The 55,157-nt window shown below is 64.2% G+C and carries 58 protein-coding genes (2 of these 58 cut by a window edge); 25 read left to right on the top strand and 33 right to left on the bottom strand.

The genetic code is table 11. From position 1 onward, the window contains the following. The 4 genes in view from IVA88_RS10720 to sdhC are tightly spaced (at most 27 nt apart) and all read right to left on the bottom strand, a layout consistent with a single transcriptional unit that may run on beyond the window. On the bottom strand, window positions 1–118 hold the beginning of the coding sequence (locus tag IVA88_RS10720) for a succinate dehydrogenase iron-sulfur subunit (protein ID WP_247497255.1). The gene continues 665 nt to the left of window position 1, outside the view; 118 of the gene's 783 nt are visible here — the first part of the coding sequence; it begins with the start codon at window positions 116–118; its stop codon lies off the left edge, out of view. 27 nt (window positions 119–145) lie between these two features. Further along, window positions 146–1,993 carry a succinate dehydrogenase flavoprotein subunit gene (sdhA, locus tag IVA88_RS10715; protein ID WP_247497254.1) on the bottom strand — a complete coding sequence of 616 codons (1,848 nt, stop codon included), beginning with the start codon at window positions 1,991–1,993 and terminating at the stop codon, window positions 146–148. Between the two features lie 3 nt (window positions 1,994–1,996). Further along, a complete protein-coding gene (gene sdhD / locus IVA88_RS10710) occupies window positions 1,997–2,413 on the bottom strand; it encodes a succinate dehydrogenase, hydrophobic membrane anchor protein (protein ID WP_247497253.1) in 417 nt (138 codons plus the stop codon). Continuing rightward, window positions 2,410–2,808, bottom strand: coding sequence for a succinate dehydrogenase, cytochrome b556 subunit (sdhC, locus tag IVA88_RS10705; RefSeq protein ID WP_247497252.1), 399 nt, complete (start codon window positions 2,806–2,808; stop codon window positions 2,410–2,412). Before sdhC ends, sdhD begins: the two co-directional genes overlap by 4 nt. Window positions 2,809–3,294: 486 nt before the next feature. Between sdhC and IVA88_RS10700 the strand changes: the two genes are divergently transcribed. Beyond that, complete coding sequence (locus tag IVA88_RS10700; protein WP_247497251.1) at window positions 3,295–4,155, top strand: sulfite exporter TauE/SafE family protein; 861 nt, start codon at window positions 3,295–3,297, stop codon at window positions 4,153–4,155. On the opposite strand, the gene IVA88_RS10695 is transcribed toward IVA88_RS10700, so the two are convergent. After that, window positions 4,148–4,654 carry a DUF3658 domain-containing protein gene (locus IVA88_RS10695; RefSeq protein ID WP_247497250.1) on the bottom strand — a complete coding sequence of 169 codons (507 nt, stop codon included), beginning with the start codon at window positions 4,652–4,654 and terminating at the stop codon, window positions 4,148–4,150. The genes IVA88_RS10700 and IVA88_RS10695 overlap by 8 nt on opposite strands. 28 nt (window positions 4,655–4,682) lie before the next feature. Continuing rightward, window positions 4,683–6,212 carry a malonyl-CoA synthase gene (locus tag IVA88_RS10690; RefSeq protein WP_247497249.1) on the bottom strand — a complete coding sequence of 510 codons (1,530 nt, stop codon included), beginning with the start codon at window positions 6,210–6,212 and terminating at the stop codon, window positions 4,683–4,685. A 115-nt stretch (window positions 6,213–6,327) separates the two neighbouring features. Between IVA88_RS10690 and IVA88_RS10685 the strand changes: the two genes are divergently transcribed. From IVA88_RS10685 to IVA88_RS10665, 5 genes are all read left to right on the top strand, one after another. Further along, window positions 6,328–7,089 carry an SDR family oxidoreductase gene (locus IVA88_RS10685; protein WP_247497248.1) on the top strand — a complete coding sequence of 254 codons (762 nt, stop codon included), beginning with the start codon at window positions 6,328–6,330 and terminating at the stop codon, window positions 7,087–7,089. A gap of 290 nt (window positions 7,090–7,379) precedes the next feature. Beyond that, window positions 7,380–7,934, top strand: coding sequence for a fasciclin domain-containing protein (locus IVA88_RS10680; protein WP_247497247.1), 555 nt, complete (start codon window positions 7,380–7,382; stop codon window positions 7,932–7,934). Between the two features lie 182 nt (window positions 7,935–8,116). After that, the gene (locus IVA88_RS10675) at window positions 8,117–8,746 is read left to right on the top strand and encodes a cytochrome b/b6 domain-containing protein (RefSeq protein WP_247497246.1); all 630 of its coding nucleotides are present in this window, start codon (window positions 8,117–8,119) and stop codon (window positions 8,744–8,746) included. A 15-nt stretch (window positions 8,747–8,761) separates the two neighbouring features. Next, window positions 8,762–9,544, top strand: a complete 783-nt coding sequence (locus tag IVA88_RS10670) for a molybdopterin-dependent oxidoreductase (RefSeq protein WP_247497245.1) — start codon at window positions 8,762–8,764, stop codon at window positions 9,542–9,544. Window positions 9,545–9,657: 113 nt separating this feature from the next. Beyond that, window positions 9,658–10,920 carry a hypothetical protein gene (locus tag IVA88_RS10665; RefSeq protein ID WP_247497244.1) on the top strand — a complete coding sequence of 421 codons (1,263 nt, stop codon included), beginning with the start codon at window positions 9,658–9,660 and terminating at the stop codon, window positions 10,918–10,920. Here IVA88_RS10665 and IVA88_RS10660 read toward each other — a convergent pair. Then, a complete protein-coding gene (locus IVA88_RS10660) occupies window positions 10,910–12,100 on the bottom strand; it encodes a YbfB/YjiJ family MFS transporter (RefSeq protein ID WP_247497243.1) in 1,191 nt (396 codons plus the stop codon). The genes IVA88_RS10665 and IVA88_RS10660 overlap by 11 nt on opposite strands. A gap of 131 nt (window positions 12,101–12,231) precedes the next feature. Here IVA88_RS10660 and leuB point away from each other — a divergent pair, with 131 nt between their 5' ends. Then, complete coding sequence (gene leuB, locus IVA88_RS10655) at window positions 12,232–13,344, top strand: 3-isopropylmalate dehydrogenase (protein WP_247497242.1); 1,113 nt, start codon at window positions 12,232–12,234, stop codon at window positions 13,342–13,344. A 176-nt stretch (window positions 13,345–13,520) separates the two neighbouring features. On the opposite strand, the gene IVA88_RS10650 is transcribed toward leuB, so the two are convergent. Beyond that, entirely contained in the window at window positions 13,521–13,907 is a 387-nt protein-coding gene (locus IVA88_RS10650) for a hypothetical protein (RefSeq protein WP_247497241.1), read from the bottom strand. 156 nt (window positions 13,908–14,063) lie between these two features. Then, on the bottom strand, window positions 14,064–14,852 hold the full coding sequence (locus tag IVA88_RS10645) for a hypothetical protein (RefSeq protein ID WP_247497240.1): 789 nt from the start codon (window positions 14,850–14,852) through the stop codon (window positions 14,064–14,066). Window positions 14,853–14,968: 116 nt separating this feature from the next. Between IVA88_RS10645 and IVA88_RS10640 the strand changes: the two genes are divergently transcribed. Next, the gene (locus IVA88_RS10640) at window positions 14,969–16,003 is read left to right on the top strand and encodes an aspartate-semialdehyde dehydrogenase (RefSeq protein WP_247497239.1); all 1,035 of its coding nucleotides are present in this window, start codon (window positions 14,969–14,971) and stop codon (window positions 16,001–16,003) included. Between the two features lie 656 nt (window positions 16,004–16,659). Further along, a complete protein-coding gene (locus IVA88_RS10635) occupies window positions 16,660–18,801 on the top strand; it encodes a C1 family peptidase (protein WP_247497238.1) in 2,142 nt (713 codons plus the stop codon). A 113-nt stretch (window positions 18,802–18,914) separates the two neighbouring features. On the opposite strand, the gene IVA88_RS10630 is transcribed toward IVA88_RS10635, so the two are convergent. Then, window positions 18,915–19,556, bottom strand: a complete 642-nt coding sequence (locus tag IVA88_RS10630) for a carbonic anhydrase (protein WP_247497237.1) — start codon at window positions 19,554–19,556, stop codon at window positions 18,915–18,917. Between the two features lie 111 nt (window positions 19,557–19,667). Between IVA88_RS10630 and IVA88_RS10625 the strand changes: the two genes are divergently transcribed. Next, entirely contained in the window at window positions 19,668–20,549 is an 882-nt protein-coding gene (locus IVA88_RS10625; RefSeq protein ID WP_247497236.1) for a CoA ester lyase, read from the top strand. A 3-nt stretch (window positions 20,550–20,552) separates the two neighbouring features. Beyond that, entirely contained in the window at window positions 20,553–21,212 is a 660-nt protein-coding gene (locus tag IVA88_RS10620; RefSeq protein WP_247497235.1) for an HAD hydrolase-like protein, read from the top strand. 264 nt (window positions 21,213–21,476) lie between these two features. Here IVA88_RS10620 and IVA88_RS10615 read toward each other — a convergent pair whose 3' ends face one another. The 3 genes from IVA88_RS10615 to IVA88_RS10605 all read right to left on the bottom strand — a co-directional run bounded on the left by IVA88_RS10615 (window position 21,477) and on the right by IVA88_RS10605 (window position 23,439). Then, a complete protein-coding gene (locus tag IVA88_RS10615) occupies window positions 21,477–22,262 on the bottom strand; it encodes a hypothetical protein (protein WP_247497234.1) in 786 nt (261 codons plus the stop codon). An 80-nt stretch (window positions 22,263–22,342) separates the two neighbouring features. Beyond that, complete coding sequence (gene leuD, locus IVA88_RS10610; protein ID WP_007604257.1) at window positions 22,343–22,948, bottom strand: 3-isopropylmalate dehydratase small subunit; 606 nt, start codon at window positions 22,946–22,948, stop codon at window positions 22,343–22,345. An 89-nt stretch (window positions 22,949–23,037) separates the two neighbouring features. Next, window positions 23,038–23,439 (bottom strand): metallopeptidase family protein, encoded by a 402-nt coding sequence (locus IVA88_RS10605; RefSeq protein ID WP_247497233.1) that lies wholly within the window; start codon window positions 23,437–23,439, stop codon window positions 23,038–23,040. Between the two features lie 155 nt (window positions 23,440–23,594). Between IVA88_RS10605 and IVA88_RS10600 the strand changes: the two genes are divergently transcribed. From IVA88_RS10600 to IVA88_RS10590, 3 genes are all read left to right on the top strand, one after another. Next, a complete protein-coding gene (locus IVA88_RS10600) occupies window positions 23,595–23,876 on the top strand; it encodes a hypothetical protein (RefSeq protein ID WP_247497263.1) in 282 nt (93 codons plus the stop codon). Between the two features lie 47 nt (window positions 23,877–23,923). After that, window positions 23,924–24,190 carry a hypothetical protein gene (locus IVA88_RS10595; protein ID WP_247497232.1) on the top strand — a complete coding sequence of 89 codons (267 nt, stop codon included), beginning with the start codon at window positions 23,924–23,926 and terminating at the stop codon, window positions 24,188–24,190. A gap of 150 nt (window positions 24,191–24,340) precedes the next feature. Further along, window positions 24,341–24,886, top strand: a complete 546-nt coding sequence (locus IVA88_RS10590; RefSeq protein ID WP_247497231.1) for a hypothetical protein — start codon at window positions 24,341–24,343, stop codon at window positions 24,884–24,886. Window positions 24,887–25,014: 128 nt separating this feature from the next. On the opposite strand, the gene leuC is transcribed toward IVA88_RS10590, so the two are convergent. From leuC to ffh, 6 genes are all read right to left on the bottom strand, one after another. Further along, entirely contained in the window at window positions 25,015–26,421 is a 1,407-nt protein-coding gene (gene leuC / locus IVA88_RS10585) for a 3-isopropylmalate dehydratase large subunit (protein ID WP_247497230.1), read from the bottom strand. 325 nt (window positions 26,422–26,746) lie between these two features. After that, the gene (rplS, locus tag IVA88_RS10580) at window positions 26,747–27,130 is read right to left on the bottom strand and encodes a 50S ribosomal protein L19 (RefSeq protein WP_247497229.1); all 384 of its coding nucleotides are present in this window, start codon (window positions 27,128–27,130) and stop codon (window positions 26,747–26,749) included. 108 nt (window positions 27,131–27,238) lie between these two features. Further along, window positions 27,239–27,994, bottom strand: a complete 756-nt coding sequence (gene trmD, locus IVA88_RS10575) for a tRNA (guanosine(37)-N1)-methyltransferase TrmD (RefSeq protein WP_247497228.1) — start codon at window positions 27,992–27,994, stop codon at window positions 27,239–27,241. A gap of 106 nt (window positions 27,995–28,100) precedes the next feature. Continuing rightward, the gene (rimM, locus tag IVA88_RS10570) at window positions 28,101–28,643 is read right to left on the bottom strand and encodes a ribosome maturation factor RimM (protein ID WP_247497227.1); all 543 of its coding nucleotides are present in this window, start codon (window positions 28,641–28,643) and stop codon (window positions 28,101–28,103) included. A gap of 9 nt (window positions 28,644–28,652) precedes the next feature. Then, window positions 28,653–28,985 carry a 30S ribosomal protein S16 gene (gene rpsP, locus IVA88_RS10565; RefSeq protein WP_007598827.1) on the bottom strand — a complete coding sequence of 111 codons (333 nt, stop codon included), beginning with the start codon at window positions 28,983–28,985 and terminating at the stop codon, window positions 28,653–28,655. A gap of 86 nt (window positions 28,986–29,071) precedes the next feature. Next, window positions 29,072–30,619: a signal recognition particle protein gene (ffh, locus tag IVA88_RS10560; RefSeq protein WP_247497226.1), complete on the bottom strand. Its 1,548-nt coding sequence runs from the start codon at window positions 30,617–30,619 to the stop codon at window positions 29,072–29,074. 330 nt (window positions 30,620–30,949) lie between these two features. On the opposite strand from ffh, the gene IVA88_RS10555 reads away from it, so the two are divergent. Then, window positions 30,950–32,014 carry an MBL fold metallo-hydrolase gene (locus IVA88_RS10555; protein ID WP_247497225.1) on the top strand — a complete coding sequence of 355 codons (1,065 nt, stop codon included), beginning with the start codon at window positions 30,950–30,952 and terminating at the stop codon, window positions 32,012–32,014. A 159-nt stretch (window positions 32,015–32,173) separates the two neighbouring features. Here the strand turns inward: IVA88_RS10555 and IVA88_RS10550 are convergent, their stop codons facing one another. Together IVA88_RS10550 and IVA88_RS10545 are read right to left on the bottom strand one after the other, a co-directional pair. Further along, window positions 32,174–32,896: an SIMPL domain-containing protein gene (locus IVA88_RS10550; RefSeq protein WP_247497224.1), complete on the bottom strand. Its 723-nt coding sequence runs from the start codon at window positions 32,894–32,896 to the stop codon at window positions 32,174–32,176. A gap of 5 nt (window positions 32,897–32,901) precedes the next feature. Further along, entirely contained in the window at window positions 32,902–33,630 is a 729-nt protein-coding gene (locus IVA88_RS10545; RefSeq protein WP_247497223.1) for a GyrI-like domain-containing protein, read from the bottom strand. Between the two features lie 222 nt (window positions 33,631–33,852). Between IVA88_RS10545 and dapF the strand changes: the two genes are divergently transcribed. Both dapF and mtaB read left to right on the top strand, forming a co-directional pair. Further along, window positions 33,853–34,728, top strand: coding sequence for a diaminopimelate epimerase (gene dapF, locus IVA88_RS10540; RefSeq protein ID WP_247497222.1), 876 nt, complete (start codon window positions 33,853–33,855; stop codon window positions 34,726–34,728). Next, window positions 34,728–35,981, top strand: a complete 1,254-nt coding sequence (gene mtaB, locus IVA88_RS10535; protein WP_247497221.1) for a tRNA (N(6)-L-threonylcarbamoyladenosine(37)-C(2))-methylthiotransferase MtaB — start codon at window positions 34,728–34,730, stop codon at window positions 35,979–35,981. The genes dapF and mtaB overlap by 1 nt, the downstream gene beginning before the upstream one ends. Window positions 35,982–35,985: 4 nt before the next feature. Here mtaB and IVA88_RS10530 read toward each other — a convergent pair whose 3' ends face one another. After that, entirely contained in the window at window positions 35,986–37,095 is a 1,110-nt protein-coding gene (locus IVA88_RS10530) for a DUF2336 domain-containing protein (protein ID WP_247497220.1), read from the bottom strand. Between the two features lie 116 nt (window positions 37,096–37,211). Continuing rightward, complete coding sequence (locus tag IVA88_RS10525; protein ID WP_247497219.1) at window positions 37,212–37,913, bottom strand: RNA pseudouridine synthase; 702 nt, start codon at window positions 37,911–37,913, stop codon at window positions 37,212–37,214. Between the two features lie 60 nt (window positions 37,914–37,973). Here IVA88_RS10525 and ftsY point away from each other — a divergent pair, with 60 nt between their 5' ends. Both ftsY and IVA88_RS10515 read left to right on the top strand, forming a co-directional pair. After that, window positions 37,974–38,921, top strand: coding sequence for a signal recognition particle-docking protein FtsY (gene ftsY / locus IVA88_RS10520; RefSeq protein WP_247497218.1), 948 nt, complete (start codon window positions 37,974–37,976; stop codon window positions 38,919–38,921). Between the two features lie 3 nt (window positions 38,922–38,924). Beyond that, the gene (locus IVA88_RS10515; RefSeq protein WP_247497217.1) at window positions 38,925–39,527 is read left to right on the top strand and encodes a septation protein A; all 603 of its coding nucleotides are present in this window, start codon (window positions 38,925–38,927) and stop codon (window positions 39,525–39,527) included. A 104-nt stretch (window positions 39,528–39,631) separates the two neighbouring features. Here IVA88_RS10515 and IVA88_RS10510 read toward each other — a convergent pair whose 3' ends face one another. From IVA88_RS10510 to ccmA, 5 genes are all read right to left on the bottom strand, one after another. Then, window positions 39,632–40,216: a DsbE family thiol:disulfide interchange protein gene (locus IVA88_RS10510; protein WP_247497216.1), complete on the bottom strand. Its 585-nt coding sequence runs from the start codon at window positions 40,214–40,216 to the stop codon at window positions 39,632–39,634. Beyond that, window positions 40,213–40,398, bottom strand: a complete 186-nt coding sequence (gene ccmD, locus IVA88_RS10505; protein ID WP_247497215.1) for a heme exporter protein CcmD — start codon at window positions 40,396–40,398, stop codon at window positions 40,213–40,215. The genes IVA88_RS10510 and ccmD overlap by 4 nt, the downstream gene beginning before the upstream one ends. Then, window positions 40,395–41,168 carry a heme ABC transporter permease gene (locus IVA88_RS10500; RefSeq protein WP_247497214.1) on the bottom strand — a complete coding sequence of 258 codons (774 nt, stop codon included), beginning with the start codon at window positions 41,166–41,168 and terminating at the stop codon, window positions 40,395–40,397. Before IVA88_RS10500 ends, ccmD begins: the two co-directional genes overlap by 4 nt. Window positions 41,169–41,244: 76 nt before the next feature. After that, complete coding sequence (gene ccmB / locus IVA88_RS10495) at window positions 41,245–41,913, bottom strand: heme exporter protein CcmB (protein ID WP_247497213.1); 669 nt, start codon at window positions 41,911–41,913, stop codon at window positions 41,245–41,247. Between the two features lie 232 nt (window positions 41,914–42,145). Continuing rightward, complete coding sequence (gene ccmA / locus IVA88_RS10490; RefSeq protein WP_247497212.1) at window positions 42,146–42,748, bottom strand: heme ABC exporter ATP-binding protein CcmA; 603 nt, start codon at window positions 42,746–42,748, stop codon at window positions 42,146–42,148. A gap of 240 nt (window positions 42,749–42,988) precedes the next feature. Here ccmA and acnA point away from each other — a divergent pair, with 240 nt between their 5' ends. From acnA to IVA88_RS10475, 3 genes are all read left to right on the top strand, one after another. Then, window positions 42,989–45,709, top strand: a complete 2,721-nt coding sequence (acnA, locus tag IVA88_RS10485; RefSeq protein WP_247497211.1) for an aconitate hydratase AcnA — start codon at window positions 42,989–42,991, stop codon at window positions 45,707–45,709. 234 nt (window positions 45,710–45,943) lie between these two features. Further along, a complete protein-coding gene (locus IVA88_RS10480) occupies window positions 45,944–46,720 on the top strand; it encodes a DUF1223 domain-containing protein (protein WP_247497210.1) in 777 nt (258 codons plus the stop codon). A 620-nt stretch (window positions 46,721–47,340) separates the two neighbouring features. Further along, entirely contained in the window at window positions 47,341–47,709 is a 369-nt protein-coding gene (locus tag IVA88_RS10475; RefSeq protein ID WP_247497209.1) for a DUF2794 domain-containing protein, read from the top strand. A gap of 20 nt (window positions 47,710–47,729) precedes the next feature. Here the strand turns inward: IVA88_RS10475 and IVA88_RS10470 are convergent, their stop codons facing one another. The 4 genes from IVA88_RS10470 to IVA88_RS10455 form a co-directional block, all read right to left on the bottom strand. After that, on the bottom strand, window positions 47,730–48,260 hold the full coding sequence (locus IVA88_RS10470) for a GNAT family N-acetyltransferase (RefSeq protein ID WP_247497208.1): 531 nt from the start codon (window positions 48,258–48,260) through the stop codon (window positions 47,730–47,732). Window positions 48,261–48,405: 145 nt separating this feature from the next. Next, complete coding sequence (locus IVA88_RS10465; protein WP_247497207.1) at window positions 48,406–49,197, bottom strand: Bax inhibitor-1/YccA family protein; 792 nt, start codon at window positions 49,195–49,197, stop codon at window positions 48,406–48,408. Window positions 49,198–49,467: 270 nt separating this feature from the next. Beyond that, window positions 49,468–52,038, bottom strand: coding sequence for an FtsX-like permease family protein (locus tag IVA88_RS10460; RefSeq protein ID WP_247497206.1), 2,571 nt, complete (start codon window positions 52,036–52,038; stop codon window positions 49,468–49,470). Further along, window positions 52,035–52,757, bottom strand: coding sequence for an ABC transporter ATP-binding protein (locus IVA88_RS10455; protein ID WP_247497205.1), 723 nt, complete (start codon window positions 52,755–52,757; stop codon window positions 52,035–52,037). The genes IVA88_RS10460 and IVA88_RS10455 overlap by 4 nt, the downstream gene beginning before the upstream one ends. Before the next feature lie 55 nt (window positions 52,758–52,812). On the opposite strand from IVA88_RS10455, the gene IVA88_RS10450 reads away from it, so the two are divergent. After that, window positions 52,813–53,448, top strand: a complete 636-nt coding sequence (locus tag IVA88_RS10450) for an arylesterase (RefSeq protein ID WP_247497262.1) — start codon at window positions 52,813–52,815, stop codon at window positions 53,446–53,448. Between the two features lie 174 nt (window positions 53,449–53,622). Continuing rightward, complete coding sequence (gene thpR, locus IVA88_RS10445; RefSeq protein WP_247497204.1) at window positions 53,623–54,159, top strand: RNA 2',3'-cyclic phosphodiesterase; 537 nt, start codon at window positions 53,623–53,625, stop codon at window positions 54,157–54,159. A gap of 48 nt (window positions 54,160–54,207) precedes the next feature. On the opposite strand, the gene IVA88_RS10440 is transcribed toward thpR, so the two are convergent. Next, on the bottom strand, window positions 54,208–54,462 hold the full coding sequence (locus IVA88_RS10440; RefSeq protein WP_247497203.1) for a type II toxin-antitoxin system VapB family antitoxin: 255 nt from the start codon (window positions 54,460–54,462) through the stop codon (window positions 54,208–54,210). A 137-nt stretch (window positions 54,463–54,599) separates the two neighbouring features. Between IVA88_RS10440 and zapE the strand changes: the two genes are divergently transcribed. Then, a protein-coding gene (gene zapE / locus IVA88_RS10435) for a cell division protein ZapE (RefSeq protein ID WP_247497202.1) crosses the window boundary here: on the top strand, window positions 54,600–55,157 show its 5' end (the start). It continues 627 nt past the right edge of the window; 558 of the gene's 1,185 nt are visible here — the first part of the coding sequence; it begins with the start codon at window positions 54,600–54,602; its stop codon lies beyond the right edge, outside the window.

Genomic DNA, 55,157 nt, shown 5'->3' with positions numbered 1-55,157 from the left:
CGTCATCCGGATTCCAGCGATAGACGCGGAATTCGCGGACGTCGGTCGCGCCCGCTGGCTTCGGCCAGGTCTTGCCGCCGTTGATCTTGGAGTTCTTCGGAAGTGCGAATTCAACCATGTCGATTAAGGCCTTCGCTGTTCGTTTCTAGTACACGCGCGCTTTGGGCGGGATGTACTGGACGTCGTTGGTCATGGTGTAGTCGTGAACCGGGCGGTACTCGATCTTGACCTTGCCGGAATCTTCCAGCCAGGCCAGCGTGTGCTTCATCCAGTTCTTGTCGTCGCGGTCGGAGAAGTCCTCGCGGGCATGCGCGCCGCGGCTCTCGGTGCGGTTGGCGGCCGAGTTCATCGTCACCACTGCCTGCGAGATCAGATTGTCGAATTCGAGCGTCTCGATCAGGTCGGAATTCCACACCAGCGAGCGGTCGGACACGGCGATGTCGGTGATGCCGCTGTGGACCTTCTCGATCAAGTTCTGGCCTTCGCTCAGGATGTCGCCGGTGCGGAATACCGCGCAATTGTTCTGCATCACGTGCTGCATGCCTTCGCGCAGCTTCGCGGTCGGCGTGCCGCCGGAGGCGTAGCGGTAATGGTCGAGGCGTCCGAGCGCCAGATCGGACGAGCTTGCCGGCAACTCCGGCTGGCTGGCGTTCGGCGTGAGCTTCTCCGCGAGGCGCAGCGCGGCGGCGCGGCCGAACACGACGAGATCGATCAGCGAGTTGGAGCCGAGGCGGTTGGCGCCGTGCACGGAGACGCAGGCGGCCTCGCCGATCGCCATCAGGCCGGGGATGATGGCGTTGTCGTCGCCGTCCCTCTTGGTCAGCACCTCGCCGTGGTAGTTCGTCGGGATGCCGCCCATGTTGTAGTGCACGGTCGGCACGATCGGGATCGGCTCGCGCGTCACGTCGACATTGGCGAAGATCTTTGCGGATTCCGAGATGCCCGGCAGCCGCTCTGCAAGCACCGCGGGATCGAGATGGTCGAGATGAAGGAAGATGTGGTCCTTCTTCTTGCCGACGCCGCGGCCTTCGCGGATCTCGATGGTCATCGCGCGCGAGACGACGTCACGCGAGGCCAGATCCTTGGCCGAGGGCGCATAGCGCTCCATGAAGCGCTCGCCCTCGGAGTTGACGAGATAGCCGCCTTCGCCGCGCGCGCCTTCGGTCACGAGACAGCCCGAGCCGTAAATGCCGGTCGGGTGGAACTGTACGAACTCCATGTCCTGCATGGGCAGGCCGGCGCGCAGCACCATGCCGCCGCCATCGCCCGTGCAGGTGTGCGCCGAGGTGCAGGACGCGTAAGCCCGGCCGTAGCCGCCGGTGGCGAGAATGACGGACTGGGCGCGGAAGCGGTGCAGCGTGCCGTCGTCGAGCTTGAGCGCGATGACGCCGCGGCAGGTGCCCTGGTCGTCCATGATCAGGTCGATGGCGAAAAACTCGATGAAGAACTCGGCCGCGTGGCGCAGCGACTGGCCGTACATCGTGTGCAGCATGGCGTGGCCGGTGCGGTCGGCAGCGGCGCAGGTGCGCTGCGCCTGGCCCTTGCCGTAGTCCATGGTCATGCCGCCGAACGGGCGCTGATAGATCTTGCCGTCCTCGGTGCGCGAGAACGGCACGCCCCAATGCTCGAGCTCGTAGACCGCCTCGGGCGCGTTGCGCACCATGTATTCGATCGCGTCCTGGTCGCCCAGCCAGTCCGACCCCTTCACGGTGTCGTACATGTGCCAGCGCCAATCGTCCTTGTGCATGTTGCCGAGCGAAGCCGAGATGCCGCCCTGCGCCGCGACCGTGTGCGAGCGGGTCGGAAACACTTTGGTGATGCAGGCGGTGCGGAGGCCGGCTTCGCTGCAGCCGACTACGGCGCGCAGGCCCGCGCCGCCGGCGCCGACCACGACGACGTCATAGGTGTGGTCTTCGATCGGATAGGCTTTTCCGTTGGTGGCGGGAGCGCCGCCCTTGCCATTCGTGGCTGGGGCCGATGTTCCGGTTGGCATGGCTTACACTCCGGAGGAAAGTTTCAGGATCGCGTAGGTCGAAGCCAGCGCCACCGCGAACGAGAAGAAATTGTTGAGCATGATCGAGACGAGCTTCAGCTTCTCGTTATGGATGTAGTCCTCGATCACGACCTGCATGCCGATCTTCATGTGCCAGGCGCTGGCGAAGATGAAGAGCAGCAGGATCACCGCGATCGGCAGCGAGCCGAGGATCTGTGCGGCACCGGCCTGATTGCGGCCGAGCAGCATCATCACGATCACGATCACCGGGATCATCAGCAGCGTCATGGCGACGCCGGTGATGCGCTGGCGCCAGAAATCGGACGTGCCCGAATGCGCCGCGCCGAGATTGCGAACGCGGCCGAGCGGGGTGCGCATGGAGGGCCCCTTCGGAGCCCCGTGGGATTCGTCGAAGCTCATCGGCCGCCTCCGATCGCATAGGCGATGATCCAGACGAGGATCGTGAGCACGATGCCGCCGATCAGCGCGCCCCAGGTCAACGCCTCGCGCTCATTGGCCTTGAAGCCGTAGCCGAGGTCCCAGACGAAATGCCGGATGCCGCTCAGCATATGGTGCATCAGCGCCCAAGTGTATCCGAACACGATCAGCCGGCCGATGATGCTGCCGGTGAAGGCCTGGACATGGCCATAGGCGGCGGGGCCGGACGCCGCCGCAATCAGCCACCAGGCCAGCAGCAGCGTTCCGGCATAAAGCGCGATGCCGGTGGCGCGATGGACGATGGACAGTGCCATCGTCAGGGTCCAGCGGTAGACTTGCATGTGGGGCGAGAGCGGTCGGTCGATCCGTGCGGTCATGGGCTTTGATGTTGTATTGCGGCCCAATAGGGGGCGCGCGGGGATCGGAAAGGTCGGCTCTATTTACGGAGTCGATTTCGCCTGCGCAATCACCAAATCGCCATGAATCGAACCCCGGTTCAGCGCTATGGCGTTGATGAGACAAGGCCAATCGGGCGCTTGGTATACCAGAGCGTTGGTTCAACGAGTAAAAGATGAATTTAAATTCACTTGTCCATAGCCATTGAAATATCTATTGGAACACCTCTAAGCGGACCGTCCGGTCCAAGCCCCTCAAGGCGCACGCCCAGCGATCCCGCCCCTCGTTTGCCACCCGCCCAGCTCGCTCTTTTTGCGGCCTGTCGCGGATATGCGCAGTCTGCATTCCACCCCAGCCGAGAGACGCGGCCTGTCGACCGCGCAAACCGGATCGCCTACAGCTTCCGAGTAGCTATTTTCGAGCGATGCACCGGAGAAGTTGCGGCCGGTCGCCGGGGCAGGTCAGGGGTGATTGCAGGACTTGATATCAAGGAGATCGTCGAGCTCGCGCTGCTGCTGATCGCAACCGGCGCGCTCTCCGGATTTTTGGCCGGCGTGTTCGGCATCGGCGGCGGCGCGATTCTCGTCCCCGTGTTCTACGAATGCTTCCGCATCGCCGGTGTGCCGCTCGAGGTGCGAATGCCGCTCTGCGTCGGCACCTCGCTCGCCGTGATCATCCCGACCTCGATCCGTTCGTTCCAGGCGCACTACAAGCGCGGCGCCGTCGACATCGCGATCCTTCGGGCCTGGTGGCTGCCGATCGTGATCGGCGTCGTCGCCGGCAGCGTGGTCGCGCGCTACGCGCCGGAGCGGCTGTTCAAGATCGTGTTCGTCGCCGTCGCCTGGTCGGCCGCGGTACGGTTGATCTTCGCGCGCGAGAGCTGGAAGCTCGGAGATGACTTGCCGAAGGGGCCACTGATGCGAATCTACGGCTTCTGCGTCGGCATTTTGTCGACGTTGATGGGAATCGGTGGTGGCCTGTTCTCGAACCTGCTGATGACGTTCTACGGCCGTCCCATCCATCAGGCGGTGGCGACCTCATCGGCACTCGCGGTCCTGATCTCGATCCCCGGCGCGGTTGGCTACATCTATGCCGGCTGGCCGGCGGCGGCGAGCTATCCAGCGGTCGCAGCGTTGCAGGCCCCATTCGCGCTTGGCTACGTCTCCCTGATCGGTGCCGTCCTGGTGATGCCGATGAGCCTCGTCACCGCACCACTCGGCGTCAGAGCCGCGCACGCGATGTCGAAGCGAACGCTGGAGGCAGCGTTCGGGTGTTATCTGTTTATTGTCGGCAGCCGGTTTGTGATGAGTTTGCTAGGCGTTAGTTGACGGACCGGTCCTTCAATCTCACTTCGCTGCGGTCCCACACCTGGAGATCGCCTTGTGCATCCAGAAGGTCGGCCTCGGCCAATGCCTGGATCCGGGCCGCAAACACGTCGTAGTCGACAGGGGCCGCTAGCTCCCCCTCTTCGACTTTCTCAATCGCGCGGTAGAGAACCATTGCGACTTTTTGCCACCGCGTTTTCATGACAGAAAAAATGATTCGATCGACATCGGTCTCCAGCACAGAGGCAGGAAGCGAAACGTCTTCCCAACGGAGTGTGCTGTGGATTGTTGCTGGTGGGGGCGGCGGCTCCAGGTCAGGAAACCTCTTATAGATCAGTCGCAGAAGCTTGAACCGCAGATGGAAAACCGCAGTTACGAGCGGTTCTGCGAATAATTTTCGGCCGTCATCCCCAACATCGACTATCGCCGCCTCCGCTCGGCGGAATGCCGCGGCAGCATCGAGCAGGTGTTTGTGTATCTTTTTTGCTTCCTCTCGGTTCATGTCCCCCCAGCCCAGAGCAATTGCGCCCCTATTTCTTCGCGTAAAGATCCTTGTACGTATCCCGCAAAATATTCTTCTGCACCTTGCCCATCGTGTTGCGCGGCAGCTCGTCGACCACGAACACCCGCTTGGGCATCTTGAACTTTGCCAGTCGGCCGTCGAGCGCCTTCAGCACCGCGGCCTCAGTCACATCGGCGCCCTTGTTGCAGACCAGCACGGCGGTGACGCCCTCGCCGAAATCGGCATGGGGCACGCCGATCACGGCGGATTCGATTACGCCGGGCATGGCGTCGATCTCGCTCTCGATTTCCTTCGGATAGACATTGAAGCCGCCGGATATGACGAGATCCTTGCCGCGACCGAGGATGTGGACGTAACCCTGGGCGTCGATCTTGCCGAGGTCGCCGGTGATGAAGAAGCCGTCGTCGCGGAATTCCGCCTTGGTCTTCTCCGGCATGCGCCAATAGCCCTTGAACACATTGGGACCCTTGACCTCGATCATGCCGATTTCTTCGCGCGGCAGCTCTTTCCCTGTCTCGGGATCGGTGACTCGCACGGACACGCCGGGGAGCGGAAAGCCGACCGCGCCGGGCACGCGCTCGCCGTCATAGGGATTCGACGTGTTCATGTTGGTCTCGGTCATGCCGTAGCGTTCGAGCACGGCATGGCCGGTGCGGGCCGACCATTCGCGATGGGTTTCGGCGAGCAGCGGCGCCGAGCCCGAGATGAACAGCCGCATGTGTTTTGTGGTTTCGCGCGACAGCGCGGGATTTTGCAGAAGCCGCGTGTAGAACGTCGGCACGCCCATCAGCACCGTGGCACGCGCCATCAACTTGATGATCAGATCCGGGTCGAGCTTCGGCAGGAAGATCATCGACGCCCGCGCGAACAGCGTCACGTTCGTCGCCACGAACAGGCCATGGGTGTGATAGATCGGCAGCGCGTGGATCAGCACGTCCCTGTCGGTGAAGCGCCAGTAGCCGACGAGCGAGAGCGAATTCGACGCCAGATTGTCGTGGGTCAGCATCGCGCCCTTGGAGCGGCCGGTGGTGCCGGAGGTGTAGAGGATCGCGGCGAGATCGTCATTTGCGCGCGCCACCGTGGTGAATTCGCTGCTCGCCTTGTCGGCGGCCTCCGTCAGCGAGCCCTTGCCGTCAGGCCCGAGCGTCTCGACCTTGGCCTTCACCTTGGCGGCGATCGAGGCGAGTCCCTCCGCCTTGGAGGGATCGCAGACCACCAGCGACGGCTCGGCATCGCCGATGAAGTAGTCGAGCTCGTTCAGCGTATAGGCGGTGTTGAGCGGCAGGTAGACCGCCCCGGCCCGCACGGTGGCCAAATACAGCACGATGTTGGCCACGGATTTCTCGACCTGCACCGCAACACGGTCGCCCGGCTTCACGCCGCGCGCGACCAGCAAATTGGCCATCTGCCCGGCCCGTGCGATCAAATCGCCATAGCTGATACGAGCGCCGTCATGCGTCTCGATCGCGAGGCGCTTCGGATCGTCCAGGCCGTCGAACAGGCGGGAAAACAGGTTGGCGTTCGCTGCTTGGTTCATGCAAGATTTCCTCGACCGCAGGGACTTGTACGACAAGGCTTGTAGGACAAGGCCGGTCAAAACCGAGGGTTGGATTAGCAAAAACCGCCCCGATGAAGCAACGGAGACAGTTTGCATGACCAAAAACGGGAAACGCGTGGCCTGGGTCACGGGCGGCGGCAGCGGGATCGGGGAGGCCGGCGCCGAGGCGCTCGCGGCCGACGGCTGGACGGTGGTGGTCTCGGGCCGGCGCAAGGACGCCCTGGATACCCTGGTCGCGAAGATCACCGGGGCGGGCGGGGCCGCCGAGGCGATCGCGCTGGACGTGTCTGATGCCGCCGAGGCCCAGAAGGCGGCCGATCAAATCGTCGCGAAGCACGGCCGGATCGACCTGCTGGTGAACAATGCCGGCATCAATGTCCCCAGGCGCAGCTGGAAGGACATGGAACTGGAGGGCTGGGATAAGCTCGTCCAGGTCAATCTCAACGGCGTGCTCTATTGCATGCGCGCGGTGCTGCCGACGATGCGCAAGCAGCAGGACGGCTCGATCATCAACGTCTCGTCCTGGGCCGGCCGCCACGTCTCGAAGATGCCGGGCCCGGCCTACACCACGACAAAGCACGCGGTGCTGGCGCTGACCCACTCCTTCAACATGGACGAATGCGTCAACGGGTTGCGCGCCTGCTGCCTGATGCCGGGCGAGGTTGCGACCCCGATCCTGAAGCTGCGCCCGGTCGTGCCGAACGAGGAGGAGCAGGCCAGGATGCTGCAATCCGAAGACCTCGGCCGTACCATCGCGTTCATCGCGAGCATGCCGGCGCGGGTGTGCATCAACGAACTCTTGATCAGCCCGACGCATAATCGCGGGTTCATTCAAACGCCGAACAACAGGGATTAGTAGTTCGTCATTGCGAGCGAAGCGAAGCAATCCAGAAAAGTATCCGCGGAAACAGCCTGGATTGCTTCGTCAATTCGCTCCTCGCAATGACGAGGAGGATGCATCCCCACGAACATCCCTCCGCTTAGTTTCACGCATCACAAAGAAGTTTTGTTCGAAACCACTTCGCAAATCCTCCCGTAGTTCGAGCCAACGACGGCGCTGCTGCTTCACGCTTACAGGTCGCAGTCACTGTTGTTGCCAACTCAACGCCGGCAATCGCCGGTCACAATCCAATCGGGAGTTTCTCCATGTCGAAGCGCATTCCCTATCTCGCTGCCGCCGCGTTCAGCGCCCTGGCCATCACCGCAACCGTCGTCGCGCCTGTCCGCGCAGAGGAAAAGACCGTTATGGTCGGCGGCGCCGCGATGTTCCCGTCCAAGAACATCGTCCAGAACGCCGTCAATTCGAAGGACCACACCACGCTGGTGGCGGCGGTGAAGGCGGCCGGCCTGGTGCCGACGCTGGAAGGCAAGGGCCCGTTCACGGTGTTCGCGCCGACCAACGCCGCCTTCGGCAAGCTGCCGGCCGGCACCGTCGACACCCTGGTCAAGCCCGAGAACAAGGCGACGCTGACCAAGATCCTCACCTACCATGTCGTGCCCGGCAAGCTTGAGGCTTCCGACCTCACCGACGGCAAGAAGATGAAGACTGCCGAAGGCGAGGAGCTGACGGTGAAGAAGATGGACGGCAAGGTCTGGATCGTCGATGCCAAGGGCGGCACCTCGATGGTGACGATCTCCAACGTCAATCAGTCGAACGGCGTGATCCATGTGGTCGATACCGTGCTGATGCCCGCGACCTAACACCGCGCGGTCCGGCTTCATCCCCGAACCGGATGCGACGAAACAGCGAGCCGGGGGCACCCGGCTCGCTTTATTGTGACCACGATAGCCCGCCGGTATCGATTCGATGCCGGACAGGGCGTAACGAAAGCGGAAGCACCGGCGTATAATTGCTGTCAGACGATGTTCAGGACGGAACCATCATGTCGAGCCTCACAGTCACCGACGAGCAGGTCAGCGCGAGCCCGGCCAAAGTGATCCAGCCGGCCTGGGTCCGGGTCATGCACTGGGTCAACGCCCTCGCCATGGTCCTGATGATCCTGTCGGGCTGGCAGATCTACAACGCTTCGCCGCTGTTCGGATTCAGCTTTCCGCGCGAGTACACGCTTGGTGGCTGGCTCGGCGGCGGCCTGCTCTGGCATTTTGCCGCGATGTGGCTGTTGATGATCAACGGCCTTGCCTATCTCATCACCGGCCTTGCCACCGGCCGCTTCCGCAAAAAACTGCTGCCGATCACCCCGTCCGGCGTGCTCCACGACGTCAGGGCTGCCCTGACCTTCAAGCTCGGCCATGCCGATCTCACCGTCTACAATTACGTCCAGCGCCTGCTCTATGCCGGCATCATCGTGGTCGGCGTGCTGATCGTGCTGTCGGGTCTTGGGATGTGGAAGCCGGTGCAGCTGCATTGGCTGGTCATGTTGTTCGGGGACTATCCGACCGCGCGCTACATCCATTTCTTCTGCATGGCCGCGATCTGCGCGTTCCTCGTCATTCACGTTTTACTCGCGCTGCTGGTGCCGAAGAGCCTGCGCGCGATGATTATCGGCCGCTAGAGTGGAGCAAGAACCATGGCCAAGCGCTCATTCCTGATCCCCGGCGTCGACAAGCGGCTGCTGATCAAGGACTCCATCAAGACGATGCCAGATGTCAGCCGCCGCCGCTTCATCGCCGGCGGCGCCAGCCTCGGCGCGCTGACCCTGCTCACCGGCTGCGACGTGATCGATTCGTCCTCCGCCGAGGAGATGCTGAAGACGGTCTCGAAATTCAACGATGCCGTGCAGGCCTGGATGTTCAATCCGGATGCGCTGGCGCCGACCTTCGCAGAGAGCGCAATTACAAAACCGTTTCCGTTCAACGCCTATTACGATCTCGACGACGCACCTGAGGTCGACGGTGCCGACTGGAAGCTCGAAGTCCACGGCCTCGTCGACAACAAGAAGTCGTGGACGCTTCCGGAATTGTACAAGCTCCCGCAGGTCACCCAGATCACCCGTCACATCTGCGTCGAGGGCTGGAGCGCGATCGGCAGCTGGACCGGCACGCCCATGCGCGACTTCCTCAAGCTGATCGGCGCCGACACGCGTGCAAAATACGTCTGGTTCCAGTGCGCCGACAAGGACGGCTACAACTCCCCGCTCGACATGCGCACCGCGCTGCATCCGCAGACCCAGATGACGTTCAAATACGCGGGCGAAATCCTGCCGCGCGCCTACGGCTTCCCGATGAAGATCCGCGTGCCGACCAAGCTCGGCTTCAAGAACCCGAAATACGTGGTCTCGATGGAAGTCACCAACGACTACAAGGGCGGTTACTGGGAAGACCAGGGGTACAATTCGTTCAGCGGGAGCTGAGATGCTCCCGGCAGCCACGGGCGCTCGCGGTCAGAAGACACGCTTGACAAACGATAGCGCGATATTGGATCGTCAACGATAGATTGTATAGTGTCTTTTAGCCGGTATCGGCGATGTCCGTTGAAATCAAGCTCACCATCCTCGCGGTCTCTGGCTTAGCCGCCATGGCTTGGATCATCTGGCGCTTACAGCGATATCTTCAGGAATCGACAGAGCATCGAAGACCGGGGCCCGGTTGGCCGCGTCGGACAGATGGCTCGGGCAGACAGACCGAACGAGCCGAGGTTCGGCTGAACATCCTGGCAATCTTGAGCAATTTGGCGGGACTTCTGATCATCGCGTTCGTAGGGTCACTCCAGATTGCCGTCGAGTTGTGGCGACCGAACGCTGACCTACCCCGTTCCTCATTGACTGTTGTTGAAGAGTTCCTGCGGAACAGATTGTCCGATCAAGAAGTGCTGCGCCAGCAACACAAGGAGCTCGTTGAGGCAATAAAGGCCGATCGATCGGCGAGCGAGCCGAATGGAGCCCTGTACGCCAAAGTATTCGATCTGCAGGGCCAGATCGACAGTTTGCAAGCCAGGCTCGCCGAACCGTCGTCCAAGCCGGTCGCCACGGTGCAACCGAGTCCAGTCATGTCGTCGCTCGCCTCGCTAGCGAGCGTTGCCGTTCTCCTCCCATTGGCTGCTTGCTTGCTGGCGATGCTGGGCGTTCTCCATTTCCTCTATTTCAGTCACGCGATATCAGCAAAGGTCTATACGGCTGCGGCCGCGACACTGACGGCTGGATCTTTGTTCGGAGGGTTCACGTTTTGGAAGGACGTCAGCGTCGTGAAGAGTGTGGACTCCCTCATAAAGGTGGAATTCAAACAGCAGCAGGGGTCTCGTGCACGCGACTCTCAGGCTTTGGACATCCACCTCGACGTTAGCCTGCGACCCGAAAATTTGCCCCCCGCCGAAATGGATTGCGGCGACGGCAAGAGCCAACATATTGGACCGTTTGATGACGGCGCTGCAGCACTCAGCAAGGGCGACAGTGATAAGCTGAAGCAGATCGCCGAAATGCTTGCCAACGTACGTCCCTCGAGCCGTTTGGCGGCGGTCATGCTGATCGGGTCCGCCGACAAAAGGCCGCTGAAGCCGGAAACGGCCAAGCAGTTCAGTTCAAATGAAGGGTTGGCGCGAGCGCGGGTGGAGACCGTCAGAGAGGCACTCAAGTCTCCTCCTGTCGAACTGAAGGTACCCATACTGGGCTCCTTTGTCGGCCCCATGAAGACTGGCGTTGCCGTGCCGGTCAGCGAGTTGGCTGGCGATCGTACGGTTCAGGTCTGCATCCTGTGGAGTCCCGCGGTTGCCACCGCGAGGGCTAAGCCCTGAGCCCCACCTTGCGCTGGCACAGCGCGGCAACCGCGCCCAACGCCAGCAGCGCTGCCGAGACATTCAGCGCGTAACTCAAGCTCCCCAGCGCGTCCGTGATTGCGCCGACAGCGATGGGCCCAAGCGTCTGGCCGACGCCGAACGAGATCGTCATCGCCGCGATCGCGGTCGGCCACACCTCGGGCGGATAGTTGAAGCGCACGAAGGCGGTGGTCGAGCCGACCACGGCGAAGAAGGCGACGCCGAACACGATGGCGGAAACCGCGAGCCATGCCGGCGAATGCCCGAGCATCGGCAGGGCGGCGCCGAGCGCGTTGGTGCCGAGGATGATGGCGGTGGCAAGCCCGCCGCGATCGAGCGCCAGCACACCGCGCCAGACCCAGGGCGTGACGAAGGCGCTGAGGCCGATCAGGCTCCAGAACGCCGCCTGCGCCGCGGCCCCGCCGCCGCCGTCGCGCACATAGGCGATCATGAACGTCATGTAGGCGATGTAGCCCGCGCCGAACAGGAAGTAGCCGGCGAGATAGATCAGCACGGGCATAATCGCGAAGGCGGCGTGGCTGCCTTGCGAGAAGCGCACGCCGCTCTCGATGCGGACCAGGAACAGCGGCACGGTCATGACGACGGACAGCAGCGTCATCGCCCACCACACCACCCACCACGAGCCCGGGCCGAAATATTGCAGCGTGAACGGGGCGATCAGCCCTGATGCGAGAATGCCGACGCCGGGGCCGGCATAGAACAGGCTGAGCAGGAAATTGCCCCGCTCGGGATGGGCCTGCGCGATGGAAGCCGCCAGTGCGCCCCCCGCGACGAAGCCGGCCGCCGCGCCGATGCCGAGCACCAGCCGCGCCAGACTGAGCGCGACGAAATTGCCGGTCAGCGCGCACACCGCAAGCGCGGCGACACAGGCCAGCGTTCCGCCGCGGATCGCGGCCGACCAGCCGACCCGCTGGATCAGCCGGGACGCCACGAGCGCGCCCGCGAGGTAGCCGACGGCGTTGATAGTATTCATGAAACCGGCCGCCGAGTAGGACCAGCCGAGGTCCTCCCGCATGTCGGGCAGCACCAGCGAATAGGCGAAGCGGCCGATGCCGAGCCCGACCGTCGCAGCCAACGACAGGGTCAGGATCAGCCGCGCGGGGTGGGCATCGGGCGGAGGGCGGTCAGGTGCGTGCAAGGGGTACTCCGGCAGGTGCAGTGTGGCAGGCCCTGCCCGCCTTGCACAGCCGCGAGGCGGCAATGGTGTCTTGCCAAGCGCGCAACGCCGCTCTAGCACTCCGGCCGAAATCGACCTCAGAGGAATCGACCATGGCGACCCACAAGCTGCTGCTGCTTCCCGGCGACGGTATTGGCCCCGAAGTAATGGGCGAGGTGAAGCGGCTGATCGACTGGCTCAATTCGGCCGGGATCGCCAAGTTCGAGACCGACACCGGCCTGGTCGGCGGCTCGGCCTATGACGCGCACAAGGTATCGATTTCGGAAGGCGACATGGCCAAGGCCAGGGACGCGGACGCGATCATCTTCGGCGCGGTCGGCGGCCCGAAATGGGACGCGGTGCCCTACGAGGTGCGCCCCGAAGCCGGCCTGCTGCGCCTGCGCAAGGATCTCGGCCTGTTCGCCAACCTGCGTCCTGCCGTGTGCTACCCGGCGCTGGCGGATGCCTCCAGCCTCAAGCGCGAGGCCGTCGAGGGCCTCGACATCGTCATCGTGCGCGAGCTCACCGGCGGCGTCTATTTCGGCGAACCCAAGACCATCACCGATCTCGGCAACGGCCAGAAGCGCGCCATCGATACCCAGGTCTACGACACCTATGAGATCGAGCGCATCGGCCGCGTCGCCTTCGAGCTTGCGAAGAAGCGCAAGAACAAGGTGACGTCGATGGAGAAGCGCAACGTCATGAAGTCGGGCGTGCTCTGGAACGAGGTCATGACCCAGGTCCACAAGCGCGAATATCCCGATGTCACGCTCGAGCATCAGCTCGCCGATTCCGGCGGCATGATGCTGGTGAAATGGCCGAAGCAGTTCGACGTCATCGTCACCGACAATCTGTTCGGCGACATGCTGTCCGACATCGCGGCGATGCTGACCGGCTCGCTCGGCATGCTGCCCTCGGCCTCGCTCGGCGAGGTCGACGTCAAGAGCAAGAAGCGCAAGGCGCTGTACGAGCCCGTGCACGGCTCGGCGCCTGACATCGCAGGCCAGGGCCTCGCCAATCCGATCGCGATGATTTCGTCGTTCGGCATGGCACTGCGCTATTCGTTCGACATGGGCGCGCTCGCCGACAAGGTCGACGCCGCGATCGCCGCGGTGCTGGCCAGCGGCCTGCGCACCGCCGACATCAAGTCGGACGGCACCATTGCCGCCTCGACCACGCAGATGGGCGAAGCGATCTTGAAGGAATTGCAGAAGCTGCACGCGTAAGCGATATGCCGTCATTCCAGGATGGTCCGAAGGACCAGACCCGGAATCTCGAGATTCTCTGGTGCGCAATTGCGCACCGGACTTCGGCTCTTCGAGCCGCCCCGGCATGACGGTGCGAGAAAATAAAAATGGCCGAGCTCCCGCCCGGCCATTTTGATTCAGTCGATAATTCCGCCTCAGTACAGCGGGAAGGTCTGCGGATAGCCGCCAACATCCTGCGGCGGGCTCAGCGGCTGGCGATCGATCGGACGGTTGAGGTTTTCGCGGGCGAAGGACGGATAGCCGACGGCCGGCGGGAACGCATAGTCGGAGAATTTGCGGTCGCCCGGATTGACCTCGGTGCCGCCGTCGAGCCAGGAGCGCTTGCTCACATAGATGCGGGTGCGACCCTGCTGATAGCTCGAATTGGGGCCGCTCGGGCCGTAATAGGGGCGGCCATTGTCATAGCGCTGCTTCTTGGTTTCGGCCGAGGCTGGTGTCGCGAAGGCTGAGGACATGGCAATCACGGCGCCGGCCGCCAGCCACATCGCCAGTTTGTTCGCGGCAGAGAAATTCGAGCTCATCACGTCCCCTTCAGGCGGCAAGCCGCCAATCGATTTCATCCCCATACTAGCCCGGCCGGGGCGGCCGCAACTAGGTCAATTGGGTCACACCAGCGCTGAATAATCGTGCGCGCCGGCAAAAGTTGCATGGATACAGCCACTTGAGCTTGAGGCGGGTCAAAGCGCTCCGCGCAATTGCGCGTTGGCGGCGCCGAGCAGCCAGTCCGACGAGCCCAGGGGCGCGCAGGGGCGGCGCTTCAGCTCCGCATGGGCGAACAATTCGGCCAGCTTCGGCTCGTTGCCCGAGGTCAGCAGCGTCAGCCGGTTCAGTGTGCAGGCGATCGCCGCGCGTCGCTCGGGCAGGGTCCCGCCCTGGCAGGAGAAGCCGGAGATCTGGAGCGCCGGCTCTTCGCTGCGCTTGAGGTAGGCGAGGCAGGACGGCGTCCCCTGAGTTGCACCGGTGGGCCGGAACCGGACGACAGGCCCAAATTTGGTGTCGATCAGGGCGGCCTGCTCCAGCGGGGTGGTCGTGCCCAGGCCCATTCGCATGGCTAGGTCGGCGGTGGCCGGACGGGTTAGGTCGAACTCGCCGCCCTCTCGATAAATCTCAAGCTCGGCCACAGGCTCGTCCGCCTCGCCGGCCCAGCGCATCACGTCCCTGCGGCCGCCTTCGAGGTGCCTGAGGATAGTGTAAGCGGCTGTTTTTTCTGATGGATCGAGCCGGCTGAGAGCGAAGGCCGGAGCCGAGCGGTCGGCCGCGCGCCAACCCGGCTTCGCCACGGACTCATCGTTCCGGAGATCGGGCAGCTGGCCGAGGGCCGCAAGCCCGAGGATGGCAAACAGCACCAAAGTCCCCACATAGGCGAACAGGCGCGCCAGCGTGCCGACGACCTCGTCGGCGAAGGCTGCCAGCGCCAGATGGATCTGGGTGGGGGTTGCGGCCATGCTGGCCTCAGGCGACTGCATCCACGGCCTTCAGGCATGGTCCAACGTTGTCTTGAGGCCGGTTCTCGCATAGAAGCGCTGCTCTTCCTGTTTAAGCCTCAGCTTCAGGAAAGAGCTTTTTCGTCGGAGAGTGAACGATGGGTTACAAAGTCGCAGTCGTCGGCGCGACCGGCAATGTCGGACGGGAAATGCTCAACATTCTGGATGAGCGCAAATTCCCCGCGGACGAGGTGGTGGCGCTGGCGTCACGCCGCAGCATGGGCGTCGAGGTCTCCTATGGCGACCGCACCCTGAAGGTCAAAGCGCTCGAGCATTACGACTTCTCCGACGTCGACATCTGCCTGATGTCGGCAGGCGGCGAGGTGTCGAAGGAATGGTCGCCGAAGATCGGCGCCGCCGGCGCGGTCGTGATCGACAATTCCTCGGCCTGGCGCATGGACCCGGACGTGCCGTTGATCGTGCCGGAGGTGAATGCGGACGCGACCGCGGGCTTCAAGAAGAAGAACATCATCGCCAACCCGAACTGCTCGACCGCGCAGCTCGTGGTCGCGCTGAAGCCGCTGCACGACAAGGCCACCATCAAGCGTGTCGTGGTCTCGACCTATCAATCGGTGTCGGGCGCCGGCAAGGACGCGATGGACGAATTGTTCTCGCAGACCAAGGCCGTCTACACCAACCAGGAGCTGGTCAATAAGAAGTTTCCCACGCGCATCGCCTTCAACGTCATCCCCCAGATCGACGTCTTCATGGAGGACGGCTACACCAAGGAAGAGTGGAAGATGATGGCGGAGACCAAGAAGATGCTTGATCCCAAGATCAAGCTCTCCGCGACCTGCGTGCGGGTGCCGGTCTTCGTCGGCCATTCCGAGGCCGTCAACATCGAGTTCGAAAATCCGATCAGCGCGGACGAAGCGCGCGACATCCTGCGCAAGGCGCCCGGCTGCCTCGTCATCGACAAGCATGAGCCCGGCGGCTACGCCACGCCGTACGAAGCGGCCGGCGAAGACGCCACCTATATCAGCCGCATCCGCGAGGACGCGACAGTGGAGAACGGTCTCGTGCTGTGGTGCGTATCGGACAATCTACGCAAGGGCGCCGCGCTCAACGCGATCCAGATCGCGGAAGTCCTGATCAACCGCAAGCTGATCAGCGCGAAGAAGAAGGCGGCGTAGAGGCTCAATTCATAGTGGAAGTCCGCGCTGGGTAAAAACGGCGCGGATTTCGTCTTGGTGCGCCGGATCGAGCTCGATGAGTAGTCCTGGAATTTCTTGAATGCCTCTTCCAGCCGCGCCTTGGCGGCGGCCGATATCTTCGACGTCGGCGTGAAGCCGAGTTTCTCTCCGATGACGTTGACCTTTGTGGAGAGAGTCTTGATCTGCTCACGCAAGGCATCGAAATCCGCGAAATCGTCGCGCGGTTTCTTATAGTCCCCCGCCAGCACGTCACCATCGGCCTTCAGCTTCTCGGCCGTTGCTCGCCCGTCTTTCAGCTTGTCCGCAACCTCTTGCTTGACGCTCTCCAGTTGCCTGGAGAAGTCGCTGTATTGCTTGCGCGCAAAATCAGGACGAGCAATCCAATCGGTATGCCGACAAAGAAACCGAACAGTTTGGCCCAATCGGTCTAACGCTAGCCGTCCGCCGGAGATGCGAGTTCACGGGCGCCGGCCGCAGGTCATGGACCTGCGCCCACTTGTCGCCTTACGCCCTGCAAAAGTCCTTGCACACTTAAGTTGTCGAAATATCATAGGTCTACCAAAATTAGAGGGTGCGAGGTGCTTGGTGCCGGCATAGGTGCGCGAGCCTCACGCATGACAACAGGGGGGTGCCGCATGCCGACCAGGGTTCTGTTCGACCGCAAATTCGATGCGCGTCCGGATCGTTTCGATTTCCGTGATCTGCCCTATCGTTCGAGGCTGGTGAGCCTGCCGCAGGTCTATCCGTCCGACGAACTGATCGAGCGCTGGTTCTCGGTCTATCGCAACGCCGACATGGTTCTCAATCAGGGCCAGGAAGGGTCCTGCACCGGGTTCGGCCTCGCAGGCGTCGTGAACTATCTGCAATGGGAGCTGGCAAACGCAAATCCGATCGCGGCCGACGACCCGAAAGCCGCCCAGTCGATCGCGCGGCGAAGTGCGCGGATGCTGTACCAGAACGCGCGCCTCTATGACGAATGGAAGGGGGAGGATTACGAAGGATCGAGCTGTCGCGGAGCCATGAAGGGATTTCACAAGCACGGCGTGTGCGGCGAGAAATTCTGGCCGAACTTCGAGAAGCGGCAGAAGCCCGGGATGCCGAAGAGTGGATGGGATACGGATGCACCGCTGACGCCCCTTGGAGCCTATTATCGCATCGACGGCAAATCCATCGTCGATATGCAGTCAGCGATCTACGAAACGCACGCGATCTACGTATCCGCCGACGTCCACGACGGCTGGGACCGCGTTCGCAACAACTGCAAGACGCTCGAGGCGGCGCTCATTCTCCCGCCGAAAAAACCCGATGACGTCGGCGGACACGCCTTCGCGCTGGTCGGCTATACGTCTGACGGCTTCATCGTGCAGAACTCGTGGGGGCCCCATTGGGGATTTCATGGATTTGGCCTGCTGACTTACGAGGACTGGACCCGCTACGGCACCGATGCCTGGGCACTGACGCTTGGCGCACCCATGCGGGTGACGTTGCCGCCGATCAAAGGCAAGCAAAGCGCAGCGAATCTTGCGCATCAATCGCATCGCTTCGTGAGCCCATCGATGCGAACCGACCTTTCACTGGACGAGCGGCTTCGCGCGCGGGCGATGCTTCGCTCCGACGCGGCGCGCGATACGAGTGCCGTTTCTCCCTGGATCAACGGCGAAGAGGCCAAGCACATCATCTTCATCGGGCATAATGGCAGCGCCGAACGCGAGCTCGTCGAGGCGAGCTCCGGCAACGATGCCGTCGCGGTGGTGGTCCAGCAATGCCTCGACCGGGCGGCTCAGCAGGGATTTTCCGATCTGGCGATCGTTCTCCACGGCGGGCTCAACAGCCGCGACGACGGTATCGCCAGGGCGCGCGTGCTCGGGCCGTGGTTCGAGGCAAATCGCATCATGCCGATCTTCGTGGTCTGGCAGACGGGCCTTCTGGAATCGGCCGGAGATATTCTGAAGAGCGCCGCGGAGAAGCTGGTGTTGCCGTCGGGAGCGGACAAGGGCTGGCTGAGAAGCAAGATCGATGACATCAAGGATCGTGCCTTCGAGGTATTCGCGCGCGATGCCGGCGTCAAGGCGATCTGGGAGAACATGAAATTCAGAGCCGCCGGCGCGAGTCGTCCGGGGGGCGGGCTTGCTGTCGCGGCGCGAGAGCTGGAGCGCGGGCTCGGCCAGATGAGCAAGAGCCAGCGGCCGCAGATTCACCTGATCGGACACTCCGCCGGGGCCATCATGCACGGGTATTTTCTGGGTCCCATGAAGGCCCGCGGCCTGAAGGCCAGCTCCATCCATCTCTGGGCGCCGGCCTGCACGGTCGCGTTTGCGTCCGACAAATACGGCAGTGCCTTTGCCGACAAGGTCGCTGATCCCGAGACGACGTTTGTCGACGTGCTCAGCGATGCCAACGAAACGAGCGATCCCTGCGTCCCTGCCCTCTACTCCAAATCGCTCTTGTATCTGGTCTCCCGGGCTCTGGAGCCTGACCACAAGACTCCAGTCCTGGGATTGCAGAAAGTCTGGCGGAAATGGCGCGCGAACGATGATACGTTCATGTCAGGTTCGCAAAAGATCCTGGAGGCGTGGGCGAGTGCGAGCGAGGACGTTGTCCTCGACACGCCAATCAGCGAAACGGAAGTTCCGACTTGTCACGAGCCGAACAAGGACGAAACGATCCCTGCCAATCATGGATCTTTCGACAATAATCTGGACGTCGTGAACCGCACCATCCGCCGCATCATCGGCAAGACGCCTTCCAAGCCCGTCACCGACCTGCGAGGTTTCTAGAGCGCTTTCGAGCGAAGTGGACACCGGTTCGCGAAAAGGAAACGCGTCGTAAGAAGAATTTCGAGCCCCACTCCGATTCCATCAGAACGGAAGTGGCTCCAGGGGCGCCTCGTTCAAGCGTCCCTGACGCTCTTGAATTCTTTCGCCGCCTTGTCCAGCACGAACAGCGATCCCTCCGCGACGCCGAAATAGGCGCCGTGGGTCTGCATCTGGCCGCTGTCAACGGCCTTGCGCACGAACGGGAAGGTCATCAGGTTTTCCAGGCTGCGGAACACCGCGGCCTTCTCGATGCGCTCGACGAATTGCGCCATGGTCTCGTAATCGCGCTGCTCCACCACTTCGCCGGGCTTGATGAACATCTGCATCCATTTGCCGATGAAATCGCCCGGCGTGAGCGGCTCGATCTTGTCGACGAAAGCGCGGATGCCGCCGCACTGCGCGTGCCCGAGCACCACGATGTGCTTCACCTTCAGCACCGTCACGGCATATTCCAGCGCCGCCGAGACGCCATGCGCGTTGCCGTCGGGCTGGTACACCGGCACCAGATTGGCGATGTTGCGGACCACGAACAATTCGCCCGGCCCGACGTCGAAGATCACCTCGGGCGAGACGCGGCTGTCGCAGCAGCCGATCACCATGACTTCCGGGAACTGCCCCTTCACCGACAGCTCGCGGTAGCGGCTCTGCTCGGTCGGCAGCCGCTGGGTGGCGAAGGCCTTGTAGCCTTCCAGCAAATGCTCTGGGAATGTTGTCATGGGCTATGCCTAATCATATACCGCCGGGACGAACAAGCCTTTCGAATAGGCAGGCCAGATGCTATCGGCTTCGGTCAGAAGTGAGACGAGGAAACCGGAAGGAACGCTTGCATGACCCGCCCGCGCCGCAGCCATCTGTTCATGCCCGGCTCCAACCCGCGCGCGCTGGAAAAGGCGCGCAATCTTGCCGCCGACGGCCTGATCCTCGACCTGGAAGACTCCGTCGCGCCCGATGCCAAGGCGGTGGCGCGCGACGGCATCGCCGCCGCGATCGCGGCCAAAGGCTTCGGCAGGCGCGAGATCCTGATCCGGACCAACGGCCTCGACACGCCCTGGTGGGCCGACGACGTCGCGATGGCGGCGAAGGCCTCGCCCGACGGCATCCTGGTCCCAAAGGTCTCCAGCGTCGATGACCTCGACACCATCGGCCGCCGTCTCGCCGAACTCGGCGCGGCGCCGACCGTAAAAGTCTGGGCCATGATCGAGACCGCGCGTGCGGTGCTGCATGCGGAGGAACTGGCCGCGGCCGGGCGCGATCCCAACAGGCGCCTGTCAGGCTTCGTGTTCGGCCCGAATGACATTTCGCGCGAGACGCGGATCAAGATGATGCCCGGACGCGCCGCGATGATCCCGATGATCACCCACTGCATCCTGGCGACACGCGCCCACGGCCTAGAAATTCTCGACGGTCCCTACAGCGACATCGCCAATCCCGACGGCTTCGCCACAGAGTGCGCGCAGGGCCGCGACCTCGGGTTCGACGGCAAGACGCTGATTCATCCCTCGCAGATCGAAGCCTGCAACGCGATCTTCACCCCACCGGAGGAGGAAGTCGCCCGCGCCCGAAAGATCATCGCCGCGTTCGAGCTGCCGGAAAACGTCTCGCGCGGCGCGATCCGTCTGGATGGCACCATGGTGGAGCGCCTGCACGCCGACATGGCGCGGCGCACGATCGAGATCGCGGATGCGATCGCGGCGATGGGGAAGGGCTGAGGGGTGGACTTAGTCCGCTCCGTCCTTCTCGATCTCGACGGAACGCTGGTCGATTCGCGGCCCGGCATTGTCGCAAGCTGCGCAGCCGCACTGCGTGCGCTCGGGCATCATCCGCGCGAAGTGCTCGATATCGCGATCGGGCCACCGCTCGAAGACATCTTGCGGACTTTGCTGCAAACATATGGCGACGACCGGGTCGATGAGGCCGTCGTCGCGTACCGTCGGCACTACGGCGAAGGCGGTCTGCTCGGAAGCGAGGCCTATCCCGGCATCCGCAGCGCGCTCCAGGCTCTGCAAGGTGCGGGATTGCGAATTTATCTCGCGACTTCGAAGCGCGAAGTGTTTGCAAGACGAATCCTGGAGAACCTGAAGCTAGCGACATACTTCGACGGCATCCACGGCTCGGTGCCGGGCGGGACGCTGGATCATAAGCCTGAGTTGCTCGCCTACGTCCTGTCTGAACGGGATGTCTCTGCTTTGCACAGTCTGATGGTTGGGGATCGCCGGCACGACATCGTTGGGGCTCGCACAGTTGGCATGCGCAGCCTTGGCGTGCTGTGGGGATATGGTAGCCGGGATGAACTTGAAACGGCAGGCGCAGACGAACTGGTGGAGCGGCCTGCCGATCTCGCGCGCGTTGCTTTGTCGATGTTGAGCGGCTAGCGCCGTTTCAGGCGGCGCCTCATCGCGGCGCGTGATCCCCGCGATCGAGCGACTCCAGCGTCGACGCGTTGGCGCAGTAGCCGTGCTAGTTTTCCGCGGCCGTGCCGCCGGCGAGATCGCGGTCGGCGCGTTCCGGGCGATGCGAAGCATCGTCCCGCGCGCCGGGTGAGGGTTCTCTCCTCTAGGCGACTGTCCCTTTGTGGAGACACCCTCTCCCCAACCCCCTCCCGCAAGCGGGACAGGGAGCGCACCTTTGCACGCCAGCTAGCTAAACCGCTCCGCCGCCCACGCATAAAGACTGCCCGGGATCGGCTTCTCGCCGCCGCGACCCTTGGGCGAGATGTGCAGGCCGATGATGTCGGGGTCGGTGACGAGGCCGAGATAGCTGGAGGGATCGAAGAACAGCTTTGGCTCGGCATGCACGGCGTAGAACGATTGCTTCGGCAGCGCGCAGTGCAGCTCGCCGGTGCGGCGCGCGAGCGCGGTCAGTGCCGCCGGCCCGAAGATCGCAACGCGAATATCCGAGAGGCGGTTCGAGCCGCCGCGGAGGCGGCGCATCGCAAACGTGGCGCGATGGCGCAGTGACAGCCAGTTCGGCGTCAGCTCCTCCTGCTCCATCAGCTCCTCGAAGGCGGCAACGATGCCGTGTTGGGCCGGCAGATAGATCACGGAATTGCCGAGCTGGCGCGGCCTCTCCCACGCGAAGTAGGGCTTTGCCGGATCGATCTCGACCGGCCTGAGCAGCAGCACGTCGGCATCGAGCCACAAGCCGAGACCCTTCGCCATCAGCTTCATGCGGAAGAAATCGCTGAACTGCAGCGTGGTCCAGTCGCGCCAGCTGCCGTCCGGCTGCGGCGGGCGCAATCGTTCGGAGAACGCATGCGGCAGGATCGCCTCGGCATCCGCATTACCGACGCCTGCCGGCAGGCCGGGAATGGTGTCGAAGCTGTAGACCGTGACCTTGTGGCCGGCAGCCAACTGCGAGCACAGACAGGTCTGGCGCAGGGCATCCATCGGGCCATGCCAGAAGGTGACAATGTCGGGCAGCATGTAGGGAGCTATACGGGATAATGAGGGCAAAGAAAAAGCCCCGGCGCCGTCAGCACCGGGGCTCGAAACTCGGATCGACCTCAGGCCCAGGCGCGTTCGCGCTTGAGCTTCTCCTCATAGGTGTCAATCGAGGCCTTCTTCTCCATCGTCAGGCCGATGTCGTCGAGGCCGTTGATCAGGCAGTGCTTGCGGAACGGGTCGATCTCGAACTTGACCTTGCCGCCGTCGGGACCGCGGATCTCCTGGTTCGGCAGGTCGATCGTCAGCGTCGCATTGGCGCCGCGCTCGGCGTCGTCGAACAGCTTGTCGAGGTCTTCTTGGGCAACGCGGATCGGGAGAATGCCGTTCTTGAAGCAGTTGTTGTAGAAGATGTCGCCGAACGAGGTCGAGATCACGCAGCGGATACCGAAATCGAGCAGCGCCCAGGGCGCATGCTCGCGGCTCGAGCCGCAGCCGAAATTGTCGCCGGCGACCAGCACCTTGGCATTGCGATAGGCGGGCTGGTTCAGCACGAAATCCGGATTCTCGCTGCCGTCGTCCTTGTAGCGCTGCTCGGAGAAGAGCCCCTTGCCAAGGCCCGTGCGCTTGATGGTCTTGAGGTACTGCTTCGGAATGATCATGTCGGTGTCGACATTGATGATCTTCAGCGGCGCCGCGACGCCTTCCAGCGTGGTGAACTTGTCCATGGTTGCGCTTTCCCGGGGTGGTCTAGGGAACCGATATTTATCGCGATCGGGGCACGAATCCTAGGCCGAATTCGGCAGGTCTCGTCTGCCTAACCGGGCTCCTGGGCCTCGATCGCTTCCATATCATCGTCTGAGAGGCCGAAATGATGGCCGATCTCGTGGATCAGGACGTGGCGGACGATATGGCCGAGGCTCTCGTCGTGCTCGGCCCAGTAATCCAGGATCGGCCGGCGGTAGAGCCAGACCATGTTGGGCAGCCGCGCCACGTCGCCAAAACTCTGCTGCGGCAGGCCGACGCCCTGGAACAGGCCGAGCAGGTCGAACTCGCTCTCGCATTCCATCTCGTCCAGGACTTCCTCGGTGGGAAAGTCGTCGACGCGGATGATCACGCCCTCGCAGAGGCCGCGAAACTCCGCCGGCAGGCGCTCGAATAGTTCATGCGCCACCGCTTCCATCTCGGCCAGCGAGGGCGCTTTCAATTCCGTCCACATGGGCTTCTCATAGCGTGGGTTTCGCGGCGATGCATCCGGCTTTATAAGCGCGGCGAGGTTGACGGGCGCCGTCAAAACGGGGAGCGTAGGGCCTCGAATGGGGCGTTCAGGTGGACGGAAAAATGCGAGCGAAAACAGCGGTGACGCTACTGTGCATGGGGTTGTTTTCGCAGTTTTGCGTTGGCGCGGAAGCCCAGATCGCCAGCCACGGGATTACGCAGGCCCAGGCAGCCTCGCGAGACGATCTTCCGCCGCCGCGCAAGCGGCCCCCGGCGCGCCTGCGCGTCACGCCCTATTACAGTCCGGATGGCGTCTACCCGCGCTACAACCCCGGTCCCGATGCGGTCCGCGAGTGCAACGCCACCTATGTGCAGGAATTTCGGCCGAGCGGCACGGTGATCGTGCCGCATATGAGCTGCTACTGGCGCCGGGGTTGATCCCGATTGCGCCAGCTACGCACATCCGGACGCAGCGGAGATCGATCATGACGAGATGGATCGGAGCAGCGGCTGCCTGCGGGCTGATCGTCGCTTTAACCGGCGTCTCCATTGCCGCGACGCCGGATGCCGCAAAGTCAAAGGCATCGGCGTCCGCGAGAGACATCGATGCGCGGCGCCATGCGCGCCACCATGACGCTGTGCGCCAATTCGCACCTGCCGAGCCGCGTTACTACGCGCGGCCTGTCTACTACCGTCCTTACCCTTACGGCGTGCCTGCACCGTTCGTGCTCGGCTTCGGGCCGTGGTGGTGACTCGCCGCGCGACGCCGGAACGTCGTTCATTCATGAGGCATTCACGTCGCTGTCCCTAATTTAATTTTGGGAGCGACCGCAAATGAACAGGGATGACGCGCGCCGGGAGCGAGCGTCGCAACTCCGCTGTCCAGATTCAGGGAGAATTCCATGGTGAGAATATTAGGTCTCAGGGCAAGCCCGATGCGCTTGCTCGGGATTGCGGCCGCCGCGACGCTGATGCTGTCGGCCGGGCCCGCGCATCGTGCTGAAGCGCTGACCTTGATCAACCCGGCGACGCTGCCGGCGGCGAAGGCCGCAAGCGACGACGTGATTCCGGTCCGCCACGGCGGCGGCGGTGGACATGGCGGTGGCGGACACGGCGGCGGCTTCCATGGCGGAGGCGGCTTCCACGGTGGCGGAGGACATTTTGGTGGCTTCCGCGGCGGTGGTGTCCACGGTGGTGGCTTCCGCGCGGCGCCCGCCTTTCATGGCGGCGGCTACCGCTATGGTGGAGTTCATCGTTTTGGCGGCTATCACCGCTACGGCGCCTATCGCCCCGCCTATTACGGCCATCGCCATTTCCACCGGCGCTATTACGGCGGCTACTATCCCTATTACAGCCATCCGCGCCGCTGCCGGGTGATCTGGACCTATTACGGCCCGCGCCGCGTCTGCCGCTGGCATCGCTGGCATCATCCGTATCGCTATTGGTGATGTGAGCTGTGTCGTCATGCCCGGGCTTGTCCCGGGCATCCACGATCTTTCTTTGCGCGCTTAAGAACGTCGATGGCCGGGACAAGCCCGGCCATGACGGAGACGGTGGCTTAAAGTCAATCCTGAACTTACCGCCACTCCCTGATGTCGACGAAGTGACCCGCGATCGCCGCGGCTGCGGCCATCGCCGGCGACACCAGATGGGTGCGGCCCTTGAAGCCCTGGCGGCCCTCGAAATTGCGGTTCGAGGTCGAGGCGCAACGCTCTTCCGGAGCCAGCTTGTCGGGATTCATCGCGAGGCACATCGAGCAACCGGGCTCGCGCCATTCGAAGCCGGCCTTGATGAAGATCTTGTCCAGACCTTCGGCCTCGGCCTGCTCCTTCACGAGGCCGGAGCCCGGCACGACCATGGCGTTGACGCCGCCTGCGACCTGCTTGCCTTCCGCGATCTTGGCGGCGGCGCGCAGATCCTCGATACGACCGTTGGTGCAGGAGCCGATGAAGATGCGGTCGAGCTTGATGTCGGTGATCTTCGTCCCCGCGGCCAGTCCCATATATTTCAGCGCGCGGTGCTTCGACAGGCGCTTGGCCTCGTCCGCGATCTTGTCGGGATCGGGCACGATGCCGGTGACCGAGATCACGTCCTCAGGGCTCGTGCCCCAGGTCACGATCGGCGGCAGCTTGGCTGCATCGAGCCGCAGCTCGTGGTCGAAATGTGCGCCCTCGTCGGAGCGCAAATTCTCCCAGTAACGCATCGCCGCGTCCCAGGCCGCGCCCTTCGGCGACTTCGGGCGATCGCGCAGGAAGTCGAACGCCTTCTGGTCCGGTGCGACCAGGCCGGCGCGCGCGCCGCCTTCGATCGACATGTTGCAGACCGTCATGCGGCCTTCCATGCTGAGTGCGCGGATCGCGTCGCCGGCGTATTCGAGCACATAACCGGTGCCGCCCGCGGTGCCGATCTCGCCGATGATCGCGAGAATGATGTCCTTGCCCGTCACGCCATCCGGCAATTTGCCGTCGACGGTGACGCGCATGTTTTTCGCCTTTTTCTGGATCAGCGTCTGTGTCGCCAGTACGTGTTCGACCTCGCTCGTGCCGATGCCGTGCGCGAGCGCGCCGAACGCGCCATGCGTCGAAGTGTGGCTGTCACCGCAGACGATGGTGGTGCCGGGCAGCGTAAAGCCCTGCTCGGGGCCGATGACGTGGACGACGCCCTGACGCTTGTCGAACTCGTTGTAATATTCGATGCCGAATTCCCTGGCGTTGTCGGCCAGTGCCTTGATCTGCTCGATGCTTTCGGGGTCGGGGTTCGGCTTGGTGCGGTCCGTGGTCGGCACGTTGTGATCGACGACGGCCAGCGTCTTCTCCGGCGCGCGGACCTTGCGGCCGGTGGCGCGCAGGCCTTCGAACGCCTGCGGCGAGGTCACCTCATGCACCAGGTGGCGATCGATATAGAGCAGGCAGGTGCCGTCCTCGGCTTCGTGCACCAGATGGTCGTTCCAGATCTTGTCGTACAATGTGGTCGGCTTGGACATGAGCGTCAGCTCCAGGAAATGTTGTGTCGAGCGGGTGCGCGGGCGGCGCGCGGGCAACAAAATCGTCAGCGCAGCTTTTAGGCTGCGCGCGTAAGCTCTGACGTTGCCGAAGTCGCGAAGCGTCCGAAGAACCGGCCAGGCAGCCGCGAGCGATCGTCGATGACAACGCGCTTGACGGGCGAGAGGCTGGTCAAATCTGGAAACATTCCAGGAATATATAGCAGGCCGAATTGGAATCGCGAGGGCTTTGACGCGCACGGCTGACGCAACAAAAAAGCGCGGGGTTTGGCCCCGCGCTCTCGGTAACTCGCCTGTAAGCCAAAGCTTACTCGTTGACGGCAGCCGGGCGGTCCTGCTTCTTCTCGACGATGCGGGCCGACTTGCCGCGAAGATTGCGGAGATAATAGAGCTTGGCGCGACGCACCTTGCCGCGGCGCACCACCTTGATCGAGTCGATCATCGGCGACATCACCGGGAACACGCGCTCCACGCCTTCGCCGTACGAAATCTTGCGAACGGTGAAGCTCTCGTTGAGACCACCGCCGGAACGGCCGATGCAAACGCCTTCATAGGCCTGCACGCGGGTGCGGTCGCCTTCGACGACCTTCACGTTGACGATCACGGTGTCGCCGGGGCCGAATTCCGGAATCTCCTTGCTGGCGGAGAGCTTCTCGAATTGCTCTTTTTCGAGCTGTTGGATCAGGTTCATGGGTAAATCTCCATCGGCGCGCCCAGCCTTGGAAACGGGGGCTGCGCGAAATTCGTTATCCAGCCATTGCGGATGTGGCCGCTCCTATAAGACAAGCCGGAGCGTTTGTCACCCGTCTGTCTTGTTTTTTGGCGTTTTTTGGCGTCCGGCCCGATTCGGGGCCTTGCTCGGGATCTGGGCCCACAAATCCGGCCGCCGGGCCGCCGTCAGGGCCTCGGATTCCGCCCGCCGCCAGCTGGCGACCTTCGCATGGTCGCCGGAGGTCAGGACCTCGGGGATCGGGGCCCCCTCGAATAGCTGCGGCCGGGTGTATTGGGGGTATTCGAGCAGGCCGTCGGAGAAGCTTTCCTCGGTTCCCGAGGCCTCCTTGCCCATCACGCCCGGCAGCAGCCGGACGCAGGCGTCGATCAGGGCCAGGGCAGCGATTTCACCGCCGGACAGAACATAATCGCCGATCGAGACCTCCTCCAGCCCCCGGGCATCGATCACCCGCTGGTCCACCCCCTCGAACCGCCCGCAGACGATCAGGGGACCCGGACCCTTGGCCAGTTCCAGGACGCGGGCCTGGGTCAATGGCCGACCCCTGGGGCTCATCAGCAGTTTCGGCCGATCCTGATCACTTTTCGCGGCATCGATGGCCGCCGCCAAAACATCGGCCCGTAGCACCATGCCCGGCCCGCCGCCGGCCGGGGTGTCATCGACGCTGCGGTGGCGGTCGGTGGCCGAGGCGCGGATGTCCCGCGCCTCCAGTTCCCACAGCCCGGACGCCAGCGCCCGGCCCGCCAGGCTCACGCCCAGCGGTCCCGGGAACATCTCCGGAAACAGCGTCAGCACCGTCGCGCGCCAGGGTGGGGGATTGGTCATTGGTCCTAAGAAATCCGTCGTCCCGGCGAAGGCCGTGACCCATAGCCACCGCAGTTCGTTTTGCGATGATCGGCGCTACCAGCTTAACCAAAACTACGCGTAGTGGTTATGGGCCCCGTCCCGAGGAGGGACCTTCGTCCTTGTCGTCGCCCTCGATCTCCTGCGGCAGCGCGATCACGACGCGGCCGCCGGCAAGATCGACCTCTGGCACCACCGCGTCCGTGAACGGCAGCAGCAGCGTGGTGCCTTTGGGCGGAGTGATCTCGATGATGTCGCCCGCGCCGAAATTATGGATCGCGAGCACGCGGCCGAGCGCATCGCCCGCCGTGGTGACGGCAGCGAGCCCAATCAGATCGGTGTGGTAATATTCGCCCTCGTCCGTCGCGGGCAGCTTTTCGCGCGCGACGTAGAGCTCGATGCCGTTGAGCCGTTCGGCCTCGTCGCGGGTCGTGACGCCCTTGAACGTCGCAACCAGATGATCCCTGGCCTCACGCGCCTGCGCGACCTCGAACTGGCGCTTGCCGTCCTTGGACGAGAGCAGACCGTAGCGCTGCACGGCAAAGGGATCTTCAGTGAAAGTCCACAGCTTGACCGCGCCGCGCACACCATGCGCGGCGCCGATCCGCGCGACGCAGACCAGCGCCGGCATGATCTGGCCTTAACCCTTCGCGGCGGCTTCGGCCTGCGCCTTGCGCTCCTTGCGCGGCACGGCCTTCTCCGGATTGTTGCGCACTTCGCGCTTCTTGACGCCGGCCGCGTCGAGGAACCGCGACACACGGTCGGACGGCTGTGCGCCCTTGGCGAGCCAGGCCTTCACCTTGTCCATGTCGAGCTTCAGCCGGGTCTCGTTGTCCTTCGGCAGCAGCGGGTTGAAATAGCCGAGACGCTCGATGAAGCGGCCATCGCGGGGAAAGCGCGAATCGGCGACGACGACATGATAGACGGGGCGCTTCTTGGTGCCTGCGCGGGCGAGGCGGATAACGACGGACATCTTGGTTCTCCTTAAAAGTACAGTTTGTTCGGTTGATTGGTATTTTCGCGCCGCGCGGGACACCTACGACCCGCGCGACGAATTCCTCATTTCTTCTTGCCGGGGAACCCGCCGAGCCCCGGAAGCATCGGCTTGCCGCTCAGCCCGGTCAGGCCGGGAACGTTCGGCAGGCCGGTGCGCAGACCCGCCGGCAAATCCTTCGGCAGGCTGGGCAGACCTTGTCCGCCGCCACCTTGCATCTTCTCCTGCAGCGCCTTCATCTCTTCCGGCGAAGGCGGCTTCATGCCGCCGCCAAAGCCCATTGCCTGCGCGATACCGGCGAGCGGACCGCGCTTGCCCGAGCCCATCGCCTTCATCATGTCGGCCATGTTCCGGTGCATCTTGAGCAGCTTGTTGACCTGCTCGACGCTCTGGCCGGAACCTGCGGCGATGCGCTTCTTGCGGCTGGCCTTGAGCAAATCGGGATGACGGCGCTCGTCGCGCGTCATGGAATCGATCACCGCGACCTGGCGCTTCAAGATCTTGTCGTCGATGCCGGCGGCCGCGATCTGGTTCTTCATCTTGGCGATGCCGGGCATCATGCCCATCAGGCCGCTGATGCCGCCCATATTGGCCATCTGCAACAGCTGCTCGCGCATGTCGTTGAGGTCGAACTGGCCCTTGCGCATCCGCTCGGCGGTGCGCGCGGCCTTTTCGGCATCGATGTTGGCGGCAGCGCGTTCGACCAGCGAGACCACGTCGCCCATGCCGAGGATGCGTCCGGCGATACGGTCGGGATGGAAATCCTCCAGCGCATCGGTCTTTTCACCGGTGCCGAGTAGCTTGATCGGCTTGCCCGTGACGGCGCGCATCGACAGCGCGGCGCCGCCGCGGCCGTCGCCGTCCACACGCGTGAGCACGATGCCGGTGAGGCCGACGCGCTCGTCGAAGGCGCGGGCGAGGTTGACGGCGTCCTGGCCGGTGAGACTGTCTGCCACCAGCAGCACTTCATGCGGATTGGCGGCGGCTTTGATCGCTGCTGCTTCCGCCATCATCTCTTCGTCGAGCGTGGTGCGGCCGGCGGTGTCGAGCAGCACGACGTCGTAGCCGCCGAGCTTGCCGGCCTCCAGCGCGCGCTTCGCGATCTGAGCCGGCTGCTGGCCGGCGACGATCGGCAGCGTCGGAATGTCGAGGTCGCGGCCCAGTACGGCCAGCTGCTCCATCGCCGCGGGACGGTAGATGTCGAGCGAGGCCATCAGCACCTTGCGCTTGTCGCGCTGGACCATGCGACGGGCGAGCTTTGCGGTGGTGGTGGTTTTGCCGGAGCCTTGCAGACCGACCATCATGATCGGAACCGGCGGCACGGAATTGATGTCGATGGTCTGGCTTTCGGCGCCGAGGGTGTTGATCAGCTCGTCATGGACGATCTTGACCACCATCTGGCCCGGCGTCACCGACTTGACGACGGTGGCGCCGATTGCCTGCTCGCGGACCCGCTCGGTGAAGCTGCGCACCACTTCGAGCGCGACGTCGGCCTCCAGCAGCGCGCGGCGCACCTCGCGCATCGCGGCGTCGACGTCCTTTTCGGTCAGCGCACCGCGCCCCGTCAGACGATCGAGAATGCCGCCAAGCCGTTCCGACAGATTGTCGAACAATGCACTTGCCCTTTTTCACCTCTCCCGCATGCGCGGGGGAGGGAGCAGAAATCCAAACACCTTCACGCCCGAGGGCGCACAGCGCTGTCGGGCGTTGGCCTCTGGCCTCCGGGGCCAGTGGGCGGGTCGAAAAGAAAGCCTTTCCGAGAAAGTGGCGGGGTTAAACGCCGCCGACGCCCAAAAGTCAAGGAAAGTTCGGGGGGCTGGGCACCATTACCGACGCAAGCCACTGAAAACATGGCCCTTTCGGCCGCGGGTTCCTTTTCCTCCCGCCCAGCCCATATGACAGGGTTAATGCGCCACCCCTCCGACCAACCCTGAAGCCCGCCTTTGCCGATCACCCGCCGCCGCCTTTTCGGACTGCTCGCCGGGGCCGGCGCTTTGGTCGGCGTGCCCTCCCTTTGGATGTCCCGCATGAAAACCTATGACGGCCCGGTCTCCGACCATTTCGACGGCCTGAACTTCTTCGATCCGGACGGCGCGCCGCCAAAATCGCTTCGCGAGGTCCTGCGCTGGCAGTTTGGCGGCAAACGGCAGCGGGCGACCTGGCCGGATTGGGCGCCGAGTCCCCATGCCGACACCCCGCCGGACCGCGTCGATGGCAACAAGGTACGGCTCTCTTTCGTCGGCCACGCCAGCTGGTTGATCCAGACCGGCGGCGTCAACATCCTCGTCGATCCCGTCTGGTCGATGCGGGTCTCGCCCGTCAGCTTCGCCGGCCCGAAGCGGCACAACGACCCCGGCATCGCCTTCGACAAGCTCCCGAAGATCGATGCCGTGCTGGTCTCGCACGGACATTACGACCATCTCGACATGCCGACGCTGTCGCGGCTGGCCAAGAATTTTGGCCCGCGCGTGGTGACCCCGCTCGGCAACGACGTCACGATGCGCAGCACCGATCCGACGATCAAGGCGGAAGCGTTCGACTGGCACGATCGCGTCGAGCTCGGCGGCGGCATCGCCGCGACCCTGGTGCCGACGCGGCACTGGTCGGCGCGCGGCATGTTCGATCGCAACAAGGCGCTGTGGGCGAGCTTCGTGCTGGAGACGCCGGCGGGCAAGGTCTACGTGGTCTGCGATTCCGGCTACGGCGACGGCACGCATTTCCGCCGCGTCGCCGAGAAGCACGGGCCATTGCGTCTCGCGATCCTCCCGATCGGCGCCTACGAGCCGCGCTGGTTCATGCGCGATCAGCACATGAACCCGGAAGACGCGGTGAAGGCGCTAGGGGATTGCGGCGCGCAAGCCGCGCTCGGGCATCACCACGGCACGTTCCAGCTGACCGACGAGGCGATCGATGCGCCGGCCAAGGCACTGGTCGAGGCGCTCGATGCTGCGAAGATTCCGCAGGAGCGATTTGTGGCGATGAGGCCCGGGCAGGTGGTGGAGATTTAGCTCTCTCCGCGCACTCTGCTCGTGCCCCGGACGCAGCGCAGCGTCTCTTCGACGGTGCGCTGCAGAGCCGGGGCCCATGCAGCAGCACGTGCCGTTGGCTTCCTGGGTCCCGGCTCTGCGCAGCAGCGTTGCACGCTGCAGCGCGTCCGGGACACGACACTATTGCTCTTTTGCCTTGATCGCCCAGCTCACATTCACCGTCACCGACAGCGTTTCTTCGCCCGGCGCAACGGCGGCCTGCGGCGCGGCCATGGGAGCTGCGGCCATGCGGCCCTTGAACAGCGGCATCGGGGCGCCGCCCTCGGAGATGCTGAGCGGCGCTCCCAAGGTGACGCCGGTGGCCTTGGCGTAGATCTCCGCCTTGCGGCGGGCGTCTGCGAGCGCCTTCTCGCGGGCATCGTCGAGCAGTCTTGAGGCCTGCGTCACCTCGAAGGAGATGTTGCCGATGTCGTTGGCGCCGGCGCCGACCAGCGTATCGATGATGGCGGCGACTTTGGTGACGTCACGGATCTTCACGGTGACGCGGTTGGATGCGCGGAAGCCGACCACGGGCGAGGCGCCGGTGGATTTGTTCTGGCCGTATTGCGGCTGCAGCGACAGGCGCGAGGTCTGGTAATCCTTCTCGTCAATGCCCGCGCTCTTCAGCGCCAGCAGCACCTTGCCCATCGCGGCGTTGTTGGCGTCGGAGGCTTCCTTCGCCGACTTGGCGTCGTTGCCAACGCCGGCGTCGATCTGCGCGAGATCGGGTGCTGCGGAAACGGTGGCTTCGCCGCTCACCGTAATCGCGGACGGGAAATCGTCGGCGCGCGCGGCCGTTGCCAGCAGCGTAGCGGCGGCAAGGGAAGTAAAAAGGGAAGTAAAAAGGACGGCAGGCTTGTTCATTGGTCTCACTTCAGTGGCACGAACACATTGATCACGAGCTTGTCCTCGGCCGTCTTCAGGGGATCGGTGAGGTATTCCTCGATAAAAGTGTCCTTGGCTTCGAGCTTCTTGTCGTCGAGGTGATTGGTGATCGCCTCATAGGTGTTGTCCATGTTGTCGTAGGAGCCGCGATGGACGAATTTCAGCGCCTTGCCCTCCGGCGATTTACCGACGCTCATGTCCTTGGGCAGTTTCTGCGGATCCTGATCGACCGGGATCTCGGCGAGGAAGGTGAAGCCGGTGTCGTCGGTGGAGGTGTAGACGATCATCGAATTGCCGGCGTGCTTGATACCCTGCTTGTCCAGCAGCGTGTTCAGCGCCTTGAAGGCGTCGATCAGCGTGTCGAAGGCCGAGTCCCAATTGGCGGTGCCCTTGACCATCACGACTTTTTTGGGCTCGAGCGTGGTCTCCTGGCCGAAGGGATCGGCGGTCTGAACGGGAGCCGGCGTCGCGGCGGCAGCGGGTGGCGGTGCAGTCGGGCTCGGTGAGGCGCTGGCTGCGGGCGAGGGCGACGCCGCAGGCGCGGGCGTTGCAGCAGGGGAGGCGCTTGCGGCCGGCGAGGGACTTGTCGAAGAGGGACTTGCCGATGCGGCTGGCGCCGGGCTCGGGGTTTGGGCCAGCGAGGCGGACAGACCAAACGACAGGGCCGCTGCCGGGATCAGCGCGGCCAGAGCAATGCGACAAAAACGACTCATTCTGTTCTCCCCAAGAGCTTATCCGCCAAGGCCTTGCGCCCCGAAGGCCTTCGTCCCCTTGGCCCTAACCCGGCCGCATGTCCCGGATCGCACGAATTTCGCCGTTCTAACACGCGAGCGCCGAATTCGTCCCATGACAGATGCGTCATGGCTATGGGCGGCAAATCACTGGCCAAGCCGGTCAGGATCGCCATATAAGGCAGGCGAAATTCGGGACTTTTCATGAGCGCGCTGGCCAACCACGCATTTGCCAAGATGAACGGCATCGGCAACGAGATCGTTGTTGTCGACATGCGCGATTCCGCCGCGCCGGTCACCCCGGCCGATGCCCGCGCGGTGGCATCGGCGCAAGGCGGCGTGCCCTACGACCAGCTCATGGTGCTGCAGAAGCCGCGCTTCGACGGCACCGAAGCTTTCATCAGCATCTACAACAATGACGGCTCCGAGGCCGGCGCCTGCGGCAACGGCATGCGCTGCGTTGTGCGGCGCCTCTTCGAGAAGACCGGCCAGACCACGGCAACGTTCGAGACGGCCGCGGGCCTGCTCAATGCCTGGCAGGGTCCGGCGCCGGATCTTTATACGGTGGACATGGGCGCGCCGAAGTTCGGCTGGCAGGACATTCCGCTCGACCAGGAATTCCGCGATACCCGCTACATCGAATTGCAGATCGGCCCGATCGACAATCCGATCCTGCATTCGCCCTCGGTGGTCAGCATGGGCAATCCACATGCGATCTTCTGGGTCGACGACGTCAACGCCTACGATCTCGAGCGTTTCGGTCCGCTGCTGGAAAATCATCCGATCTTCCCCGAGCGCGCCAACATCACGCTCGCCCATATCGTCGATCGCGACCACATCACGATCCGCACCTGGGAGCGCGGCGCCGGCCTGACCAGGGCCTGCGGCTCGGCGGCCTGCGCCACGGCCGTCGCGGCGGCGCGGCTGAAGCGCGCCGAGCGCAATGTCGAGATCACGCTGCCCGGCGGCAAGCTCGGGATCGAATGGCGCGAGCGCGACGGTCACGTGCTGATGACGGGCACGGCGACCTTCGAATATGAAGGCCGTTTCGATCCGGCGCTGTTCGCGCCGGTCGGGTAATGGCGGTCGACATCGTCACCTTCGGCTGCCGCCTCAATGCCTTCGAGGCCGAGGTGATCCGCCGCGAGGCCGAAGGCGCGGGGCTCTCCGACACCATCGTCATCAACAGCTGCGCCGTCACCAACGAGGCAGTGGCGCAGGCGCGCCAGTCGATCCGCAAGCTGAAGCGCGAGCGGCCGGGAGCGCGCATCGTCGTCACCGGTTGCGCCGCGCAGACGCAGAGCGGCATGTTCGCTGACATGGCCGAGGTCGATCGCGTCGTCGGCAATGACGACAAGATGCGGTCGTCCGCATGGCGCGAGGCGCGTGCGGCCTTCGATCTCGGTGCGAGCGAAAAAATCGCAGTCAGCGACATCATGGCGGTGAAGGAGATGGCGCCGCATCTCATCGACGGTTTTGCGGGCGGCCTGCCGCGCGTGTTCGTGCAGGTGCAAAACGGCTGCGACCATCGCTGCACCTTCTGCGTCATCCCGTTCGGGCGCGGCAATTCGCGTTCGGTGCCGATGGGCGCCGTGGTCGATCAGGTGCGGGCCTTGGTCGCGCGCGGCCATGCCGAGATCGTGCTGACGGGCGTCGACCTCACCAGTTACGGCTCTGACCTGCCGGGCGCGCCGAAACTCGGCATGCTGACGAAGCAGATCTTGCGGCATGTGCCGGAGCTGAGGCGCCTGCGCATCTCTTCGATCGATTCGATCGAGGCAGACAGCGATCTGCTGGATGCGATCGCCGAGGATTCGCGGCTGATGCCGCATCTGCACCTGTCGCTGCAGTCCGGCGACGATATGATCTTGAAGCGCATGAAGCGCCGGCATTCGCGCAAGGATGCGATCGCGTTCTGCGACCAGGTCCGCCGCCTGCGTCCGGATATCGCGCTGGGTGCCGACATCATTGCGGGCTTTCCGACCGAGACCGAGGCGATGTTCTCGCGCTCGCTCGGCCTGGTCGAGGAGTGCGGCCTGACCTTCTTGCACGTCTTCCCCTATTCGCCGCGCCCCGGCACGCCGGCCGCGCGAATGCCGCAGGTCGTGGGGCCGGTCATCAAGGACCGTGCGAAGCGGCTACGTGCGGCGGGCGAAGCGGCATTGCAGCAGCGGCTGCAAACCGAGATCGGCGCCACGCGTGAGGTGCTGATCGAGAGCGATGGGCAGGGGCGCACGGAGCATTATCTGCCGGTGGCGATTGCGGGCGAAGAGGTGGGAAGGGTCGTGCCGCTGCGGATCCTTAGCAGTGATGGCGCGCGGCTGAGAGCCTAGCCGCCTACAACGCCCGTATCTGCCAGAACCGCAGCGTCCGCCGTGCATTCTCCGGTGTCATGCGGGCGAAATGACCTTGCGTCTTGGCGAGGTCCGCCGGCTTCATGGCGCCCGTCGCAAAGCGGCTTTCGAGCACGGCGGCGGTGGTTTCCCAGCTGAGCTGCGCCGCCTTGCATGGCACCAGCAGGCCGTCGTCGCGCAGGCTTTGCATCAGCGGGCGGATCACTTCGACGGTCGATCCGGACAACGCCGCCAGGGCCGCGACGGTCTCCTCGTAGCGCCGCTGCGTGGCGAAGCCGAGCAGCGTCGCCTCGCTGAGCTGGCCGGCCGCCTTGAGGTTTGCGACGGCGCGCTTGGCACCTTCGAAATCGCGGACACCCGACATCTCGCGCTCGACACCGACGGTGACGGCGGCGATCGCGCTCTGGATCTCCTCGAACAGATGCGGCGGCGCGCGCGACAACAGGCGGGTCCGCACGGCATCCGTCGCCGAGCGCAGCAATTGACGGCGCAGGTCCGAGGGCAAATCGACGCGGACGCCGACGCTGACAGCGAGCTCGGGATCGGCCTCGGCCTGTCCGACGATGACGGCAAATCCGTTTCCGGACACGCGCGCGCCGGGATTGGCGGCGAGCCGCCGGCTGACGCTGGGATAGCGCCGCGCCAGCAATGCATCGCTGACGATCTCCTTCAGCCACCAGCGGCCGGCGATCGCGAGCAGATGCGGCTCGCCCTTGCTCGAGGCGATCTGCACCAGCTCGCCATCGTCGAGGCGCGCGGATTCCTGCAGCACGGGACCGGCGATGCGGATCTCGTCATTGTTGGCGAGTCGGCGAACGACCGATGGCGGCGCCTGCGCGATCGGCGCGAGCTGCGCGCTGATCTCGGCGAGCGCAACGCGCGCGCCCATGTCCGCGATGGCGCGGAGCTCGATGGTGCCGATCAGGCGATCGAGCACGTCGTCGAACAGTGCGATCTGCTCGTCGTCGAAACTGCCGGCGGAGGACAGGAACAGGTCAGTGACGCGGCGGGCGGTTGCCAGGCCCTTTTCCGCGGAGCCTGTCCGAAGCGCGGACTCGACCTCGTCGATGATCGATAACCTGGCCGTGGACATGACGCGCAGCTCGTCCTGAGCAGATTGACGGAAGCTTGTTCTAAGCAACCGCTATCATTAGGGACGAGCACTGAACGTTTCGTAAACCATGCCCCGGGACTGAGCATGGTCGGGCACTATTCTCCGTTCCACCCGCAGGCGCGGAGCCGCTCGTGCATGTGGGGCGGTGCCGGGGCTACGACGCGGACCGGCTCCTTGTTGCGGGAGATCGGCACCACGATCTCGCGGGAATGCAGGTGCAGCTTCGGCTCGCCGAAGCGCGGGCCGTTGCCGTAAATGTTATCGCCGAAAATCGGCCATCCGGTCGCGGCCGAATGCACCCGCAATTGATGGGTCCGCCCGGTCACCGGTTCCATGGCGAGCCAGGTCAGGCCGTTGCCCCGGCCCATCACCTTCCAGGTGGTGACGGCCTTCTGGCCCTCGGGATCCGGTTTCTGCCACCAGCCACGTTCGGCATTGAGCCGGCCGAGTGGCATGTCGATGGTGCCTTCGTCCTCCGTGGGACCGCCCTCGACCAGGGTCCAGTAGGTCTTGCCGATCTTGCCGTGCTTGAACAGCAGGCCGAGCGAGGCGGTCGCCTTGCGATGGCGGCCGAGGATGAGGCAGCCGGAGGTGTCCTTGTCCAGCCGGTGGGCCAGCACCGGCGGCCGCGGCAGGCCGAAACGGAGCGCGTCGAAGGAGGTTTCCAGATTGGCGCCGCCCTTGGGGCCGCGATGCACGGGCAGGCCGGCCGGCTTGTCGATGACCAGCATCAATCCGTCGCGATGGAGCACGCGGCCTAAGATTTCGTCGGCGGTCAATTCGGGAACATCGAGCAATTGCAGGACTTTCGGTCAAGACTTTCGTTTGGGAGCCGGAACGGCTAACACACCGCCACCATGAACGATACCACCCCCGAGACCCCCAAGCTGAGCTGGTGGCGGCGCCTGTCCGACGGGCTGAAGCGCACCTCGTCCTCGCTTGGGACCGCGGTCGCCGACCTCGTCACCAAGCGCAAGCTCGACCGCGCCATGCTCGACGACATCGAGGACGTGCTGCTGCGCGCCGACCTCGGCACCTCGGTCGCGGTGCGGATCGCGGACGCCGTCGGCACGGGGCGCTACGACAAGGCGATCTCGGCGGACGAGGTCAAGGACGTCGTCGCGACCGAGGTCGAGAAGGTGCTGGCAGCGGTGGCAAAACCGCTCGAGATCGATGCCGGCAAGAAGCCCTTCGTCATCCTCGTGGTCGGCGTCAACGGCTCCGGCAAGACCACGACCATCGGAAAACTCTCGCAGAAATTCGCATCCGAAGGTCGCAAGGTGATGCTTGCCGCCGGCGACACGTTTCGCGCCGCAGCGATCGAGCAGCTCAAGGTCTGGGGTGAGCGCACCAGGACGCCGGTCATAGCAGGCGCGCAAGGCTCGGATTCGGCGAGCCTCGCCTTCAACGCGCTCACGGCGGCAAAGGAGCAGGCCACCGACGTGCTCCTGATCGACACCGCCGGGCGGCTTCAGAACAAGGCCGAGCTGATGAACGAGCTCGAAAAAGTCGTGCGCGTCATCCGCAAGGTGGACGACACTGCGCCGCATGCGGTGCTGCTTGTGCTGGACGCCACCGTCGGCCAGAACGCGCTATCGCAGGTCGAGGCCTTCCATCGCACCGCCGGGGTCACCGGTCTCGTGATGACCAAGCTCGACGGCACCGCCCGCGGCGGCATTCTGGTGGCGCTCGCGGAGAAATTCAAACTGCCGGTGCATTTCATCGGCGTCGGCGAAGGCGTCGATGATCTCGCGCCGTTCACCGCGCGTGATTTCGCCCGTGCGATTGCCGGAATCGAAAGCTGAAGAATGGACAAGACCCAGCCACATCCGCTGTTCAAGCTTGCGACCGAGCTCGGCCCGCTGCTCGTGTTCTTCTTCGTGAATGCGAAGTTCAATCTGTTTGCCGCGACCGGCGCCTTCATGGTCGCGATCGTCGCAGCGATGATCGCTTCCTATGTGGTGACGCGGCACATCCCGATCATGGCCATTGTGACCGGCGTGATCGTGCTGGTGTTCGGCACGCTGACGCTGGTGCTGCACGACGAGACCTTCATCAAGCTCAAGCCGACCATCATCTACGCCCTGTTCGCCGTGATCCTCGGCGGCGGCCTGTTGTTCGGCCGCTCCTTCATTGCGGTCATGTTCGACCAGATGTTCAATTTGACGCCGCAGGGCTGGCGTATCCTCACGCTGCGCTGGGCGCTGTTCTTCGCCGGCATGGCGGTGTTGAACGAGATGGTCTGGCGCACCCAGAGCACGGACTTCTGGGTCAACTTCAAGGTGTTCGGCGTCACCCCGTTGACCATGGTCTTCGCCATCGCCCAGATGCCGCTGACCAAGCGCTATCACCTCGAACCGGCGTCGCTGGAAGCGAGCGAGGCCGAGGCGGGGGATGTGCGGAAGGGGTAGGGTTTTCTCCGCTCGTCATTGCGAGCGAAGCGAAGCAATCCAGAATCCCTCCACGGAGACAGTCTGGATTGCTTCGTCGCAAGGGCTCCTCGCAATGACGGTGACTATTTCAACGCCTTCTCCATCTGCGGCAACAACACCGTCCGCAGATTGTCCGGCGTGATCGGCCCCACCAGCTTGTAGACGATGGTGCCTTCGCGGCCGACGACGAAAGTCTCCGGCACGCCGTAGACGCCCCATTCGATCGAGGCGCGGCCGTTGGCATCGACGCCGACGTGGCCGAACGGGTTGCCGTAGCGCCCCAGGAAGCGCCGTGCATTGTCGGCGGCATCCTTGTAGTTGATGCCGACGAGCTGGAAGCGCTTGTCTTTCGCCAATTCGGTCAGGAGCGGCGCCTCGTCGTGGCACGGCACGCACCAGGACGCCCACACATTGACAAGGCTGACCTTGCCCTTGAACGCAGCGGGATCGAGGCCGGGGATCTGCGCGTTGTCCGCCTGCAATCCCTCGAGCGGCGGCAGCATGGTTTGCGGCGCGGGACGTCCGATCAGCGCGGAAGGGATCCGCGAGGGATCGCCGCTGCCGAGCCGGAACCAGAACAGCAGCGCCAAGGCGATGAAGGCGATCAGCGGCAGCACCATCAAGAAGGTGCGGCGTTGCGGCGGAGCGGAGGTCGATTGATCGCTCATGGTGTATCCGTCGCGTTGCGGCCCGAGCGGCGCGTGACGCCACTGCGGTGGAGCTCGCGCAGGCGCCGCGTCTGGCTGCGATAGTCGAGCACGATCCAGCCGATCAGGATTCCGACGACGATGGCGGCCGCGGCATAGGACGTCACGATGAAGGAGGCGTAGGGGCCAAGCGAGATGCTCATGATGTGGCCCCGACCTCTTTCGATGCCCCCACTTCGCCAGAAAACGCTACGCGGCTCGCCTGCATCATCTGCAGGGAGCGGACACGGCGGCGCAAAATCTCGTTGCGCATCGCCGCGATATGCAGCGTGACGAACAGCAGGGTGAACGCAATCGCCATCACCAGCAGCGGAATCAGGAACGATCGATCGAGCGACGAACCGCCCATGCGCATTACCGACGCCGGCTGGTGCAGCGTGTTCCACCAATCGACCGAGAACTTGATGATGGGCAGGTTGATGGCGCCGACCAGCGTCAGCACGGCTGCGGCGCGCGCCGCGCGGGAGGGATCGTCGACCGCGCGCCACAGCGCCATCAGGCCGAGATACATCAGGAACAGGATCAGCACCGAGGTCAGCCGCGCGTCCCACTCCCAATAGGTGCCCCACATCGGCCGGCCCCACAGCGATCCCGTCAGCAGCGCGAGAAAAGTGAAGGCGGCGCCGATGGGAGCTGCGGCTTTGGCGGCGACGTCGGCGAGCGGATGCCGCCACACCAGCGTGCCGAGCGAGGCGAGGCTCATCACGCCCCACACGAACATCGACAGCCAGGCATTGGGCACGTGGATGAACATGATCTTCACCGTCGCGCCCTGCTGATAGTCGTCGGGCGCGGTCGCAGACTGGTAGAGCCCGATCGCGAGCAGGATGATTGTCGCGGCCGCAAGCCACGGCAGTACCCGTGCCGTCAGCGCGAGGAACCGTGTGGGGTTGGCGAGGTCGATCAGCGTCATGGTATCCTGATAATCACCGGGGCCTGCTCACGCAATCAGCACGAATGTCCGCAGCGAAAGTTGATCGGGGTCAAGGTCAATCCAGTCCATGCTTCAGGCTCGCCGCCGCCGCGAACGGGCCGACCACGAGGCTGACCAGCGACAGCGCGCACAGGATCGAGAACGGCGCGCCGAACGTCATGGGTCCGACGATCACCGCCTGCGACGCTGCGACCCCGAAAATCAGCACCGGAATCGACAGCGGCAGCACCAGGACGGCCATCAGCAGCCCGCCGCGATGCAGCGTCACCGCCAGCGCCGCGCCGATCATTCCCGTAAACGTCAGCGCCGGGGTACCGGCGAGCAGCGTCAGCGCCACAGCGCCGGTCGCGACCATGTCGAGGTTGAGCAGCAGGCCGAGCACGGGGGTTGCGACGATCAGCGGCAGGCCGGCGGCCAGCCAATGCGCCAGCGCCTTCGCCGCGCAGGCGAGTTCCAGCGGGGTCCGGCTCATCGTGATCAGGTCGAGCGAGCCGTCCTCGTGGTCGGCCATGAATAGCCGGTCCAGCGTGAGCAGGCTTGCCAGCAGCGCGCCGAGCCACAGGATCGCCGGCCCGAGCCGCGACAGCAGTGCCAGATCCGGCCCCACCGCAAACGGCATCAGCACCACCACGGTCAGGAAGAACAGCACGCCAATCAACGCCCCGCCGCCGACGCGGAGCGCGATCCGGATGTCCCGGCGAATGAGGGCAGACAGGGCGCTCATGAGGGGGCTCCATTGTGCCCCAAGGGCGGTGGGCTCCCTCCGCCGCTTGCGGGGCGGGGTTGGGGAGAGGGTGTCTCGACAACGAAGACTCCCACAGAGGAGAGAACCCTCACCCGGCGCTGCGCGCCGACCTCTCCCGCGCGCGGGAGAGGCGAGGGAGCCCGCGGCGACCGCTGGGTCCCTGCTGTGAGAGCGGAGCTTTGCCGCTCGAAAACCTGAGGGTCGGCCCGTCTCACCCCATCCCCCCGATCCGCAGCTCCCGCGAATCGATCCCGAGCGGGGCGTGGGTGGCGGCGATGATCAGGCCGCCGCGCGCCAAGTGCTCGCGCATCAATCCGGAAAACATGTCCTGGCCGGCGACATCCAGCGCCGAGGTCGGCTCGTCCAGCAGCCAGAGCGGTCGGCGGACGGTCAGCAGGCGGGCCAGCGAGAGCCGGCGGCGCTGGCCGGCGGACAGGAAGGCGGCGGGAAGATGGGCGGCATGATCGAGGCCGACGGTGGCGAGGCTCTCGCCGGCATCCAAACGCTCTCCGCCCAGGAAATCGGCCCAGAATGCCAGGTTTTCCGCCACGCTCAGGGCAGGCTTCAGGGCGTCGCGATGACCGAGATAGTGGCATTGCTCCGGCAGCGTCAGCTCGGCATCGCCTCCGTCCAGCGCGATCGTGCCGCCCGCCGGAATGAGCAGGCCCGCGATCAGCCGCAGCAGCGACGTCTTGCCCGATCCGTTGCGGCCCACGACCGCCACGGCTTCGCCGGCGCCGGCCTCGAAATCGAGCCCGGAAAACACGTGGCGCCCGCCCCGCACGCAAATCACCCCGCGTCCGGAAAGCTGCATTTTGCCTCGTATCAATCCGCTCAAGCCAGGCCTCAGGAAATCTTGGGGTAGCGCATGGGAATTTTTGGCTCGCGAATTGCTGCGGCACGATTGTGGCTGTGGCGGCGCGGTTAGAAAGCTTCTATAAGCCCGGAACTACTTGATGCAGCAACTTAACCTGCCCCTGCAAGCGACTCAGCCTGCCTACGCTGACGGGTTAAAATACCCTGCCGGGTATAACTAACAATTGGGATTTCCTACATGACCTCGCTCGACAGCTTCAAATGCAAAAAGACCCTCAAGGTCGGCGCCAAGACCTATGTCTATTACAGCCTGCCCACGGCCGAGAAGAATGGTCTGAAGGGAATTTCGAAACTCCCCTACTCGATGAAGGTTTTGCTCGAGAACCTGCTCCGTAACGAGGACGGCCGCTCGGTCAAGAAGGAGGACATCGTCGCGGTGTCGAAGTGGCTGCGCAAGAAGTCACTGGAGCATGAGATCGCCTTCCGCCCGGCGCGCGTGCTGATGCAGGATTTTACCGGTGTGCCGGCCGTGGTTGATCTCGCCGCGATGCGCAACGCGATGCAGAAGCTCGGCGGCGACGCCGAGAAGATCAATCCGCTGGTGCCGGTCGATCTCGTCATCGACCACTCCGTGATCGTGAACTTCTTCGGTGACAACAAGGCTTTCGGCAAGAACGTCACCGAGGAGTACAAGCAGAACCAGGAGCGCTACGAGTTCCTGAAGTGGGGCCAGAAGGCGTTCTCGAACTTCTCCGTCGTGCCGCCCGGCACCGGCATCTGCCATCAGGTCAATCTCGAATATCTCTCCCAGACGGTCTGGACCAAGAAGGAGAAGATGACGGTCGGCAAGAAGACCGGCACCTTCGAGGTCGCCTATCCCGACTCGCTGGTCGGCACCGATTCCCACACCACCATGGTCAACGGTCTCGCCGTGCTCGGCTGGGGCGTCGGCGGCATCGAGGCGGAAGCCTGCATGCTCGGTCAGCCGTTGTCGATGCTGCTGCCCAACGTCGTCGGCTTTAAGCTGAAGGGCGCGATGAAGGAAGGCGTCACCGCGACCGACCTCGTGCTGACAGTCACGCAGATGCTGCGCAAGCTCGGCGTCGTCGGCAAGTTCGTCGAGTTCTTCGGCCCCGGGCTTGACCATCTCTCCGTCGCCGACAAGGCAACCATCGCCAACATGGCGCCCGAATACGGCGCGACCTGCGGCTTCTTCCCGGTCGATGCCGCCGCGCTCGATTATCTCAAGACCTCCGGCCGCGCCTCGGCGCGGGTCGCGCTGGTGCAGGCCTATGCGAAGGCGCAAGGGCTGTTCCGCACCGCCAAGTCGGCCGATCCGGTGTTCACGGAGACCCTGACGCTCGACCTCGGTGACGTCGTGCCATCAATGGCCGGTCCGAAGCGCCCGGAAGGCCGCATCGCGCTGCCGTCCGTGGCCGAGGGCTTCTCGCTCGCCCTCGCCAGTGAATACAAGAAGGCCGAGGAACCAGGGAAGCGCTTTGCCGTCGACGGCAAGAACTTCGACATCGGCCATGGCGACGTCGTGATCGCAGCGATCACCTCCTGCACCAACACTTCGAACCCGAGCGTGCTGATCGGCGCCGGTCTTCTGGCGCGTAACGCCGCCGCGAAGGGCCTCAAGGCAAAGCCGTGGGTGAAGACCTCGCTCGCCCCGGGCAGCCAGGTGGTGGCAGCCTATCTCGCCGATTCCGGTCTGCAGGCCGATCTCGACAAGGTCGGCTTCAACCTGGTCGGCTTCGGCTGCACCACTTGCATCGGCAATTCCGGTCCGCTGCCCGAGGAGATCTCCAAGTCGATCAACGACAACGGTATCGTCGCGGCTGCCGTGCTCTCCGGTAATCGCAACTTCGAAGGCCGCGTCTCGCCGGACGTGCAGGCGAACTATCTCGCCTCGCCGCCGCTCGTGGTCGCCCACGCGCTCGCGGGCACCGTCACCAAGAACCTCGCCCTCGAGCCGCTCGGTGAAGGCAAGGACGGCAAGCCGGTCTACCTGAAGGACATCTGGCCGACGACAAAGGAGATCAACGCCTTCATGAAGAAGTTCGTGACCGCGTCGATCTTCAAGAAGAAGTATGCCGACGTGTTCAAGGGCGACACCAACTGGCGCAAGATCAAGACGGTCGAGAGCGAGACCTATCGCTGGAACATGAGCTCGACCTATGTGCAGAACCCGCCCTATTTCGAAGGCATGAAGAAGGAGCCGGAGCCGGTCACCGACATCGTCGAGGCACGCATCCTCGCCATGTTCGGTGACAAGATCACCACCGACCACATCTCGCCGGCCGGTTCGATCAAGCTCACCTCGCCCGCGGGCAAATATCTCAGCGAGCACCAGGTGCGTCCGGCCGACTTCAACCAGTACGGCACGCGGCGCGGCAACCACGAAGTCATGATGCGCGGCACCTTCGCCAACATTCGCATCAAGAACTTCATGCTGAAGGGCGCCGACGGCAATATTCCGGAAGGCGGCCTCACCAAGCACTGGCCCGACGGCGAGCAGATGTCGATCTACGACGCCGCGATGAAGTACCAGCAGGAGCAGGTGCCGCTGGTGGTGTTCGCGGGCGCCGAATACGGCAACGGCTCCTCGCGCGACTGGGCCGCGAAGGGCACGCGTCTGCTCGGCGTGCGCGCCGTGATCTGCCAGAGCTTCGAGCGCATTCACCGCTCCAATCTGGTCGGCATGGGCGTGCTGCCGCTGACCTTCGAGGATGGCACCTCCTGGTCGTCGCTCGGTCTGAAGGGCGACGAGAAGGTCACGTTGCGCGGCCTCATCGGCGACCTGAAGCCGCGCCAGAAGCTGACCGCGGAGATCGTCTCCGGCGACGGTTCGCTGCAGCGCGTTTCGCTGCTCTGCCGCATCGATACGCTGGACGAACTCGAATACTACCGCAATGGCGGCATCCTGCATTACGTGCTGCGCAAGCTCGCGGCGTAAGCGCGGATTTGTGAACAATGGCTCACTGCGAAGTGAGTAGTAGGTTACACGAAGGCGGCCTATCACAAGGCCGCCTTCGCGCGTTTGCGGCAGGCTTCAGATGGGCCGGTCCGGCAGAGAACCTCGACTTGGCGGTTTTCTGGAACGGACGAATGTGTGAGCCCCGTAAGACTACGGTGACCATCCGGCGGTAAGATTTCCCCCTCTCACGAGCAATGGTGTGCGGCGTTCGACATGACAACAATGACGGCTTCTCATCTGGTTTCGCGTTGGTCCGGTGCCCTCTGGTCGGGAGCACTTGGTCTCTGTGCGATCGTCGCCGTCATTCGTCCTGCCGAGGCTGATCCCCGCGCCGTTGTCGAATTGTTTACCTCGCAAGGCTGCTCCTCCTGCCCGCCGGCCGACAAGATCATCGGCGACCTCTCCAGCGATCCCTCGATCATCGCGCTGAGCATGCCCATCGACTATTGGGATTATCTCGGCTGGAAGGACACATTGGCCGATTCGCGCTTCTCTGCACGGCAGCGTGCCTATTCGCGCATGCGCGGCGACCGCGAAGTCTACACGCCGCAGGTCGTGGTCAATGGCTCCACGCATGTCATCGGCAGCGACCGCACCGGCATCGAAAATGCGATCGGCAGGACCGACAAGGGCACGGGCGTGATGAGCGTGCCGGTGACGATGTCGCTCGCGGGCAAGCAGATCAACGTCTCGGTGGCCGCGAGCAAGGAGCCGACGGCTTCGCATGGCGAAGTCTGGATCTGCTCCATCGCGAAATCGGTGCCGATCGCGATCAGCCGCGGCGAGAATCGCGGACAGCAGGTCATCTATCACAACGTGGTGCGCAACCTGCTCAAGGTCGGCGACTGGACCGGCCGTCCGGAAAGCTGGACGGTGCCGCTCGAGAACCTCACGCGCGAGGGCGTCGACGGCGCTGTGGTCTATGTCCAGGACGGCAGCCGCGAAAAGCCGGGCCCGATGCTGGGCGCGGCGTACACCTCGCTGCACTGATTCGATTCTCTCTCTAAGAGTCGTACTCGCTCTCAACCCTCATGGTGAGGAGCGCGCCCTTGCGCGCGTGGCGGACGATGCTGCGCATCGCCGCGAGAACCATGCAGGCCCGGCTGATGCAGCCCGGCCTCGATCCTTCGAGACGCCGCGAAGAACGCGGCTCCTCAGGATCAGGGGAGAAAGTTTGCGCGGTGGTGGGGAGGAGTTCGTCGGGCAGAAACATCCCGACACAAACAAACCCTACGCAACAAAAAAGGACCAACTTGCGTTGGCCCTCCTTGTCGTGCGAACAGACCCGATCCTGACGACCCCGGGGGGCTGGGGGCTGAGGAATCCGGAACCGAAAGGACCGGGTCAACGCACATAGGTCTTTTCGCAATGCAGGGCGGCAGTCGCTTGGCAGAAAAGCGGCGACACTATGATTCCTGCTAACGATCCCGTGACGGTTTGCCGCGACAGAGTTCCACCGCTGCGTGTGCGGATTTGAGCCGGGTTCCATGAGTCCTTTCGAGGGCCCTTGCGGTGGGGAACAGTTGGCGCGATCATGCAACTGTCATGATCCGCGGTTCCGGGGACGGTCTTCGCGGACGCGGTCATGCTGATGCGACAGGAGGCGGGCTATGAGTCTGTCGGAGGATGCCGATCCGAGCGAACAGCGCGCGGCGGCGCGCCCAGCCGCTGCGAATGCGCAACTAGGCCGGGTGACGTTCAACCGGCTCGAGTTGCACCGTATTCTCAATCTCTACGGCCGTATGGTCGCTGACGGCGAGTGGCGCGACTACGCCATCGATTTCCTGAGGGATCGTGCCGTGTTCTCGGTCTATCGCCGCGCCTCGGAAGTGCCGATCTATCGTATCGAGAAGGATCCGCGCCTCGCGCGCAAGCAGGGCATGTACAGCGTGATCTCGGCGACGGGTCTTATCCTGCGTCGCGGCCACGAACTCGAGCGCGTGCTCTTGGTGATCGATCGCAAGTTGGCGGTGGTCTGACCGCGGTTTCGCTAGCGACCCTACTTCTCCGGCACCGTACCCGCGCCCTCGCCGAGCTCGCGCTGCATCATCACCGTGTCCAGCCAGCGGCCGAATTTCAGCCCGACGCTGGGATGCGTGCCGATCATCCTGAAGCCGCCCTTGGTGTGCACGCCGATTGAGCCGGCGTTCGCGGAATCGCCGATCACCGCGATCATCTGGCGGAAGCCGCGTGCCTCGCATTCGATGATCAGCCGCTCCAGCAGCAACAGGCCGACGCCGCGGCGGTGGAAGAACGGGTCGAGATAGATCGAGTTCTCGACCGTGAAGCGGTAGGCCGGCCGCGGCCGGTAGGCGCCGGCATAGGCATAACCGGCCACGCGGCCGTCGAGGATGGCGACGAAATAGGGATAGCCGCCATCGACCAGCGTGCGGTAGCGGCGCGTCATCTCGGCAAGGTCGGGCGGCTCCAGCTCGAAGGTCGCGGTGCCCTCGCGGACGGCCTGCTGGTAGATGGCCGTGATGGCGGGAAGGTCGGCCTCAAGGGTGGGCCTGATTTCGGGTGCGGACATAGGTCAAAGATAGCAGGGGCGCTGCGATGAGCAACGCTGTTCCCGCATACGTCATGCCCGGGACAAGCCCCGGCGTGACGTAAAGGCTCAAACAAAAGCCCCGGCCTTTCGGCCGGGGCTCGTGTCGTTCGCTCTGGGCTGGCGCTTAGTCGCGCTGGCCGAGGAGCTGCAGGAGCAGCGTGAACAGGTTGATGAAGTTCAGGTACAGCGACAGCGCGCCGGTGATGGCCGCGCGCTCTGCGATGTCACCGCCGGCCGAGGCGTAGCCGTAGATGTAGTCGTTCTTCAGCCGCTGGGTATCCCAGGCGGTGAGGCCCGCGAACACCAGCACGCCGACCACCGACACGACGAACTGCAGCACCGAGCTTGCCAGGAACAAATTCACCAGGCTCGCGATGATGATGCCGATCAGGCCCATGAACAGGAACGATCCCATTCCGGTCAGATCACGCTTGGTGGTGTAGCCGTAGAGGCTGAGCGCGCCAAAGGTGGCCGCGGTGATGAAGAACACCCGCACGATCGAGGTGTGCGTGAACACCAGGAAGATCGAGGACAGCGAGATGCCCATCAGCGCTGCGAATACCCAGAACAGGATCTGGGCGGTCGAGGGCGCGAGACGGTTGATGCCTGCCGAGATCACGAACACCATCGCGAGCGGCGCGAGCATGAACAGCCATTTCAGGGGGCTGACGAACATCGCGTAGCCGAACGGCGTCAGGAACAGCTTGCCGACGCGGACGGCTTCCGGGGTCGGAACGTCAGTCACGGCCGCCATGTAGACGCCGAGCGCGGCGAGGCCGGTGATGGCGAGGCCAATGCTCATGTAGTTGTAGATGCGCAGCATGTAGGCGCGCAGGCCGGCGTCGACCGTCGCGGCGTCAACACGCCCGGCGGCCCTGCCGAAAGGAGAAGCGTAGTTACGGTCTAGGTCCGACATGGTCGAATTCCCGTTGGTTGGTCCGGTCCGGCATGAGGGTCGCCATGCCGCCGGTTCGTCAAACTCTATCTCGGATACCGATGTCTGCCGACTAAATTTTGGCTAACAATCGGGGCTCCGAACCCATTCGATATGTGGGAAACTAACACATTCGCCGCAACCGTCCACGCGCGGCTGAATGTCGCCCTTACCTGCAATCCAGACGAGCGGACGTGGTTAATCGCTGGAATCGTGCGATTCCGACACGCCGCAGCGGCCCGCTACCATTTGTCACAAATTCCGCAACACCGTGGCGGGCTTTTTGTTCAAGGCCAGGAGCGTGCCGGCGAGCCCGAGCCCGACCGTGACGACCAGCGCGGCCGCGACGACGCCGGCGGCGCTGCCGGCCTGCCAGACGAAAGTGAGGGTCATCAGCCGGGTCACGATCATCCAGGCCGCGACGCTGCCGGCGAAAACACCGAACAAAGCGGTGGCGAGTCCGATCAGGAGGTATTCGAGCGCATAGGCGCCGAGCAGCCGCAGCCGGGTCGCGCCCAGGGTCTTGAGGATCACCGCATCGTAGACCCGGTGGCGATGGCCGGCGGCCAGCGCCCCGCCGAGCACCAGGATCGCCGAGATCAGGGTCACCGCGCTGGCGCCGCGGATTGCCAGCGCAAGGTTGGTCACGACCGAGCCGACCGTCTCCATCACCTCGCGTACGCGTACGCTCGTCACCATCGGATAGGCGTCAGCGACCTCTTTGATGATCTTGCCGTCGCCGGTCGCATCGCTTCCGGCTTCCGTCAGCGTCGCGATGTGGGTATGCGGCGCGCCCTTGAAGGCGTTGGGCGAGAACACGAGGACGAAGTTGATGCCGAGCCCCTGCCAGTCGATGCTGCGCAGATTGCTGATCTTCGCGGGGATGTCGCGGCCGAGGATATTGACCACGACCTCGTCGCCGAGCTTGAGGCCGAGCCCGTCCGCGATCTTCTTCTCCATCGAAACCAGTGGCGGGCCGGTATAATCGGCGCTCCACCACTCGCCCTCGACCACCTTGGAGCCTTTCGGCAGCTCGGCGGTATAGGTCAAGCCACGGTCGCTCTGCAGCACCCACTCGGAATCGGTGCTGGGCTTGAGCTCCTCGGCGCGGACGCCACGGGCTCCCACGATGCGCCCGCGCAACATCGGCACGTCCTCGACCTTCGCGCCGGGGGCGAGCTGGCGCAGATATGAGTCGAACTGCTCGGCCTGCGTGCTCGGAATGTCGATGAAGAAGAACGATGGCGCGTGCTCGGGCAGTGCCGCCAGGAACTGCCGGCGTAGATTGCCGTCGATCTGGGTAATGGTGACGAGCACCGCGAGTCCGAGCCCGAGCGACAGCACGACGGAGGGCGTCAGCGCGCCCGGCCGGTGAATGTTGGCAATCGCGAGTCGCAGCATCGGCCACCGCGTGCGCGGCAGCCGCCGTGCGATCGTCATCAGCAGGGCGGCAATGCCGCGGAGTAGCGCGAACACGACGACGGAGGAGGCCACGAACACCGCGGCGATGCGCTTGTCGAAGGACAACCCAATCACGACCGCAATGAGCAGCGCGACCACGACAGCCATGAAAACGAGGTAGCTCCAGCGTGGCCGGTGCCATTCGTTGCTGATGGTGTCGCGGAACAGTGCGGCCACCGGCACGTCGTGCACGCGCCCGAGCGGCCACAGACCGAAGGCAAGCGCAGTGAGCAGCCCGTAGACGAACGACAGCGCGAGCTCGTCGGCATGCACCGCCGGCACCACCGGCAGCGGCAGCAGCTTGCCGAACAGGCCGACGATCGCGAACGGCATGGCGGCGCCGAGCGCAAGGCCGATCACCGAGCCGATCGCGGCGAGCAGGAGAACCTGCGCGAGATAGATGCCGAAGACGTCGCGCCCCGTGGCGCCGACGGCCTTGAACGCCGCGATCACCTCGAGCTTGTGGTCGATATGGGCCTTGACGGCATTGGCGACGCCGACGCCGCCCACCAGCAGCGCGGCGAGGCCGACCAGCGTCAAAAACTGCGTGAAGCGGTTGATGTTGCGCTCGAGCTGCGGCGAGGCATTGGAGCGGCTGCGGACCTCCCAGCCGGCCTGCGGCGCGGCGTTGCGCGCATCCGCGATGAAGGCGTCGGTGGCGCGCTCGCTATTTGCGATCTCCGGCAGCTTCACCCGGTAGACCCAGCGCACCAGGCTGCCGGGCTGGATCAGGCCGGTGGCACGCAGGCCCGCCTCGCTGATCAGGAAGCGCGGGCCGAAGCCGATGCCGCCGGCGAGCTTGTCGGGCTCGGCTTCGACGGCACTGCGGATCTGGAACGTCGCAGACCCGATGGTGACGCGGTCGCCGGTCTTGAGCGAGAGCCGCGCCAGCAGCGTCGGATCGGCGGCCGCGCCGAACGCGCCATCGCGTTCCGCGAGCAGGTCGGACATCGGCAGCGGCGGCGCCAGCGTCAATTGGCCCAGCATCGGATAGGTGTCGTCGACCGCCTTCATCTCGACCAGCGCCAGCTTGCCATCGGCCGAGCGCGCCATGCCGCGCAGCGTGGCGGCGCTTGAGACGGTGCCGCGCGAACGCAGGAAGGCGACTTCCTCCGGCTTTGCCTCGCGCTGAAACAGGACGAACGACACGTCGCCGCCGAGCAGCGTGCGGCCCTCGCGAGCGAGGCCGTCGCTCAGGCTGGCCGAAACCGAGCCGACACCGGCAATGGCCATCACGCCGAGCGCGATGCAGGCGATGAAGACGTAGAAACCGCGCAGGCCGCCGCGCAATTCGCGCAGCGCGTAGCGCAGCGACAGCGCGACGCCGTTGGGCCTCCCGAACGGTTCGGCAGCAGCGCTCATGCCGGCGTCGACTGCGTGTCGATGCGCCCGGAGCGCAGGCGGATCACGCGATCGCAGCGATGCGCCAGCGAGGAATCGTGCGTGACCAGCACCAGCGTCATGCCGCGCTCGGCATGCTTGCTGAACAGGAGGTCGACGATCTGTTGTCCCGTGGCTTCGTCGAGATTGCCGGTCGGCTCGTCGGCAACGAGGATCGCGGGATCGGGCGCCAGCGCGCGGGCGAGCGCGACGCGCTGCTGCTCGCCGCCGGACAGCTGCGTCGGATAATGATGCAGACGGTCGCCGAGCCCGACCGACTGCAGTTCCTGCGCCGCGCGCTTGGCGGCGTCGGGATTGCCGGCGAGCTCGAGCGGCACGGCGACGTTCTCCAGCGCCGTCATGGTCGGAATCAAATGGAAGGACTGGAAGACGATGCCGACCTGGCGGCCGCGGAAGCGGGCCAGCGCGTCCTCGTCGAGGGCATTGAAAGGCGTGCCGCTGACCACCACCTCTCCGCTATCAGGACGCTCCAGCCCCGCCATCACCATCAGCAGCGTGGATTTGCCCGAGCCTGACGGGCCGATCAGGCCAATCGTCTCGCTCCGGCCGACGCGCAAGCTGATATCCTTGAGAATGTGAACGCGTGCCGCGCCCGTACCCAATGACAGATTGACGTTGGAGATGGCGATGGTATCCGCCGAGCTGTCGGCGAGCGAAGAGGAAGAGATGCGAGTGTCCATGGTCCGGTCATATGGCAACTCCGCACGCGCGGTCGAGAGGCGTTACGGATTGTTCATGCACATAGCCGTGTTGATGTTCGCTTTGATGACGGTCGCAAATCCGGCATGGGCGCAAGCGACAAAACCGGTCAGGCTTGTCGTTCTCGGCGATTCCCTAAGCGCCGGTCTTGGCCTCCCGGCCCAGGAAGCGTTCCCCATAAAGCTTCAAAAAGCTTTGCAGGACAAAGGCATAGAGGTCGCCATGACCAATGCCGGGGTGTCCGGCGACACCTCCTCGGGTGGCCGTGACCGGCTCGACTGGTCGGTCCCTGACGGAACCGACGGTGTGATCATCGAGCTCGGCGCCAACGACGCGCTGCGCGGCATCAATCCCGACCTGACGCGCACTGCGCTGACCGAGATCGTCCAGCGCCTCAAGGCGCGCAAGATCGCGGTGATGCTGTGCGGCATGCTGGCGCCGCCGAATTACGGCGCGGATTACGCCGCGCGCTTCAATTCGATTTATCCGGATCTGGCGAAAAAACTCGACGTACCGCTCTATCCGTTTTTCCTTGAGGGTGTCGCGGCCGACGCCAAGCTCAACCAGGCTGACGGCATTCATCCGACCGCGCCCGGCGTCGACATCATCGTCAAGAATATCTTGCCCACGGTTGAGGCATTCCTTGGCACGATAAGCGAGCAACGGCGTTGAAAAGCAGGCAGCGCCGACCGCAATTCCCAGGGTTTTACCGGGGTGAGGCGCGCGATGCTTCGCAGGGTCACACAACTGCGATAGGAATTAGGGTACCGGTGATTCGTCGCCGGCTCTAAAATTTGGATATGGTCTTTCCCCGGGATCATGCCCAAGCATCGGGAGTGCGAAACGATGCCGCGTTTGTTCACTGGTCTGGAAATTCCGGCCGAGATCGGCCAGTCGCTTTCCAATTTGCGGGGCGGCCTTCCCGGCGCCCGCTGGATCGATCCCGAAAATTACCACGTCACCCTGCGTTTCATCGGCAATATCGACGGCATGTCCGCCAACGAAATCGCCTCGATGCTGTTTCGCGTCGATCGCAAGCCGTTCGAGGTGAAGGTGCAGGGCCTCACCAGTTTTGGCGGGCGCAAGCCGCGTGCGGTGGTCGCGACCATCGTGCCGAGCAAGCCGCTGATGGAATTGCAGGCCGAGCTCGAGCGCCTGATGCAGCGGATCGGCCTCGACCCTGAAGGCCGCAAGTTCATCCCGCATGTCACGCTGGCTCGGCTGCACGACGCCACCGACCGTGACGTCGCCGATTATCTCTCGCTGCGCGGCTATTTTCCCAGCAAGGCGTTCACGGCCGAACGTTTCGTGCTGTTCTCGTCCCGCGCCTCAACCGGCGGCGGCCCGTATGTGGTCGAAGACGCCTACGAGCTGTGTGAGTGAGCTTGGCTCGGAAGAACGCGAGCCATATGGCGGGTGGCGTCTATCGCGTCAGAATGGCAATCCGTGTTTGTCATAGACAACGATTTCGTCTGGCGTTTGCTCGGCTAGCACAGGCAACTCGCTCCAGCGTCGGCGGATCGCGGCCATATCGTCCAAGAGAGTAGTCTTGCGATGCTGATTGTCGATCCGGCTAAGCCGCTCCTCGATAGCTCGCTTCGTCGCGACCACAACGGTCTCGCCGGTGAGTTGCGCCAGTCTCCACGCGAGATGCTCGGTCTCGGGGTCCTCGATACTAAGAGCCATGTCAGAACCTCAAAGAGCCGCTTAACTCTCTGATATATCAATCATCTGCGCGCACCGACGGGGACAAGGGTAAGCGCATACGCCCCTTGCGCCAATATGCCATTGCAATTTCCGCCCGTCTCTGGCGGTAAAGGGCCATGCTCTCGACCCCCAGTTCCTCATTCCGCGACGCCTATCAGGCCCAGATCGCGTCCGGCGCGATCGAGCCCGACGCTGCGCAGGCCGAAATCGCCGAAGCCTATGCGGCGCTCGACCAGCGGCTCGCCGACTACAAGCCGCAGCGCAAGCAGGGGCTGCTCAGCCGTCTGTTCAGCAGCGACAAGGACGAGGCGCCGCACGGGCTCTACGTGCATGGCGAGGTCGGCCGCGGCAAGACCATGCTGATGGATCTGTTCTTCCAGCACAGCACCGTCGAGCACAAGCGGCGGGCGCATTTCCACGAATTCATGGCCGATGTGCACGAGCGCATCTACGACTATCGCCAGGGCATTGCGCGCGGCGAGATCGCCGATGGCGACGTCATCGCGCTGACCGCGCATGCGATCTTCGAGGAGAGCTGGCTGCTCTGTTTCGATGAATTCCACGTCACCGACATCGCGGACGCGATGATCCTCGGCCGTCTGTTCGCAAAGCTGCTGGAGCTCGGCACCGTGGTGGTCGCGACCTCCAACGTCGCGCCTGACGACCTCTACAAG

This window comes from Bradyrhizobium sp. 149 (assembly GCF_023073915.1).
GTDB lineage: Bacteria > Pseudomonadota > Alphaproteobacteria > Rhizobiales > Xanthobacteraceae > Bradyrhizobium.
This window is presented reverse-complemented; position numbering and strand designations above follow the sequence as displayed.

Bases quoted from the DNA above. Each gene is read 5' to 3' on its own strand.
- IVA88_RS10545 (WP_247497223.1), bottom strand. From the start codon at position 33,630: ATGAGTCGTTTTTGTCGCATTGCTCTGGCCGCGCTGATCCCGGCAGCG.
- leuC (WP_247497230.1), bottom strand. From the start codon at position 26,421: ATGTCCAAGCCGACCACATTGTACGACAAGATCTGGAACGACCATCTG.
- IVA88_RS10685 (WP_247497248.1), top strand. From the start codon at position 6,328: ATGACCAAAAACGGGAAACGCGTGGCCTGGGTCACGGGCGGCGGCAGC.
- rplS (WP_247497229.1), bottom strand. From the start codon at position 27,130: ATGAACCTGATCCAACAGCTCGAAAAAGAGCAATTCGAGAAGCTCTCC.
- IVA88_RS10470 (WP_247497208.1), bottom strand. From the start codon at position 48,260: ATGTCCGCACCCGAAATCAGGCCCACCCTTGAGGCCGACCTTCCCGCC.
- IVA88_RS10590 (WP_247497231.1), top strand. From the start codon at position 24,341: ATGGTGAGAATATTAGGTCTCAGGGCAAGCCCGATGCGCTTGCTCGGG.
- IVA88_RS10450 (WP_247497262.1), top strand. From the start codon at position 52,813: ATGCACATAGCCGTGTTGATGTTCGCTTTGATGACGGTCGCAAATCCG.
- IVA88_RS10465 (WP_247497207.1), bottom strand. From the start codon at position 49,197: ATGTCGGACCTAGACCGTAACTACGCTTCTCCTTTCGGCAGGGCCGCC.
- IVA88_RS10455 (WP_247497205.1), bottom strand. From the start codon at position 52,757: ATGGACACTCGCATCTCTTCCTCTTCGCTCGCCGACAGCTCGGCGGAT.
- acnA (WP_247497211.1), top strand. From the start codon at position 42,989: ATGACCTCGCTCGACAGCTTCAAATGCAAAAAGACCCTCAAGGTCGGC.
- IVA88_RS10670 (WP_247497245.1), top strand. From the start codon at position 8,762: ATGGCCAAGCGCTCATTCCTGATCCCCGGCGTCGACAAGCGGCTGCTG.
- IVA88_RS10650 (WP_247497241.1), bottom strand. From the start codon at position 13,907: ATGAGCTCGAATTTCTCTGCCGCGAACAAACTGGCGATGTGGCTGGCG.
- trmD (WP_247497228.1), bottom strand. From the start codon at position 27,994: ATGACCAATCCCCCACCCTGGCGCGCGACGGTGCTGACGCTGTTTCCG.
- IVA88_RS10675 (WP_247497246.1), top strand. From the start codon at position 8,117: ATGTCGAGCCTCACAGTCACCGACGAGCAGGTCAGCGCGAGCCCGGCC.
- IVA88_RS10460 (WP_247497206.1), bottom strand. From the start codon at position 52,038: ATGAGCGCTGCTGCCGAACCGTTCGGGAGGCCCAACGGCGTCGCGCTG.
- IVA88_RS10480 (WP_247497210.1), top strand. From the start codon at position 45,944: ATGACAACAATGACGGCTTCTCATCTGGTTTCGCGTTGGTCCGGTGCC.
- IVA88_RS10690 (WP_247497249.1), bottom strand. From the start codon at position 6,212: ATGAACCAAGCAGCGAACGCCAACCTGTTTTCCCGCCTGTTCGACGGC.
- dapF (WP_247497222.1), top strand. From the start codon at position 33,853: ATGAGCGCGCTGGCCAACCACGCATTTGCCAAGATGAACGGCATCGGC.
- ccmA (WP_247497212.1), bottom strand. From the start codon at position 42,748: ATGCAGCTTTCCGGACGCGGGGTGATTTGCGTGCGGGGCGGGCGCCAC.
- IVA88_RS10510 (WP_247497216.1), bottom strand. From the start codon at position 40,216: ATGAGCGATCAATCGACCTCCGCTCCGCCGCAACGCCGCACCTTCTTG.
- IVA88_RS10550 (WP_247497224.1), bottom strand. From the start codon at position 32,896: ATGAACAAGCCTGCCGTCCTTTTTACTTCCCTTTTTACTTCCCTTGCC.
- IVA88_RS10625 (WP_247497236.1), top strand. From the start codon at position 19,668: ATGACCCGCCCGCGCCGCAGCCATCTGTTCATGCCCGGCTCCAACCCG.
- IVA88_RS10635 (WP_247497238.1), top strand. From the start codon at position 16,660: ATGCCGACCAGGGTTCTGTTCGACCGCAAATTCGATGCGCGTCCGGAT.
- IVA88_RS10645 (WP_247497240.1), bottom strand. From the start codon at position 14,852: ATGCAGTCGCCTGAGGCCAGCATGGCCGCAACCCCCACCCAGATCCAT.
- IVA88_RS10615 (WP_247497234.1), bottom strand. From the start codon at position 22,262: ATGCTGCCCGACATTGTCACCTTCTGGCATGGCCCGATGGATGCCCTG.
- sdhC (WP_247497252.1), bottom strand. From the start codon at position 2,808: ATGACCGCACGGATCGACCGACCGCTCTCGCCCCACATGCAAGTCTAC.
- IVA88_RS10595 (WP_247497232.1), top strand. From the start codon at position 23,924: ATGACGAGATGGATCGGAGCAGCGGCTGCCTGCGGGCTGATCGTCGCT.
- sdhA (WP_247497254.1), bottom strand. From the start codon at position 1,993: ATGCCAACCGGAACATCGGCCCCAGCCACGAATGGCAAGGGCGGCGCT.
- leuD (WP_007604257.1), bottom strand. From the start codon at position 22,948: ATGGACAAGTTCACCACGCTGGAAGGCGTCGCGGCGCCGCTGAAGATC.
- mtaB (WP_247497221.1), top strand. From the start codon at position 34,728: ATGGCGGTCGACATCGTCACCTTCGGCTGCCGCCTCAATGCCTTCGAG.
- IVA88_RS10515 (WP_247497217.1), top strand. From the start codon at position 38,925: ATGGACAAGACCCAGCCACATCCGCTGTTCAAGCTTGCGACCGAGCTC.
- IVA88_RS10605 (WP_247497233.1), bottom strand. From the start codon at position 23,439: ATGTGGACGGAATTGAAAGCGCCCTCGCTGGCCGAGATGGAAGCGGTG.
- IVA88_RS10500 (WP_247497214.1), bottom strand. From the start codon at position 41,168: ATGACGCTGATCGACCTCGCCAACCCCACACGGTTCCTCGCGCTGACG.
- thpR (WP_247497204.1), top strand. From the start codon at position 53,623: ATGCCGCGTTTGTTCACTGGTCTGGAAATTCCGGCCGAGATCGGCCAG.
- IVA88_RS10530 (WP_247497220.1), bottom strand. From the start codon at position 37,095: ATGTCCACGGCCAGGTTATCGATCATCGACGAGGTCGAGTCCGCGCTT.
- rimM (WP_247497227.1), bottom strand. From the start codon at position 28,643: ATGCCGGCGCTGGTCTGCGTCGCGCGGATCGGCGCCGCGCATGGTGTG.
- IVA88_RS10440 (WP_247497203.1), bottom strand. From the start codon at position 54,462: ATGGCTCTTAGTATCGAGGACCCCGAGACCGAGCATCTCGCGTGGAGA.
- rpsP (WP_007598827.1), bottom strand. From the start codon at position 28,985: ATGTCCGTCGTTATCCGCCTCGCCCGCGCAGGCACCAAGAAGCGCCCC.
- ccmD (WP_247497215.1), bottom strand. From the start codon at position 40,398: ATGAGCATCTCGCTTGGCCCCTACGCCTCCTTCATCGTGACGTCCTAT.
- IVA88_RS10665 (WP_247497244.1), top strand. From the start codon at position 9,658: ATGTCCGTTGAAATCAAGCTCACCATCCTCGCGGTCTCTGGCTTAGCC.
- ccmB (WP_247497213.1), bottom strand. From the start codon at position 41,913: ATGAGCGCCCTGTCTGCCCTCATTCGCCGGGACATCCGGATCGCGCTC.
- IVA88_RS10475 (WP_247497209.1), top strand. From the start codon at position 47,341: ATGAGTCTGTCGGAGGATGCCGATCCGAGCGAACAGCGCGCGGCGGCG.
- leuB (WP_247497242.1), top strand. From the start codon at position 12,232: ATGGCGACCCACAAGCTGCTGCTGCTTCCCGGCGACGGTATTGGCCCC.
- IVA88_RS10640 (WP_247497239.1), top strand. From the start codon at position 14,969: ATGGGTTACAAAGTCGCAGTCGTCGGCGCGACCGGCAATGTCGGACGG.
- IVA88_RS10695 (WP_247497250.1), bottom strand. From the start codon at position 4,654: ATGAACCGAGAGGAAGCAAAAAAGATACACAAACACCTGCTCGATGCT.
- IVA88_RS10600 (WP_247497263.1), top strand. From the start codon at position 23,595: ATGGGGTTGTTTTCGCAGTTTTGCGTTGGCGCGGAAGCCCAGATCGCC.
- sdhD (WP_247497253.1), bottom strand. From the start codon at position 2,413: ATGAGCTTCGACGAATCCCACGGGGCTCCGAAGGGGCCCTCCATGCGC.
- IVA88_RS10680 (WP_247497247.1), top strand. From the start codon at position 7,380: ATGTCGAAGCGCATTCCCTATCTCGCTGCCGCCGCGTTCAGCGCCCTG.
- IVA88_RS10630 (WP_247497237.1), bottom strand. From the start codon at position 19,556: ATGACAACATTCCCAGAGCATTTGCTGGAAGGCTACAAGGCCTTCGCC.
- ftsY (WP_247497218.1), top strand. From the start codon at position 37,974: ATGAACGATACCACCCCCGAGACCCCCAAGCTGAGCTGGTGGCGGCGC.